We start from the raw sequence: 57671 nt of genomic DNA, 5'->3' as shown, positions 1-57671 counted from the left end.
AGAATTTGTTTGCTTGGGCCTATTGCTCACACGGAAATTCCAAAGTATTTGCACGCAATGGACTACTACACAACCGCATCACTTTCCGAAATGCACTCACTTTCGATGCTAGAGGCAATGGCTTCCGGTCTGTTTGCGCTTGTAAAGCATGATGTGCCGAATGAGAAGCAGATTATTAGCGGTCAAAACGGGTATCAGTGGGATACTAAGGAAGATTTTAAGGCTGTTTTTAGTAAAGTTTTGAATATGAGCGAGGCTGAGCAGGCTCAGCTTAAGGCGAACGTGCTCGAGTATTCGAAGAATAACGATTTTAAGAGCCAAGCGCTCGAGCTGCTTAAGATTTACAAGCGCGCAATTGAGATGAACAAGGAAAAGCTCGCTGAAAAGAAAGCTAAGCGAGATGCCAGGCGCGCGCGTTTTATGCTGAAAAAGCGCGAGAATACTGAAGCGGAGTCGCAAGAATCGCAAGATTAGACGGCTCTCACGCTCCAAACGCTCCAAACGCTCCAAACGCGGTCGCGATGACATGCTTGAGCGCAGCACAACGCGTAGGCGGCAGAAACTGCACACCGCTGTAAAGTTTTGGTCGGAATCCGGCTGGCAAACGGCAGAAACTTTACACAGCTGCACAGTTTTGGTCGGAATCCGGCTGGGAAGCGGCAGAAACTGCACACGGCTGTAAAGTTTTGGTCGGAATCCGGCTGGCAAACGGCAGAAACTTTACACAGCTGCACAGTTTTGGTCGTTTTTAGCGCGTAGGCGGCAGAAAACTTTACACAGCCGCACAGTTTTCTGCCGTTTTTCGTTACTGGTGCAGATGAGCGACTGCGCACGTAACGACATGCTTTCGCGCTATCGCAGCGGATCGATTGTTTGCTCAATCTCCTTAGCAGCTTCTTTACCAGCCTTCGGCACATCAACCTCATGTACTCCGGAAATATCGTCAATAGACGCTTCAGAATGCTGCTTTTGCGCTGCTGCAACCTGAGCTGCACTAAATTCCACATACTTGCGCGGCACAACGTACACAGGCCTCGAAGAATGCTGCAACAATCCCTGGCTAATCGAACCAAGCAGCAAACCGGTAAAGCCACCGCGACCGCGAGAACCAACAACCACAAGATCATGATTCAAACTAGCCTGAGTCAAAGCTTCAACGGCAGAACCAGGCACAACAGTTCGATGAATTTGCAAATCCGGCAAACGCTGCAAAATTGGCTTCACGCGCTCCTCAAGATCCTCCATGTACGATCCCATAACAGCAGTATCACCCTCAGCACCTTGCACTCTTGGCACTGCGGAAATAACATCAAGCTCAGCATGCCAGCTATCCGCCAAATCAGCCGCAATTTCAAGAGCTTTAAGCCCCCACTTTGACTCGTCAGAGCCAACAGCCACACGCGTAATCGTATTATTCAAGTGAATACGCTGACCGTCATCGTCAGTGTAAGGCACAACCACAATTGGGCAATACGCATAAGCTGGAAGCGAAGAACTAGTTGTGCCGAGCAAACGCTCTGCCAAGCCACCTTTTCCACGATTACCAATCACAATAAGCTGATAGTTACGAGAAAGTTCCACGAAAACCGAAGAAGGATCGCCCGTAACAATTAGCGTAGTCGCGTCAACTCCCTGCTCAAGAGCAACAGCTTTTGCTTTAGATAGAATTTCTTGCGCATCGTGATGAGCTGCATTATCGTCACCAATCGCAGTGTAGGTGGCATCAAAAGAAACAGCAGCATAACTTGGCAACGAATAAGCGCAAACAATTTGCAATTGCAACCCAGCATGCTTTGCGTAATTTGCAGCCCACCAAACCGCTTTATAACTCGCGTGTGAGCCGTCAACTCCAACCAATACAGCTTTTTCTGGGATCATTGCCAACCTCCTCATACTTGCACTCGCGACAGCAGCGTCACTCGCGCACAACTTGTAAATACTATTGTAGCGTAATTTTAGATTGAGTGTTGGCAGTTTTGCGATATATAACTACAGAAGCTACAGAAACTACAGAAGATACAGAAACTATAGAAGCTACAGAATGCGACGAATAGAGTACCCGCCTGGGAACACGTAGCGGATAGGATCGTACTTAGTGCCAGCAAGCTGCGAATTAATTACCATGCCGTTGCCAACATAAATAGAAGCATGCTGCGCATTCGCGATAATATCTCCAGGCTGCGCTTGAGCCAAACTTGGGATTGGAGTTCCAACAGTTGCCTGCGCTCCAGAAGTACGAGGCAAAGAAATACCAACACTAGCAAAAACATACTGCACAAAACCGGAGCAATCCCATCCAGCAGGAGTATTGCCACCGCTGCGATACGGCACTTTGCCTAAGAATTGAGTAGCAAAATTCAAAAGAGAGGCAACAGACTTACCATCAGGAGGAACTACAGAAGCAAGAGGAACCTGTTCAACACCACTGCGGAAACCAGAACGGCTTGCAGTAGCATTTCCAGCAAAAGCACGGCGTGCCGTTTCAGCAGCTTGTTCGCTAGGAGTCTTAGTTTGAGGTACATTCAAGCTTTCTATGCCACCCCAATGAGAATTTGCGTCGACATCAGTAGAAGTGGATTCAGTTAAAATATCGCGACGCACATTCGTCACCTTTGGAAATGCGCGCGTAGAAGTGACAGCTGACTCGGAAAGCTCATGCGAAGACTCTGCCATGGCGAATGGCGCCATAACAGTAAGCATTGAAGCTGCTGCGGCAGCTGATACAAAAACTGAGAAAATTCTACTTTGTTTTAGCATACTTTTTGCAGTATATCATCGGGGCATTACATACGAGAGAAATTAGCAACGCCAGTAACAAGCAAACTCATTTTAGTAATAAACAAACTAATTTTAATAAAGCAGCTTTAGTAACAAAGCTTCAGTAGTACAACTTTAGTAATGAATAAACTGATATTGAGAAACTTCCTTAGCGTCAAACTTGCGCGAGAAAGTTCGTCCTTGGTAAGAAGCACCACATTCAGAAGTTTCAATAGAACCGTCTGAATTAATTTTTTCAACAACTGCAACGTGTCCGTAGAACGGATCAGAACCAGCCTGACCTGAGCGGAACACCATAATATCGCCAACGTGACGAGCGGAATTATCTACCCAATAGCCAAGATTGCGCGCAGAATCAGCCCACATATTTCCGTTGCCAAAATGCGAGCCAACAGGCAAACCTAACTGATGGCGACGAACATACACCCACCACGTGCACTGGCTGAACTCATACGCGTTACCGGTATCACCAGTTGCGTGATTTGGATTAAAGCCCTTCGGCAAAACGTCAAAGTCTTTATCCATCAACAAAGCAACCCTAGGATTATTCGCAGCAGAACGTGACATCTCTGCAATATTAAAGCCTGAACCAGAACCTAAATTCCACGAATCAGACTTCGAAGATATAGTAGAAAAAGTGCCAGGTTGTACTGAATTAGCAACCTTATCGGCTAAGTTTTTATGCTTCGAATTCGAGCGAGCAGAACTACTTTCATTCGCACTATTTGCAGCATCAGTAGAGTCCGCATTATGCGATTTTTTAGCAGCATTCTCAATAGAGTCAACAGCGTTATTAATAGTTGCCATAGGATCAAGAGACTCGCGTTGGCTAGAACGCGAAACTGTTGAAGATGCGTCGCCAACTGCAGTCATAGATGGCTCAAATTCGGAAGCACGAGAATCAAAACTATTAACCTTAGTTAAAGCCATAGTAGCTGCAACAGTACCAACCATTGCAACAAGAGAAGTTGAAAGTATTACATTGCGACGACGCTCATTAGCAAGTTTAGACAACCTAAGCGCGCGCCTGCTTTGAGGAACAAGCTCCTGCAAACGCTCAGAAACAGCTTCTGGAAGCTCTACAACAGCACCATTGCTAGTAGCAACCGCAGCCAAACGCTCACTAACACGATTAGCTTGAACAGAACGCATGCCACGCACACTATGCGCACCATGCGCGCCACGCTGAGCTACAAACAGCGAAAGCGGCGAATCTCCATGCCTCTTTGCTTTTGTGGCACCATGTGCAGCATGTCTCATACTAATCACTTTCTTATGTTAAACGTGGAACGCAGCGCACAAACGCCACACCCCCAACTGACTTTCTTTCAATCTTCTATGTGAAAGGTTACAACGTGGTTAGGATGTAAGAAACGCACATAGCCTAAATCCGCCAATTTTCGCCCTTAAGCTGCCCTCGTCACACTTAGACTTCGGTAAGTTGTATGGTTGGAAGTATGAAATTCGCACCTATAGTTAATCCTGATGCACGAAAAGCAGCACCAAAACCGCTGCGAGTTGATTTGCGAAAGGTTTTTGCTATAGGAACGATCGCGTGGCTAGTCGCAACAATAATTGCGCTTATCGTTGCGTTATTGCATATTACAACTTGGTTTCCTGTGTTGTTTTGCGCATCGGGAACAATTATTGGCGTTCTGCTATTAATTTGGGAACATTTTGACCGCTGGGACTACAGGCGCTTAGGAAAATAGTTTATTGCTGATTTGCTGAATTATTTACTGCTGATTTGCTGGCTTGCTAACTTACTGATTTTCTAACTTACTAATTTGCTGCTTATTTATTTGCAATTGGTAGCGCAAAACTTACGGTAGTACCCTGCCCCGGCATACTCCAAAGAGTAATATTTCCGTGGTGCGTAAGTGCCACATGCTTGGCAATTGCAAGCCCTAAACCAACGCCATCCTGGCTTTGACTATTTTGATTATTCGCACGATAGAATCGTTCAAAAATTCGCGACTGATCTTGCAAATCAATGCCAATTCCGCGATCTACAACACGGATCACAGCGTATTGACCATCTGTCGATAGTGACGCAGATAGCGAAACTGTAGAATTTTTTGGAGAATACGTAATTGCATTCTCAACTAATTTCCGCACTGCAGCTTGAATTTGCGAAATTTCACCGCGCACGCACAAACGCGAATCGACTTTTGACACAACGCGTACGCAACAATCCTTAGCAAATGAAGCAACTTGATTTTGCACATACGACAAAACATCATTCAAAGAAAATACTTGCGCAGAATCTAAGTCAATAGGATTTTGAGCGCGAACCAGCCACAACAAATCTTCAAGCATGTGCTCAAGTTTCTTGGAAGATTTACCGGCAATTTGCGCAATATCTTTAATTTTTTGAGCAGATACCTGTTCGTTTTGCAAAACTTTCGTAAGCTGAGTTAAGTTGCGAGTAGATCGCATTAACTGCTCAGAAACGTTGGAAATAAAGTCGTCGCGAGTTTGCGCAAAACGGTGAGCTGCACTCGTATCCTCAATAATTACAACCACGATACCGCCTCCAATGCTTCCAGCCGTAACAGTAAGCCAATTAGGGCGCGAAACAGTGGTTGACTCTTGAGGATTTGCAGTTATTGACACATAACGCTCAGGTGTCGAAGTAATCAAAGAGAAGCGCTCGAATCCGCCAGAAGCTCGCACGGAATTAACAGCTTGAAGAACGCGAGGCTGGCATAACGAATCATCGCTAACAACACCCAGCAAATAAGCTTCAGAACTTGCGCGAATTACGTCATTGTTGGCGTCAATTACAACAGTTGGCATGTCGAGCATTGCCAAAACTTGGGACGCGTCGTAGCTGATATCGTCACTTGCGTTGTCGCTTGAATCGTCGCTTATGTCGTCGCTTTCGTCATACTTTGTGTCATACCTTGCGCCATACTTTGCGCCACGAATATAATTAAACGCTCGTTTAAAAAGACGGCAAACTGTAGAAAACCAATCCGACATCAACACACACAACGAAAGCACAACGCACAACGCAAGCACGCCGAAAGCAACAAATACAACGATCACAACCGCAGAAGAACCTTGAGGCATACTCCTATAATCTCATACTTTGCGCGCTTTTGTAACTATGCAACTAAAAAGCGGCATAAACTTTACACGGCTGTAAAGTTTCGGTCGAAAATCACCACAAAAACGGCAGAAACTTTACACCGCCGTAAAGTTTCGGTCGCTTCGTTACCAGCGTCGTCTATAATTACATAGGATGCCTGACTTATAGCGACGTGCAAACTAGGCGTTCAAATAAACTCACAGCACTGAGAAAGGACGCACCATGCGAGTAATTTTCAACGAAGAAATGAAGGCAATTGCTTCAAACATCGAACGCATGGCAGAACTTGTAGCAAAAGCTATGAACGATGCTGGAAGCGCGCTTTTAAACGCGGATTTGGAAGCTGCTCAAACTGTTATCGATAAAGACGCAGACTTAGACGCTTTAGAAGCAAACACTATTGACCAATGCTTGACTTTGCTTGCTCGCCAAAACCCTGTGGCAACGGACTTGCGCGAAGTTGTAGCTACAATGCGATTAGCTGCAACGTTTGAACGCATGGGAGATTTAACAAGTCATATCGCTCAAATTACTAGACGAACCTGGCCTGAATCTGCTATTGCACAAGAAGGACGCGAAACTATTGTTGCAATGGTTGATTTCTTGCGCGAACTGTCAAGTCACTTAACGACCATGGTTGCAAATCGCGACGTGCAAATTGCGGAAACTATTATTGCTGGCGACGATGCGCTCGACAAATTGCACGAGAAGATTTTTGAGCTGGTAGAAGGCGAAAATTGGAAGGGTACGCGCAGGCAGTTAATTGATGTCGTTCTGCTTAGCCGCTTTATTGAGCGAATTGGAGACCATTGCGTTGCCGTCGCAAGGCAAATTGTGTTTATTGTTTCCGGATTCGATCCGTCCAAGAAGCCAGAGCCAGATAAAGACACTGTTGTAGCGTAACGCGGTTACAGCAAAACACGCTACGCAATTTCAAGTTGCACAAAGCGCGCATGAAAATAAAAGTAAACAAAAAGTAGGTTTGCAAATTAATTGCAAACCTACTTTTATTTTAAAAGCTAACTTAAGCTCTTAAAACTAACTTAAGCGCGGCAAAGCCAGCGAATCAGAATCTCACTTCTGACCCTGAGCAGCCACAGCGGCAGCACCGGCAGCAGCAGCTTCTGGATCCAAATACTCACCGCGAGGCTTGATTGGCTTGAAGTTCTCATCCAACTCGTAAAGCAGAGGAATAGCGGTTGGAATGTTCACCTTGGAAATCTCTTCCTCGCTCAAGTTATCGAGCATCTTAACGATTGCGCGCAAGCTGTTGCCGTGAGCAGCAATCATTACAGTCTTGCCGGACTTAAGCTCTGGAATAATATCCGACTCCCAGTAAGGAGTTACGCGAGTCACGACGTTTGCCAAAGCCTCAGTTTCTGGAACTGGTTCGCCAGCATAACGCGGATCGTTAGCCTGGGAATACTGATCATTTGGATCAATCTCAGGAGGTGGAGTTGCGTAAGAGCGACGCCAAATCATGAACTTCTCATCGCCATATTCCTGACGAATTGCAGACTTATTCTTGCCTTGCAAAGCACCGTAGTGACGCTCGTTCAAACGCCAGCTGCGACGAACTGGAATCCAAAGGCGGTCGGCTGCATCAAGCGCGTAATTCGCGGTATTGATAGCACGACGAAGCAAAGAAGTGAACACGATGTCTGGAAGAACGTTCTTCTCTTTAAGAAGCTCGCCACCATGCTTAGCTTCCTCGACACCCTGCTCAGTCAGCGGTACATCAACCCAACCAGTGAACTGATTGGTCTTATTCCATGCGCTCTGACCATGTCGGAGCAATACTAATTTGTATGTCATAATTACCTAGTCTATTCGTTTCATACGACTACTTGCATTAACACTTACATTAACTTTGACTTTGCGTCAACTAGCGAAGAGGCTTTACGAGTGGGAATGTAATTGTTTCGCGAATAGTTGCGCCCGTAAGAGCGATCAGCAAGCGATCAATTCCCATGCCCATGCCGCCAGCAGGAGGCATGCCGACGCCGAGAGCCTCAATGAAGTCCTCATCAATATCCATTGCCTCAACATCGCCAGCCAAAGCATCCTTAGCTTGAGCAACAAAGCGCTCGCGCTGCACAACAGGATCGTTAAGCTCAGAATAGCCGGTTGCAAGCTCAAAGCCGCGCACGTACAAATCCCACTTTTCAACCATTCCAGGCTTCGTGCGGTGACCCTTAACAAGCGGGCTAGTCTCAACTGGGAAGTCACGCACAAACGTTGGCGCGTAAAGCTTATCCTCGTAGAAGTGCTCCCACAAGTGCTCAACCAACTTGCCGTGATTCTCAACTTCGTCGCGCTCAACGCCAAGCTTGTCCGCAATCGCGCCCAAATGCTCAACAGAAGTTTCCGGAGTAATCTCCTCGCCCAAAGCCTCAGAAAGCGAGCCGTACATGGTAATCTGCTTCCATTCGCCACCAAAATCGTACTCTTCGCCGTTAAGCAAAGTCACCTTAGTTGAACCGAAAGCGTCTAGTGCAGCCTTTTGAATCAGCTCCTTGGTAAGAGCAGCAATCGTATCGTAAGTGCCGTAAGCCTGGTAAGCCTCAAGCATTGTAAACTCTGGAGCGTGAGTTGCATCCACGCCTTCGTTTCTAAAGTCGCGGTTGATTTCGAACACGCGCTCAATGCCACCAACCAAGCAGCGCTTCAAGAAAAGCTCCGGAGCAATGCGCAAATAAAGATCAATGTCGAAAGCGTTCATGTGAGTTGTGAATGGACGAGCAGCAGCACCGCCGTGAACCGTTTGCAACATTGGAGTTTCGACTTCCAAGAAGTCATGACTGTCGAAAGTACGGCGAAGAGAAGCCACAGCGCGCGAACGCCTGCGAACCATATCGCGAATCTTCTCGTCCGCAATCATGCCAATATATGGCTTACGCGTACGAGTGTCGTCGCTTAATTCCTTGTGCAAAGCCGGAAGCGGCTGCAAAGCCTTAGCTGCAATCGCCCACTCGGTTGCGAATACGGAAAGCTCACCGGTCTTAGAAGAAATCACGCGACCGCGCACGTAAAGGTGGTCGCCCAAATCCACCATCTGCTTGAAGCTTTTAATGGATTCTTCGCCAATTTCCTTCTTGGAAACCATCGCCTGAATCGTAGTACCGTCACCGGCAGAAAGCTTAACAAAGCACAAGCCGCCAGCGTTACGCAAGAAAAGCACGCGGCCTGCAATACCAACCTCAGTATCGGTTTCTTCGCCAGCTTCAAGCTTGCCATCGAAATCAGCACGCACCTTTTCGATAGTATCCGTAACGTTAAGGTGCACAGGATAAGGCTGCACGCCTTCCTTAAGCATCATTGCGCGCTTAGCAACGCGCATCTGTACCTGCTCAGGATGAGCTTGTGGCCCAAATTCTTTATTGCTTGGGTCGATTGCTTCATCCAGAGTTGCGCCTTCGTTTACGCGCTTGGCAATTGCTTCGTCTTGAGCGAGTAACATTTCGGCATGTTCAACAGTGTCAATTTCATTGACGGTATCTGTTGCTTCGTTTTCTGCTGCATTTTTATCGGCAGATTCTGCGGCACTTTGCGCGGCAGACATTGCAGTATTGGTGTCAGTCATAAACGCTAATTGTAGCCAGTAGGTAATACAGGTTTTATACGCGACTTGCAGTGCTAATTTGCGATATGTTTACACAGAAGCTGTAGCGATAATTTGTAATATGTTTACAAAGGAATTTCGCAGCTTGTACGCAATATGCTTGCGCGGGACTTACTTTGCGCAACTTGCACACGCTTTACAATAATTTGTATTAGCCAACCTGTAACATTACGGACGTTGTTGGAACTTTTATGCGCATATGCTTTCGCGAGTTTCAGCATCGGGCTGTAGCGCAGTTTGGTAGCGCGCTTCGTTCGGGACGAAGAGGCCGCGGGTTCAAATCCCGCCAGCCCGACTTTTGGAAGAAAGTTGAAATATCAACGTTTTTGGCTTGTTTTTACGGCTCAAAAATAGGCTAAATGTGCAAATGATGTGCAAAATTCTGTGATTTTGTTTTTTCTTTATGCCGATGTAACGATTAGATGCCGCATGTTGTAGTAATTACTAGGGCTTGCAGGGTGACGGGTGTAACGATTGTAACGTAACGAATAGCGTCTAATACGTAGTTTCTTTATAGGTCATATCCGCAGAGTCCTGTATACAAACTCACAGTCGCGATGTGTCTTAACTCGGTATGTAACTACATGCAACGATTAGATACGGCACAATTCAGCAATTACTACGACTTGTATAGCCACGGTTTCGATTCATGTTATCCACTTATAAAATCACGCTAGGTAAGGCATATAATAAAAGGAATAGTCTTAAAACATAGAAGGGGAGAATATGCACGATAGTAGCGAGCGCAAACTATGCCGCGAATGCCGCCACACTTACGCAAAAATCATCCGCAACATGCCTCAATATATCGTTATCATAAAGCAGATAGCATATAAACAAGTAAGGCTTACTCAGCGTTTGGGACGTGCTCCAAAGTATTCTGTATCCTCTTTGCCGATTAATGCCCGAGCTTTAGACCTTATTGACAGAATTCATGAGCAGACTGGGTGCGTATTAGGTCAGATTGATTCTTCTTATACTCGTTTACCACTTAATGCCGCACTTATGAAACTTGAGCAAAACATTCGCCAAATCCCCTCGTTGCCGTCGGCTGATTTGGACTTGAAAGAGTGGCGCGCAATTATGCAAGAATATGATGCAATTACTACGCCTAGATAGAAAAGTTATTTTTTCAAACTTTTAAATTCGTAAAAATGTTACGAATTAGAGTACTCATGTGAAGATGTTACGAATTGGCTGTTACGAATAGAAAATCTCGGGGAGATTCCAGACCTTTCGCCGGGGTGGCTTTAACAAAGGGGTGGGGGTATACCCCCCACCCCCTCTTCATAACTAAAGAGAACATAAAATGAATATCATTATCATATCATCCTGCAATAACTTTTGCTACTCTTCCTGGATGCAAGATTCCAAATCCGAATCTGAATGTTGTTCTGATGCCTACCGAGTCGTGCTCAAAATATCTGTCAGATGTCGTTGCGGTTTCAACCCTAGATACAGATGATATGACTTCGTTCTTATCTAGGATAAGTACTGTTTTCTCTGGCATGCATGCGGTCAGAATAACTGGTAAGCCAAATAGTTGAGGCTTTGTGCTGTTTGCCACGTCTGGACTGATTAAAGCACGCTTATCGCCTCCCTTAAGCTTCAGCATGTATGCCCATGCGTCATAGCCTGCAATAATCGTGGTAGGCGTTCCTCCATTCGCGCTGATAGAACTAATTGCGTCTATGATTGCGTCTAATGTGCCATCAAGTTTGCCGCCGTCTACGATGCCTTTATAGTTTGCAAGTCCTACGACTTTATTATTTGCATTTTGTCCTGTCTCTGGTGCTGGTGCTCCTAAGAATAGCCTATCGGCTTTTGCTATAACGGCACGAGCCAAGCTGTCGCCTATCATGTCGGGCATATTCATATGTCGATATGCTTCATTGCTTAATACTGTAAGATTTGCAACCTTTTGGGTACCTACTACGAGTTCGCTAATTGTAGGGTCTTTGGCTGTAATCTCCGAGCCTTCGGCTGTGATTTCAGCTTCTGGGTCTACGGATACGTACGCAATGCGAGCTGTAGGCTGGTCGCCCTGAAGTTCATCCATTACGTTCGTTTGGGTTAAAATGAGAGCGTCTGGGATAGATTCTGATGCGCTTGTGGATGTTGTATTTGGGAAAGCTGCATCATTGTTGATTAATGTACTAATTGCCATTGTTATTTCCTTAATAAATTCGATGCATACTTTGGCAATATACAAAATATGCCCAAGGTATGCAAAATGTTAATAATTTCAGCATGCCTCGGGCATATTGACAGCTGTCCAATCTAAGACCTCTACATGCTATTATATAACAGAATCAGCTATATCTCAACTGACTAAGAGAGTTAGAAAGGCTAGATTTCCTTTGTATTGCTGGAATACCGTGAGTATATGATTTGCGCCTAATTGGACGTATTCTCCCAATATGGTCTTCCCTTGTGTTCTCAAGTCTCATTAAATATGGATAGTTACACTTTACATATGCAACTATTGCACTATGAACTTCGATTGGGTCCATTTCGGATAGTTCTTCTATTGTGTAGCCTGTTTTGCCGTTAATTTTAATTTGCTTCAGATTGTCATCATCGGATAGCCATGCTTTTATTGCGTTATAGTCTAACGCTTTAGAGCTGTAGGTTGGTGAATCACTGCCGCCTGCCGTAGGTAGGTCGTGTTCAAGAACTAAGACGTCCGTTGCTCTGAGGATGTTTATATTCTCTATCGATTCTTTAAATTTTTCGCGTGTTATTCGTTCTGTGTTTTCCTTTGCTTCTTTCAACTCTGTTTTTAGCTGGTCTATCTCTTTCGAACTTTCGCATTCTAGTTGTTCCAATCTTGCTGTCAGTTCTTTGTTTTTCAGTCTGAAACGTTTATTTTCTGCACTGAGTTTAAATTTCGCGTTGTCTTTGGAATCTTGCTCATCGTTTACATCATGCTGAGCAAGATTATTTTCTGTCTGTAGTTTGTCTTTTTCATTCGAGCTGTCAAGCGATTCAGAGGCTTGCTGTGTATTAATATCGCTATCCATTTGCATATCGATGTTGTTATTCATTTGTTTTCCTTAATCCTATGATGTTGGTTAATTATTGTTTTTTAGAGTCTGAATATTTTTTAATATAACTTTCTCTAAAAAAGTCGTATTCTTTTAATACTGACAATGGGTTTTCTTTATTAAGAATTTCTGCTAGCTCAAAAAAGCTAGATAAAGGCTGTTCTCCGTTGCGAATTTGATTCCATGCCTGATTATCACCAATACATTTATTTTCTTTGTAAGCCATACGGCTGAAGAAAATAACTAACGAAGTTTCTTCTATACTCAAGTTATGAAAACGTCCACTGCTTTTTAAGGTGTCGAGTTCCATTTGGCACATAGGACAAATAATGTCATCTGATTTCATTTTGCTTACGTCATCTATAGAGTCGATTCGCTTCATTTTTGTTTCGCATATTGGTTTGTTGTCAGCCAATAAAGTATAGTGACAAATAGATTGGTTTTCGCTTGTATCTTTCATGTTATTATCTCCTTACTTATTTTGTGCTATTTTGTGCTTCGCGAAGAGCTTTCTCTTCGCTGGCGTATTTAACCCACAATCCACTTCTATGGCTTATAAGATAATCAAGCTGACTTGTGGTAAGGTCTTTAAAATCATCTTTAGCTGGGTATTGTGGTAGTCCTTTTAAAGAGCTCCGCGCATCATCATTGTTCACGTTTATCGCTTGTGATAAGTGTGAAGTATTGGAATCATTGACGCTTCTCACGCTTCTCACGCTTCTCACCTGTGTACGAGTATGATGTTTCTCTTCGTCAGTAGGAGATGTGATAAGCGTGGGAAACGTGTTGGAATTATTGGGGTCATGCTTATCATTGGTGATAAGCGTGCTAAACGTGTTTTGTTCGGTCGTCGTGTCTTTTACAAGTTCCCACACGTACACATATTGCTTTACTTGGGTTGATTTTATTTTTTCCTTATGCCTACTGCGCACGTTTGTACACTGCGCCCATGTGTAACCTGCGGCGGTAGCTTCTTTTTTAATTTCTCTAGTTTCTAGCTTTCCGCCGTTATCTTCTAATAGGTCGATGATGAACGCTAAAACGTCGCTTGTGGAATCCTCTAGGCGTGCGCTAGTCGCCGCGTCAATATCTCGCATTTGATTAGCGTTAATAATTTCGCCTGCACTGGTTTCTGAGGTTTCAAGGTTGCTAATTTTTGCAACGCTCATAGTAGTGTCATCGTCTGTAGGTATTTCCACGCTTTCAAGCTGAAAAGTCCACGATGCGCCTTGTTCTGGTGAATATTGGCACTTATCAAGCGTTATAAAGCATTTGCCTGTTTCATCGTCTTTTGCAACGAGTAGAACAGAACGCGCAACGTCACGGAACGCGTGCGAGCCGCTGATTTTATCCGACGCATAGCCGCCGCCTTTATTAAGGTGCAAAATGCCTATAATGCTAGTGTTAAGTCGTTGTGCCATGCGTGCGAGTGGGTCTAACGCTTTACGCACATCATCTTTACGGTTGGTATCACCGTCCATGTAGGAATTAAGTGGGTCTATAAGAGCAAGTTTTATATCATGGCTTGCTAATACTGTTTCCAATGCTTCCAAATCTTCGGGTATTGAAGTAACAGTGTCTATATGCTCTTCTACGCCTTCACGGTTTTTAGTTAAAAAGTAAGGCTCATCGAAAAATACGCGATTCATGTCAGCGCCCGCCGCCTTCAATCGCGCGCATTGCATACCTAGCGTATCTTCTCTAGCGAAAATAGCCACGTTAATAGGTTTGCCTTTATAATCGCCGTTAAGTGTGCCTGTAGTGGCTTGTGCGAGCTTATGTAAAGCAAACGTGCTCTTGCCTGTGCCTGCACGTCCACTAATAAGCGTTAGCATGTCAAGTGGCAATATTGGGGTATCTAAATACTTGGGTGCAACAATCTTGACGTCACAAGCTGGCGTTAATTGTAAATATTTGCCGCTCTTGCTTTGTACTGGTTGCGCCGCATGCAATTTTGTAAAGGGGTCTTGATTGTATGACATAATTAATACTGCTTGTTATAAGTGAATACAGAGGACTGGTTGAATACTCGGCTATATAGTGCGTCTGCTGGGTTCTCTACTTGTTCCATAGTTTTTACGATGCTATGGTTTGCCGCTACGCTATCTTCCAATAGCTTGTAATAGCTTGCATAATCACGCATTGGCTCAAAAAATGGTGGAGTTGCCGCTTTGTACTGAAGTCGTCGCAAATCGTTTTGAGGTAACGAGGCGGCAACGCTTTTTAATTGCGTTTTATCCTTATAACCAACTATTAGCTTGGAATTTGTAAGCATTTGCATTGTACAAGCCATAAAAAAGGCTGGTAGGTCGTTAGTGCCTGCAAACTCAATAGCTTCATGTTTAATATGTGCGTGGTCTAGCCATGCGATAACTGCTAATTTTTGCGACATTCTGCGAGCGCGTTCGGAAAAGCTCAAGCCTGAATGGTCGTAACGCGAATCAATGCTAAAAGCTGAAGATAATATAAAATCCGCTACGCATGGAATCGTATAGCTGATATCTTCCGCTATTTCCGCGTTATTGCTAAGTTTTTTACATACTGCATTATTCATTGTTCTACTTTTTCCATTTCTGTTTTTACTTCCATTTCGTCGATTTTTTGCAATACCCAAGCATCTAAATCTTCGGGTCTATACATAAGTTTTCTATTTAACGGCTTGAAACCCTTTGGTGAATTGGGCAATTTGCGTAACCTGTTAAATGTTGGATAGCTAATATTTAGATATTCCGCCGCTTGGTGGCTATTCAAATAATTAGACATTTTAGCCTACTTTCTAAAATTTATAAACAATGATTTTCTTTTTTAGAAAATCATTTAACTTTTTGTTTCATCATTTAGTATATATGATTTTTTACATTACGCAAATCTAAAATTCAAAAAAATATAAAATAATCATTTATGCCAATATTTTTTATATACAAATTTTCTTTTTTAGAGTATTGTTTATGGTATGACTGATAAAAAGAAAACTAATCAAATCGATATAACTGGTCGTACTGTGGCTGAAAATATTAAGCGTTTGCGCGGCGGTCAGTTGTTAAAAGACATTTCAGAACAATTATCTGAAATAGGACGGCATATAACGCCGTTGGCTTTAGCGCGCATTGAGTCGGGAGAACGAAAAGTAGACGTAGATGATTTAATGGCGTTTGCAATCGTCTTTGGCGTTTCCCCACTTACGCTTTTATTGCCTAACTCTGGTTCAGCTCTTGTTTCGTCAAAAATTACTGGTGCATCCCATGAATACGGTTCAAATGTTCTATGGCTTTGGGGTCGAGGTGATGAGCCGCTGGAAATTGCCGCACTTATAAGCGATTTGTATATATTGGGCAACAATATGGGCATAGATACACTAGTAGATATATACGATAATCCGTCCGAAGATGGAAAGTTTGCAGATGCTGAAGAGTATCGAAACAAACATATTGCATATACTCCTGAACAACAACATGCAATAGACACATTTACTAAAAATGCGAAACCGACAATTGATGATAGAAAAACTGGACTTTTGCGGGCATATCAACCAGAATACTGGGAAAAAACAGACTCCATAATTAAACAAGGGTTAAATTGTTCTTATTTTTATCCGGGTGCTCTTAAAAAGCTTGCGGATAAGGCTCTGGAAATGGCAATAAAAGAGAAAAATAACAGATTGGCACAATCTGATGAGAACGATTAAGAGGTCATAGAATGGCTTATATTCATCGTTACAATCTAAAAAACGGTTCTTATCGTTACCGTGTGTGGTACACAACACCTGACAATAAACGTAAATCAAAGTGTGGGTTTAAATTAAAGGCTGATGCTGAGCGCTGGAAAGCAACGACACTAGTAGATATTGCTAGTGGTTCATATATTGACGCTGATTTGGGCAAAAAAACCATTAGCGCGCTTTCCAATCATTGGTTAGAAAATAAAAAGGGAATTGTTAAGCCTAAATATTATTACGACTTAGAAAGTGCGTTAAGAGTCCACGTAATACCTAAATGGGGTTCTTGCCAATTGGGTGCTATAAAAGCAAGTGCCATACAGTCATGGGTTAGTAGGTTAAGCCAAGAACGTAGCGCAACGGTTGTTTTGCGCGCTTATGGTTGCCTTAAAGGTATTTGCGAGATGGCAATTATGGATAATCTAATAAAAGCCAATCCGTGTTCAAATATTCAATTGCCTAAAAAAAGACGCAAGAAACGCACTTATTTAACACCTGAGCAAGTAATGGCGTTGGCGAATGCGAGCGGTAGATATAGAACACTTATTCTTGTGTTTGGTTTTTGCGGACTTCGTTGGGGTGAAGCGAGCGCATTAAGAGTTGAGGATATAGATACGATAAATAATCGTATTAATGTACGCCGTAATTATGTTAGGTTTGGAAAAATTCATTCTGAGGGTGCTCCTAAAACGTGGGAAAATAGGTCTGTGCCTGTTCCGTCTTACGTTATGGGTGAGATTAAAAAAGAAATTCAAGGCAAGCTGTCCGATAGGCTTGTCTTTGAAGAATGGGAAGGTGAGTACTTACACGAGCAAAGAAGAGGGAAAAATGGGTGGTATTCTCAAGCTATTGCCAAATCCGGCATTCCGTCGCTAACTATCCATGATTTACGTCATACTGCCGCGAGTATTGCTATCAGTGCGGGTGCTAATGTGAAGTGCGTTCAAAAAATGCTAGGACACAAGAATGCCTCCATGACATTAGACACTTACGCTGACTTATTCGATACTGATTTGGATAATGTAGCGATGCGCATCAACGACGTAATAGGAGGCTTAAATGTGCAATAAATGTGCATTTTATTTTACTTCCTTTGATTCTGTTTGATATCTTTTGATTCTGTTAATCCTTGCAATCATTGGGTTTATGTCACTATTGATATCCAAAGATTCACATTACAACGGTTTCAAATCCCGCCAGCCCGACTTTTGATTTTTGGCATTACCCCCCCCCACGCAATTTCGACATTTCCTATACACTGCTGTAAAGTTTCTGCCGTTTTTTGGCTTGCAACCGACTTTTTCTTTACACGTGTGTAAAGTTTCTGCCGTTTTTTGGCGCGAAGGCGGCATAAACTGCGCGCGGCTGTAAAGTTTCTGCCGGTTTTTGACGTAAAAACGGCAGTTTCTTTACATGACTGTAAAGTTGAAGTCGATTGATTGTGAACAAGCGCAATAGCAAGGGGGCTTTGATGGAGAACGCTGCGCAATTTTATAACGAGCTTGACGAAATGTTTGCGAATCACGCGGGCGCTGACGCGATCGAGACGTATCTTTTGCGAAAACTTGCCGAAGCCAATCCCCTGCAGCTTTCAGTTCTCAACGAACTCATGGGATTTTACCGTTCGCGCGGAGAGTACGCAAAAAACAAGCCAATCATTGATAAGGCGCTAGATTTGGCAAAAAAGATGGATTTAGCAGGCACCGAAGCCGGCACAACTACGCTAATTAACGCCGCCACAAGCCTTCGCGCGGCAGGCAGCTACGATCGCGCCGAAAAAATTTACACTCAAGCTCTTAACGAATCCACCGAAACGCTCGGCGCTAAAAACCGCAAGCTTGCCGCGCTTCACAACAATCTTTCGATGCTTTACAGCGAAACCGGTCGCACTCATGATGCAATTGAGGAGCTCAATCATGCGCTTGAAATTTTGCAAAATACGAGCACGGATCCTGAGCGCGACATCGATATTGCCGCCACGCACACGAATCTTGCGCTTGCAATGTTGCAGGAGTGCTCACAGGAGTGCTCGCACCTTAACACCAGCACAAACAGCAAATCCGCAACTCTTGACTCCGCTTTTGAACACGCTTCGACCAGCGTTCGCATGTACGTCGCGGGGAATAACGAAAATCAGCCGCACTACGCTTCTGCATTGGCAGGTTTTGCGCAAGTACAGTGCGCGCGCGGCGAGTACGCTCAGGCTGAGGAAAGTTACAGTAAGGCACTTGATTTGATTGCGAGATGCTACGGAAAAGATAGCGAATCTTACGCGATTACGGCAGAAAATTTGCGGCAGGCGCGCGAGTTGGCAGAAAAAGTTACGAAAGAATCTACAGAAATTCAAGAATCAGCAAACCAAGATATAACAGAACAACACTCAACGAACTCACACGCAGCAAACCAGAACGCAGCAAACCATAATATAAAAACTGGCATGCAATTAGCGCAATCATATTGGCAAACTTACGGAAAGCCGTTACTTGATCAGCCAAAATTTGCGAAATACAAGAACCGCATAGCTGCAGGATTAGTTGGACACGGATCGGAATGCTACGGTTTTGACGACGAGATTTCGCGCGACCACGATTTTGGACCCGGTTTCTGCTTATGGCTTACCGACGAAGATTACGCGGAAATCGGCGCGGATTTGCAGACTGCTTACGACGCACTTCCGCGAAAATACGCCGGTTTTGGCTCTCGCAACGAAACACCGCGCGCAAAATCATGCGAAAGCAGCAAGCGCGTCGGAGTGTTCAGCATAAGCGAATTTTTTGAAAATCTAACCGGCTTTCCCACCGCTCCAAGCCAAAACGAGCCGCACTTATGGCTATCGCTAAGCGAGTCAACGCTTGCAGCAGCGACGAATGGCAAAATTTTCGCGGACCCTCTTGGAGAGTTCTCAAAGGCGCGCCAAAGCTTCAAGCTCATGCCGGACGACGTGCGAATCTCACTAATCTCGCGCAGACTTGGCATGATGGCTCAAGCAGGTCAATACAATGTTCCACGAATGCTAGCACGCAAAGACGCTTCCGCAGCGTGGCTTTCTATCAACGAATTCGTGCGCGCAACCGCTTCACTCGTGTTTTTGCTCAACAATCCCGTAACCGCAGGCTACTTGCCTTACTACAAGTGGCAGTTTGCAGCGTTACGAAAGCTCAGCAACCGCATGGCTTCTAGGCTTCCGGAAGTGTGCAGCAAACTTGAGTCAATAATGCGACTTTCTTCCGCTTCTTGCTTTGGCGGAGACGGTTTTGGCGGAGACAGTTTTGGCGAAGGTGGGAAGGGAGCCGGAATTGCGCAAAAGCAAGTTTCGCAAATAATTGACAGCATTTGCGAGGATATTGTGCGCGAACTGCAATACGAGGGCTTAAGCGATTGCGACGAAACTTTTTTGGAATGGCAACGGCCGTATGTTGAAGCGCATATTAATTCGCGTGCGGCGTGTTTGAGGAGCTTATGATGTGCGATTTATCAGTAAATACGAAAGCGCAGAATCCGAAAACAGAAAATCTTGCGGAAGAAATCACTAAACTCGAGTGGGATCAGTTCCAGCTCACGCAAAACGAAGGCGGACGCGCGAATTGCCAAGGAAACTGGCCAACTTTTCGCATTATGCGCATGAGTCAATTTTTGGCGTGGCCGCTTGATTTGCAGGAGTCTTATAAACAGGATCTTGAGCGCGCGAATAGCGATGGACGCAATTTGATTACGGAAAAGTATGCGCGAATGATGGAGTCGACTGCGCCGGAAATTTTTGAGCGCACGATTAAGCCTTATATTAAGCCGATTTTGGAGCCTAGAAAAAGCGCGCAGGAGCAGATTATTTTAACGCAAGTCGAGTGGGCTGCGGATTTTCGCAATCGCTACCCGCATTTAGGTCTTGCGATGCGCGTGCTTAAAACTAGCGAGGATACGGCAGAAAATACGTCTTTTGAAACGTATTTGCGAGGCGAATTAAGCACATATTCTGACGCAACTTTCGCAAAATACCAGCGTTTTGTAAATAATTTGCGCACGGAAAATCTAAATCTTACGCAAATGATAATTGCGAATACTGTGCGCATGTATGGCTACGATTCGCTCGAAGCGGCCGAGCGCGCGCAATAAAGTGCTTGAGCGCCGGATTCATTCGTTACGCACGCCAATCACAACCTAGTTTCTAAAGCACCGCCACGCGAACCTGCCCTGCCTTCGTCAATCGAGACGAAGGCAGACCTCGCTTGCGTTGAAAGCACACTGTGCTTTCAACCCTGAGCAAGCTCAGCGCTCCGAATTGCTTTCGCGCGCTAAATCGCAGCGCTCAAGCAGGTCGTCGCGCACGCGCGCAGCTTAAGAATAAAGCAACGACGCTGCAGAAGCGGCGCGAGAATCACTTTCGAGAAAAAGCGTGGAAGCAGCGGAAAGACCGGCGTGTTGCAAAAACGCGCAGTAAAGCATTACGTCAGGTTTGCGCAAATGCGATTCGTAAGATGCACAAACACCGTTTAACTCACCGAGTATTGGGCAAGTTTTGCGCGCGCAGTTTAACCAATCGCAAGAAGCGTTACCAAGTGCCCACACGCGCACGCCGCTCGCAATCAACTCGCGTGCCACAGCCGAAGCATCCGCGCGTTCGCCAGCAAAACCGCGCTCGAAACGCTCAAAATACAAGCGATATAGCCACGTAACTGCCGGTCCGTGATGCTCATCAAACGAATCCATCGCTTGCTTTCTGCTCCACCCAGCCTCGCGCAATGACTCGTGAAACTCAAAACCCCATTCCGGCTCGAAACTAAAGAGCACTTCCCCAATAAAATCCGGATAATCTGCATCCAGAGTGCGGCGCACATCCCAATCTACAAGCAATTGCAAGTCGAAAACAACGTCAGTCATTCCGCGCGAAGCATACTCGCTGATACTATTTTTGCGCACATCACTTATTTCGCGAATATCACAGATACCGCTTGCACTAACTGCTTTTATTTCAGCGCCCATAATTCCCACTTGTGCAATACGTTGCTTTCAAAACAGAAACAACAAAACAAAACAGCACACCAACCAAATACTCACACAGTTGGCGGAATACCGGCACTCATCGACGCATCGCCAACTACGCCAGAACCGTACATTCCTGCAGCAAAACTCGCTTGCAAACTGTTGAGATTGTAGCCAAGCGCCTCAAGCTGCGCGCGACCGTCCTCATTAATGTTTTCAACGCTCCAACGCGGCTTCCACGTCCAGTCAATGCGGAACTCTTCGACCAAGCCTGCGAGCGCATTCGCACACTCATCCTCAATCAATTCAGTTAACGGACATGCAGGAGTAGTAAGCGTCATAGTAATAATTGCGCGCCCAAGCTCGTCAATTTCAATGCCATAAACCAAGCCTAAATCAACCACATCAATGCCAAGCTCAGGATCCACAACATCGTGTAAAGCGTCTAAAATATCATCTTCTGTAACTCGGCCAATGTCATTTGCGCTTAAATTCGCAGGATGCGTTTCATGCGTCACCTCAGATGCCAATTGATTTTCTGCCATAATATTCCTTGCTTTGCTTGTACCAAAGTTCGATTTTACAAGTTGCCAAGAATTTGCGGATTTAAGTTTTGCGAGGCTTTTGCAATGCTGTCTTTTAAGCCTTCCCACGCCAAAAGCGCGCACTTAATTCGCATTGGGTAGCGCGATACGCCTTGCAAAACCATTGCATCTTCCAGCGCATCTTCGTCCTCTTCATTTTCAAAACCTGCGCCGCGAGATTCCATAAGTTTGTGGAAAAGCGCGTCTAATCGCAAGGCTTCGTCAACCGATTTTCCTTCGACTAGATCAACCATCATTGAAAGACTTGCCTGCGAAATCGAGCAGCCATGACCATCCCACTTAATACTTGATACTATTGGGGTTTCATCATTATTTGCGCTGCGCGAAAGCTCCACGCGCATTGTAACTTCGTCGCCGCAAGTTGGATTGAATTGGTGCGATTGACCTAAAGCAGAGTTTTTGCCAGCTGCAACGCAACTTTCGTGAGCATTATTTAAGGTAATTTCGGCAGATTTTGTATTTTCTGCAGATTCTTGAGATTCTTCCTGCAATTCCGCTTGTGCGAGCGCGTCCGTAGTTTCGAAATGAGTTTTGCCATGCGGATTTCGCGCAGCATCCAAAATTACTTCTTGGTACATGCTTTCTAAGCCGTCACCAGCCGCATCTGCAAAACCAGCATCTGCACCAAAACCAGCACCAAAACCCATATCAAACATACGCTCTCCTTACCTACTCACTAACTCGTTGACTCGCCGATTCGATTGACTAACTCGCTAACTTCTCCAACTCGCTCGCTAACAATATTATGCGCCAAAGTAGGCGCGAACGTGTGAGACTGCTTCAACAAGCGCACGAGCCTCGTCAACTGTATTGTAAACACCAACAGACGCGCGATTCGAAGCGTACACACCAAAATGACGGTGAATCGGCTGAGCACAATGGTGCCCGACGCGAATCGCAATGCCCTGCGCGTCCAAAAACTGTCCAACATCGTGCGGATGCACGCCCTCAACTTCAAAAGCAACTGTGCCAATTCGATTCTCTAAATCAGTCGGACCCAAAACGCGCACGCCTGGAACATCTTGCAATTTTAGCAATTCTACAGCAATTTCCTGCTCATGCTCTGCAACTCGGTTCATATCCAACGCGCGCAGCCAATCCGCTGCAACTCCTGCCGCAACCATTTGCGCAACAGGCTGAGTTCCAGCCTCAAAGCGGTAAGGCGCATCCATGTATTGCGCCGGCTTGTTAAGCCAAGCAAGCTCCACCATTGAGCCGCCAAAATTCGCAGGCGGAAGCGCATTCAAAAGCTCGCGACGACCATACAAGAATCCAACTCCTGTAGGACCATACATTTTATGCGCGCTAAATGCCGCAAAATCAACGTCTAATGCGTGAAAATCAACTGGAATATGCGGAACTGACTGGCATGCGTCAAGCACAAAAATCGCGCCGACTTCGTGAGCGCGCTTGCAAATCGACGAAACGTCCGTAATAGCGCCAGTAACGTTGCTAATATGCGTAACTGCAACGATTTTCGTGCGCTCGTCAATAATTGTTCGCAAATAATCTGCATCCGTGCGCACGCGACCGTCTTCTGTTACATCAATCCAGCGAAGCTCAGCCCCCGTGCGAAGAGCCAGCTCTTGGAATGGAAGCAAAACAGAATGGTGATCCGCGCGAGATACGACTATTACGTCGCCTTCTTGAAGCGCAAAATTTTTGCGGAAATCACTTTTAGAATCAGCCAGATCACTACTGTCTTTTTTGCAGATTTTTGCCTTCGCACTAGCGTTACCAATAGCAGTTGCGAGAAGATTAAGCGCGCCTGTAGCTCCCGAAGTAACAACAATTTCCTCGCTGCCAGCATCCGCGCACGCTCCAACAAGCAACGCAACTTTCGCACGCGCTTGTTCAAACGCAACCGTCGAAAGTGCAGCCAACTCGTGCGCTCCCCTGTGCACACCAGCGTTAATTGTTTCGTAAAATTCTTTTTCGGCGTCGATTACAACTTGCGGCTTTTGCGAAGTAGCTGCAGAATCCAAGTAAATCAAAGGTTTTCCGTGCACAGTATCGTGAAGCGAAGTGCCGTGAACTGTGCGACTTAAAATCGGAAACTGCGAGCGCAAATCGCTAAATTCTCGCATAATATTTTCTGTAGTCACTGTAGTCATATTAAACCGCTATTTTGACGCTATTCTTACGAATATACAGATAGATTAAACTGTACTTGAACCGCGCTTAAGCCAGTGCCGACTCAGTTGTACCTTCCGGCAAATACTTGTCGTAGCCTTCTTCTTCCAGCTCGTCCGCAAGCTCCGGTCCTGCAGTCTTTACAAAGTGACCTTGCGCAAAAACGTGCACAATATCCGGCTTAATATACTTGAGGATTCGCGTGTAATGCGTGACCATCATAATGCCCAAACCGGTGTTTTCTTTGGCGCGATTCACGCCTTCAGACACAATTCGAAGCGCGTCAACGTCCAAACCAGAATCAGTTTCATCCAAAATCGCAAACTTTGGCTTCAAAAGCTCTAGTTGCAAAACTTCCGCACGCTTCTTTTCACCGCCGGAAAAGCCTTCGTTTACAGAACGCGACGCAAATTTTGGATCCATTCGAAGCTTTTTCATAGCCTCGCTAAGTTCTTTCACCCAGCTTCTTAAAGATGGAGCTTTGCCTTCGACTTCAGTTTTTGCAGTGCGAAGGAAGTTCGTCATAGATACGCCCGGTACCTCTACTGGGTATTGCATTGCAAGGAATAATCCAGCTTTTGCGCGCTCGTCAGGAGTCATTTTCAAAATATCTTCGCCGTCGAGAAGAACTTGACCGGAATCGACTTCATACTTTGGGTGCCCTGCCAAAGTGTATGCAAGAGTAGACTTTCCAGATCCGTTAGGACCCATAATTGCGTGAGTTTCGCCAGAATTAACTGTAAGATTTACGCCTTTTAAGATTTGCTTGCGACCTTCTTTTGTTTCTACAGAAGCGTACAAATCCTTAATTTCCAAAGTTGACATGTTTTTCTCCTATTCTTCCGTTCTTGCAAGACGGCGCTCAATTGCCTTCATTAAGTGATCAACAATTTCCGGAACGCCAATTTCTTCAATCAGCTCGTTAAAGAATCCACGCACAACAAGCTTTCTGGCTTCAATCTCACTAACTCCGCGCGATTGCAAGTAGAAAAGCTCTTCGTCGTCAAATCTACCGACTGAACTTGCGTGACCGGCACCAATAATATTTCCGTTTTCAATTTCCAAATTCGGCTCAGAATCAGCGATTGCTCCAGGAGTGAGCACCAAATTACGATTCAACTCATACGAATCTGTGCCAGGAGCTTCCGGCTTAATAAGCGCGTTTCCAACCCAAGTTGAATGCGCGCCCTTTCCTTCCAAAGCACCCTTGTACACTACTCGCGACTTGCATTCCGGATAATTGTGCACAACCATCGTGCGATGCTCAACATGCTCGCCCGGATCCACAAAATACATGCCGAGCATGTTCAAATCGCCCTGCTCGCCGCCAAAATCCTGATCCATGCGAATGCGCACAACATCTCCGCCAAGAGTGACCATCGTGTGGCGAAGCGAAGCTCCCTCCCCAACGTGAATACGCTGGTTTCCAACGTGCTTGCTGCCCGAATCCCACTCTTGAATAAATGTAGTAGAAACGTGCGCGTGTTTTCCGAGGATAATTTCCACACCTTCTGCAAGTTTCGCGCAGCCGGTATGTTCGATAATAATGTCAGCATTCGAGCGAGAATCCGCTTCGATTACTAAGTGCAGTGCGTCAAGCGCATTAACATTATTACCCTGAATTTTCAGCACGATTGGCTTTTTAATTTCGCCAGATACGTGAAGCACGCGCGCTTGTTTCGTTGCATTCCACGCAACTGCAGCCGCGCGATCAGAAGGCTTCATTTCGGTGTGAGGAGCCTCGTTTTGCGGCTTTACTTGCAAACTTACGGAACCGTCGCTTCCAACATAAGAATCATCCAAAGCAGCTCCACCAACGCCTTCAAGCGTTACTTGAATGCTATTAGATGGTTCAAAACGCTCGAAAAACTCGGAAATTCGCTCAACTGGAGTGTATCGCCAATCTTCCTGCTTACGCGTTGGAATCGCAAAATCTTCCACGTTGAACGAGCGCACGGATTTGTCTGCGCTAGAAGGCATTGCCGCAGGAACCGCATACGGATCATTAGGATCTGCTACAGGAATAGTAATTTCTTTTTCCGTCATTTTATTGCCTAAATTCTCTTTTAAATCTTCGCTCATCAGCCCACGGATCCTTCCATTTGCAACTCAACTAAGCGATTCAACTCAAGCGCGTACTCCATTGGAAGTTCGCGGCTAATCGGCTCTACGAAGCCGCGAACAATCATGCCCATAGCCTCTTTTTCTTCAAGCCCTCGACTCATCAAGTAGAAAAGCTGATCCTCCGAAACCTTGGAAACAGTGGCCTCGTGAGCCATTGAAACGTCGTCTTCACGCACGTCAACATGCGGATAAGTATCCGACCTCGAAAAATCGTCAACAAGCAAAGCATCGCACACAACAGACGAACTAGAGCCCTTCGCGCCCTTAATAATCTTCACAAGACCGCGGTAAGCTGAACGTCCGCCGCCGCGCGAAATCGACTTAGCAACAATCGTTGAACTCGTGTGCGGAGCCAAATGAATCATTTTCGCACCCGTATCTTGATACTGACCGCGTCCAGCAAAGCTCAAAGACATAGTTTCTGCTTTTGCGTACGGCTCAGCAAGAATGCAAGCAGGATACTTCATAGTAGCTTTGGAGCCGATGTTGCCGTCAACCCACTCCATTGTGCCGCCTTCGCGCACGTAAGCTCGCTGAGTTACCAAGTTATACACGTTATTTGACCAGTTTTGAACGGTTGTGTATCGCACGCGCGCATGCTTTTCCACAACAATTTCAACGTTTGCAGCGTGAAGAGAATCCGTGGAATAAATTGGAGCCGTGCAACCCTCAACATAATGCACGTAAGAGCCTTCGTCTGCAATAATCAACGTGCGCTCAAACTGACCCATGTTCGGCGTATTAATGCGGAAGTAAGCCTGAAGCGGAATATCCACGTGCACGCCTTTTGGAACGTACACGAACGAGCCACCACTCCAAGCCGCTGTGTTAAGAGCCGCAAACTTGTTGTCGTCAACTGGAATCACAGTTGCAAAATACTTTTTTACAAGCTCCGGATACTTTTGCACTGCTGTATCCGTATCAACAAAAATTACGCCTTGCGCAGCCAAGTCTTCGCGAATCGAATTGTAAATAACTTCCGACTCATACTGTGCTGCAACGCCTGAAACTAAGCGCTTTTTCTCAGCTTCCGGAATGCCGAGCCTGTCGTAAGTTTTGCGAATATCTTCTGGCAAATCGTCCCAAGTTTTCGCTTGATCGTGAACCGGACGCACGTAGTATTTAAAATCATCCGCGTCAAAACCGCTTAAATCCACGCCCCAATCCGGCATCGGCTTTTGCAAAAATGCGCGGTAACCTTGCAAACGAAGATTTAGCATCCATTCCGGCTCGTGCTTGTCAGCGGAAATTGCACGAACAACCGACTCGTCAATACCCTTCTTCGCAGCCTCACCTGCAGCATCCGAATCATGCCAACCGTAATTGTAATCGCCAAATTCAGCAACAATCTGTTCGTCTTGACGTATTTTCTCTTCGTTTACGCGAGCGCGATCTGCCACATACTGGCTCATCTCAACGTCTGCAGCTTTATTTTTTGCTGAATTATTGCCATCACTTGCTGCAACGCTTGGATCGCCAGTAACGCCAGTATCATTCATATTGCCAGCATCGCTCATATTGCTAGTATCGCTCATAAAGCCTGTTACACCTCCATACTTAACGCACACCTGCGCGCGGTACGTATTAATTGGCAAAAGCTGCTCCCCAAAGCGCTACTTTTGCACTCTCCCCACTCAATTATCACCTATCTAAGGTTACCGCGTAATGCGATTTCTTGGTATAGCCGTGTTACGTGCAAAACGTAATGTTTATCACAATCTAATAAAACATAAACGGCAGAAACTTTACGCAAGTGTAAAGAAAAGGTCGTTTACGCACCAAAAAACGGCAGAAACTTTACAACGCTGTAAAGAAAAGGTCGTTTACGAATTAAAAAGCGGCAAAACTTAGGAAAACCAAGTCTTACCGCTTATTTCTATTTACTTAATTCTTACTTAAGTCCCACTTAAGCTTTACTTAAGCCTTACTTAAATCTTACTTAAGTCTACTTATCTTCCTTGCTATTTTGAGAAGCCTCTTGATGCTCAAGAGCAGCCGCAACCAAGCCAGCAAACAGTGGATGAGGCTTAGTTGGGCGAGATTTAAACTCTGGATGAGCTTGAGTTGCTACGTAGAATGGGTGAACTTCCTTTGGAAGCTCCACAAACTCAGTCAAATTACCATCTGGGCTTTGACCGCTAATACGCAAGCCGGCTTCACGCAAACGATCCTTATATGCCACGTTCACTTCATAACGGTGACGGTGACGCTCAGTAACATGCGTAGTGCCATAAAGCTCAGCAACAATAGAGCCTTCTTCAAGTGTTGCAGGGTAAGAGCCAAGTCGCATTGTGTGACCCATATCTCCCTTACCGGCCACAATATCCTTCTGCTCTTCCATAGTTGCGATTACTGGATCGCCACAATCCTTCTCGAACTCAGTGGAATTAGCATCCTCAAGTCCAAGCACGTGACGAGCGTATTCAATAACCATGGACTGCAAGCCAAGGCAAAGACCAAGCGTTGGCAAACCGTGCTCGCGAGCGTAACGAAGTGCGCCAATTTTACCTTCAATACCGCGAATGCCGAAGCCGCCTGGAATAACCATGCCGTCCATTTGGTCAAGAGCCGCGGCAGCACCTTCTTGAGTTTCGCACTTGTCTGCAGCAACCCAGCGCACGTTTACCTTAGCCCAGTTTGCAAAACCGCCAGCCTTGATAGCTTCAGTAACAGAAAGGTACGCATCTGGCAAATCAATATACTTACCAACGATTGCAATGTTCAGCTCATGCTTTGGATGATGCACGCGCTCAAGCAAATCTTCCCACTCGTTCCAATCAACATCGTGGAATGGAAGCTCAAGTTCGCGCACAACGTAAGCGTCCAAGCCTTCGTTGAACAAAATCTTCGGCACATCGTAAATGCTTGGAGCGTCGACGCAGTTCACAACGCCTTCAGCATCGACATCGCACATAAGCGAAATCTTGTCTTTAATGCCTTGATTAAGCGGACGATCCGAACGCAAGACAAGCGCATCTGGAGAAATGCCAAGAGAGCGAAGCATCATAACAGAATGCTGAGTTGGCTTAGTTTTCAATTCGTGAGCTGCAGCAATATAAGGCACCAAAGAAACGTGCACAAACATGCAGTTTTCAGGACCTAAATCGCGACGAACTTCGCGAGCTGCCTCCAAAAATGGCTGGGACTCAATATCGCCAACCGTTCCGCCAATTTCCGTAATAATAACGTCTACATCGTCGGAAGCTTGAGCGCGCATACGCGACTTGATTTCACCAGTAATATGCGGAATAACCTGCACGCACTGACCCAAATATTCGCCAGCGCGCTCCTTACGAAGCACAGACTGATAAATCTGACCAGTTGTAACATTCGCTTTCTGGCTTAAGAAAACATCGAGGAATCGCTCGTAATGACCAATATCGAGATCTGTTTCTGCACCATCTTCCGTAACATAGACTTCACCATGCTGGAATGGGTTCATTGTACCCGGGTCAACATTGATATAAGGATCGAGTTTTTGTTGTAATACATGCAATCCGCGACTGCGTAAAAGTCTGCCTAAAGATGATGCTGTAAGGCCTTTTCCGAGGGACGAAACTACGCCACCAGTGACAAAAATATGCTTTGTAATATGCTCCTGAGAGTTACCATGTTGTCTTCTAACCATGGAACTCCATAGTATCTTCGAGCCTCGACGCTGGGTGTTGATTCGCAAAAAATCGAACAAAATCAAACAAGATGCGCAACAGCTTCCAAAGCGAGCTTATAGCCGTACAATCCCATGCCTGTAATAGTGCCGGTTGCAACAGGACTAATTACGCTAATTTTACGAAAAGCATCGCGCGCAGCAGGATTAGAAATATGCACTTCCATTAACGGAACTCCAGCATCCAAAACCATGTGAGCCGCGTCCGCGAGCGCGTAACTGTAGTGCGTAAAAGCGGCAGGATTCATAACAACGGGCGTATGAGTATCGGCAGCTTCGTGCATCCAGTGAACCATTTGAGCTTCGTCGTCACTTTGGCGCACTTCTACTTCAAACCCAAGTTCCGCACCCCACTTTTCGCATTTCTCGCGCAAAGTTTCAAAGTTCTCGCTACCGTACACGTCCGGCTGGCGAACGCCTAAACGACCTAAATTCGGTCCGTTTACAACAAGCACTTTTTTGTATGCTGATTTTCCATTTTTACCTCGCAAGATTAATTAATTTTGCTTATAAACGCGCTCAAAAGCTTCTTTAACTGCTTCAATAGGCGGGTTGTCAAGATGAATAGGATTCGAAATACCATCCAAAATTACGAAACGTAGCATGTTGCCGCGCGCTTTTTTGTCGCGATGCATAAGGTTAAGCACGCACTCAAAAGCAGCATCCGCATCTTTTGCACACTGCCACGAAGTTGGCAATCCAAGCGAATCCAAAAGCGAACGATGATACGCAACGTCTCCCGCATCCAAATATCCTAAAATTTGCGCAAGCTCCGCCGCAAAAACCATGCCAACAGCTACAGCGTTTCCATGACGCCAGCGGAAATGCTCAATCTGCTCAATCGCGTGGCCAAGCGTATGCCCGTAGTTCAAAAACTCGCGCAAACCCTGCTCTTTTAAATCGCTCGATACGTGATACACCTTTACTTTAACTGTGCGTTCAATAAGCTCCACGAGCAGTTCGTGAAGTTCGTTATTATTTTCTAAATCATCCCCATTAAATTCACGCAAAAGCTTCGCATTATTGGCATCGCTAAGAATCTTCAAAATTTCACCGTCGCGAATAAAACCAGATTTTGCAACCTCACCCAAGCCTTCAATAAGAATATCGTTTGGAAGAGTTGCAAGCGTAGAAGTATCTGCTAAAACGCCAGCTGGAGTGTAAAAGCTGCCGACTAGATTCTTTCCAGCATCCGTATTAATACCAGTTTTACCGCCCGTAGACGCGTCAACCATCGCAAGAAGCGAAGTAGGGCAGTTTACATAGCGAATTCCACGCATCCAAGTTGCAGCAACAAAGCCAGCGACATCCGTTGCTGCTCCCCCGCCTAAACCAACAATTGCATCCGAACGAGTAAAACCAGCTTCTGCCAAGTTAGCCCACAATCCGCTTGCAACTTTAATAGTTTTTCCAGCTTCTGCATCCGGAATTAGCATGTCGAAAACTTCGTAACCAGATTGGCGCAAAATAGTTCGAGCTTTGTCGCTATGACGCTGAACAGGTTGCGCGTGAACTAACGCCACTTTAACCGGCTCAGTTCCAAGCATTTGCGGCAGAAGTTGCATTGCACCGTCGCCAATTCGCACATCGTATGGTTCAATTCCCTCACCTGTTACGTGCACAATACGTTGCATAATCATATTCCTTAATTTTTCTGCAGCCATATACGGAGTCGAACCTTTTGTTTGCATGTGGATATTCGACACCGCCTTAAAAACAGGATCTCTCTGCTCAAATAATTCCATCCAACGCTTTTGCGCATCTTCTCCAGAAAACATAGGACGATTATTATTCCAGCTTGCGCGCTCAATAGCCTCTTTAGCATTTGCTTGCAAATACACAACGCGACCACCACTACGCATATACTCACGCAAAACTTTTTGAGTTTCTTCACGCATAGGCGCACCGCCACCAAGCGAAACTATTCCCTTTGTAGAATCTTCTGCAGATGTATCTCCTAAAATTGCCTCTCGCACTATGCGAGCTTCTATTTCACGAAAAGCATCCTGGCCATATTCCTCGAAATATTGCGGTATTGACATATCAATATTGCACTCGATCATGTCATCTGTATCATAAAAAGGCAGATTCATAAGATGCGCAACTTCGCGGCCAATACGCGTTTTCCCAGCAGCAGGCATGCCAATAATAACAGCTAGCGGAAGTTTAGTGTTGCTCATTTCATATTCTCCGGCCAGGAAGCTACGTAAGACTCCACATTTCGGCGCGTTTCTTGCAAAGAATCTCCGCCGAATTTTTCCAAAGCATACTTAGCTAAAGTAAGCCTTACCATCGCTTCTGCAACTACAGAAGCAGCTGGCACAGCAGTGAAATCTGAGCGCTGATTAATAGCTTGAGCAGCTTCGCCAGTAAGCACATCCACTGTGCACAAAGCGCGTGGAATAGACGGAATTGGTTTCATTGCAGCGCGCACGCGAATAATTTCGCCGTTCGACATTCCGCCTTCAATTCCTCCAGCTCGATTAGTAAGACGCTTAATTTTCCCGTTTTCGCCTGTTACCATTTCGTCGTGCGCGGCCGATCCAGGGCGATCTGCCTCTGCAAAACCGTCGCCAATTTCCACGCCTTTAATAGCCTGAATTCCCATAATCGCGCTCGCGAGAGCTGCATCCAAGCGACGATCCGACTCAACGTATGTGCCAACTCCTGCAGGCATACCGTAAGCAAGCACTTCCACTACTCCACCGAGCGTATCTGCATTTGCTTTTGCTTCGTCGATGCGAGCCATCATTTTAGCTTCAGCATCTTTGTCGAGAGTGCGAACTGGAGAAGCATCCAGAGCGGCAACATCATCTGGTGTTGGTAAAGCTAAACTTTTGTTAGTGTATTCGCCGCCGATGCCGATAACATGCGCAACTGTGCGCACACCCAAAGCCTGCTGTAAAAACGCATCAGCAATAGCACCCAAAGCTACACGAGAAGCTGTTTCCCTAGCACTCGAACGCTCCAAAACTTCGCGAGCATCATTAAAACCGTACTTGCGCATGCCTGTTAAATCCGCATGACCTGGACGAGGGCGGCTCAAAGGAGCATTTCTGCCAACTTGCTCAACCTCGTGATCCAAAGGATCTGCACTCATTACTTCCGTCCACTTTGGCCACTCTGTATTCGCGATTTCTACAGCAATCGGAGAACCAAGCGTTACTCCGTGGCGAACTCCAGTTAAAAGACGCACTTTGTCTTGCTCAAACTTCATACGCGCTCCACGACCATAACCAAGGCGACGGCGAGCAAGTGCCGAAATTACATCGTTGCTAGTAATGTGCACGCCAGCCGGCAAACCTTCAATCATGGCTACTAACGCTTCACCGTGCGACTCCCCTGCCGTTTGCCATCTAAGCATGCCATTTCTCCATTCTCAAGTAATTTACGCGTCTAAATACTCTACTCTACTAACTACCAAGTATTGAGCTGGTTGTTATTGACAGCAATGCTGCGAGTATTGCAGATATTGCTTCTACTGGTACGAATGGTATTGATGCGTTGGTTGGAGAGCAGATTTTGCAGTAAATTTTCCATAGCAAAAGCCAAAGTAAGCCAACTGCTCCAACTAAAGCGAACCAGTAAATTAAGCAGTCAAAGCCGAATAATACCAAAGCTTGCGCAATCATTGACGCGCTCGTAACATCTCCGAAGCCAATAGCATTTTTTGCGGAAATTTTTCGCATACTCCAGTAAATTACAAAAATAATTACGCAAGAAATCCAGCCGAAAATAAGCACGCTAATATTTCTAAATAAAATAATCGAATATATGAGATTCGCAAAAGATTGAAAAATTCCTGCAATAACAACCCAAAGTCTTGGCACTACGCGACTTTTTATGTCTGTTGCGCAAACTGAAATTAAACATGTGAGCGTTGGTAGCACCGATAGTATCGTAATAATTAATTGCTTCATTAAAGCAGATTACGAAAACTTGCGAAACTGTTACAACCTCAACACATCTATGTGGTTAAAAGCTATATTTTTATTTAACAGTTTAGTTGCCTTCGGGATTATTGCGCTTGTACTCGTCGCGGAATTTCAAAAAGTCGTCTTTGTTATCCGCAAACTTCGTTTCACCAGTCTTCAAATTCGTAGTGACGAAGTAAAGCCATGGACCATCTTGAGGCTTAATGGTTGCAAGCAACGCGCTGTCGCCAGCAATGCCAATAGGCGTAGGGGTCAAACCCTTATGAATACGTGTATTATACGGATTATTTGCATCGTCAAGCATTGCTTGCGTGAGTTTAATAGGTTTTACTCCTGCGCCGTAACCAACAGTAGAATCCATTCCTAACGGCATATCTTTTGCCAAACGGTTCAGTATTACGCGAATAACTTTGCCATAATATTCGCGATTATTCACTTCAGCTTCGGCAATAGACGCCATAATTAAGGCTTTTTCTCTATCTTTACCTTTAGGAATTCCAAGAGAATCAAGTTTTTCAATACGCTTTTTTATCATTGCGGAAAGAATAGCATCCGCACTTTTCATAGCTTTTACGTTATAAACTCCAGGCTCTAGCCAGCCTTCAACGCTACCGTTTGCTTCAGCAGGCAGAATTCCTGCGGCGCCATCAGCTAACGCAGCCTTGAATTTATCTAAACTTATTCCAGATAATGTTGAAGCCTTTTGCAAAACGTCTGCTGCGTGATCCCCTGCACGAACATCAAGGAATCCGCCTGCTTTTGTTTGATCTGAAAGAATATCAACTACATCAATAGCAGCCATATGTTTTTTCAGTGAGTAAACGCCAGGATACAAAATTTTATTATTTGCAGAAACAGCTGAAGTGAATGCAGCTTGCGATTTAACAACATTCGCTTTCACTAGTTTTTCAGCAACTGTAATAGCGCCTTCGCCAGTATCGACTGTAAACTCAACAGATCCATAACCAGGACCCGACCAATCTGCAACAGCTTCACTGTTCTGAGACAAACGCCACGCACGCACAGCACTGTATCCAACGTAACCAACAACACATAGCACGAACACAATCAATATAGCTAAAACTGCTTTTGCTCGACGTTTACGCTTCTTTGCAGCAAGACGCGCTTTTGCTCGTTTGCGAGATTTTCCTGACGAATCTGAACCGTTAGAAGTAGACGATGAAGGAGAATCATCATGCTCAGTCCATTGTGCATGATTGTCAAAGAACTCATCAAAACTATCAGACATTTGACACTCCTCTTCTACTTTCTAACTTTTGTTCATTTACTTTTACTAGTTTTGTTGCGCATATTTTGAATCGAGAGCAGACTGCAAAATCAACACTGCCGACTGCTGATCCACCATTGGGCGATGCTTTTTAGTAGAAAGATCTGCTTGCAAAAGCTGACGATGAGCACTTACTGTTGTCAAACGCTCATCTTTCCAAACTACTTCTGGCATATAATCCAATGCCCAATCTTTTTCATCATGCAATATTTGCATGCGTTTTATTAGATTCTTCCCCCAGCGCAGAGCTTTTTTAGCAGATTTTCCTTCAGTGCCATCGAGTTGCAAAGGCAAGCCTATAACAACTTTTTCTACATTGTTATCTTCAATAACTTCAAGCACTTCATCTATAGCACGGAAGGAATCTCCAAACACTTGCACATTACCAATAGGATGTGCAAAGGTGAGACCAGGGTCGGAAAGTGCAAGTCCGACCCTTGCGTCACCTAAATCAATACCTAACCACACCATATTTCGTGTTGCTTTTGGTATGATTCGTAAATTTTTAAGCTGTAAGACACGCACTAGGCGAGCTTAGCTACTTCTGATTTCGCAGCTTCGAGAGCTTCATCAATCTTAGAAGCGTCTGTACCACCGCCCTGAGCGAAGTCTGGCTTGCCGCCACCGCCGCCACCAAGCACCTTGGAAGCAGTACGCACCAAGTCGCCAGCCTTAGCACCAAGACCGCGAGCAGCTTCGTTTGTAGCGACTGCGATCATTGGACGATCGTCCTCATTAACACCAGCAAGTGCAACAACCACTGGAGCATCTTCACCTAAACGAGCGCGAATATCTAGAACTGTCTTACGCAAAGCATCGAATGAGCCAAAGTTGCCAACATTCTTAAGAGCCAACTTAACTTTTTCGTTACTATTCTTTGCTTCATCAACTAATGTTGGTACAGCTTCATTTAATTGAGCTTCGTAAACAGATGCAAGCTTACGATCAGAATCCTTCATCTTGTTAAGCAAAGATTCCAAACGTTCAGCTAACTCGTCTGGACGAGCGTTAACCATGTCTGCTAATTGCGCAACCAAAGTGTGTTCACGAGCGCCATACTCGTACGCAGCTTCACCGCAAAGAGCGTCGATTCTGCGCACACCAGAGCCAATAGAAGACTCGGAAAGAATAGTTACCATACCAATCTTTCCAGTGCTCTTAGCGTGAGTACCGCCACAAAGCTCACGGCTCCAACCGTCGCCGATTTCAACAACGCGCACAACATCGCCGTACTTTTCGCCGAACAAGTGCATTGCTCCAAGCTTAAAAGCGTCGTCGATTGGCATTTCCTTAGGAACTACCTGCAAATCGTCACGAATACGCTCATTTACGCGAGCTTCAACGCGAGAAAGCGCATCTTTATCGACAGCCTTTGGCCACTGGAAGTCGAAGCGCAAACGATCTGGATCAACTACAGAACCACGCTGAGTAGCCTGTGGACCAAGCTCTTCGCGCAAAGCCTTGTGAAGAGTGTGAGTAGCGGTGTGAGAACGCGCCAACGCAGCCCTGCGAACCTGATCAATATTCGTGTTTACAGGAGAACCAACGCTCAAAGTACCTTCAGTAAGTCGGCAGCTGTGAACAATCAAATCCTTGATTGGACGCTGAACATCGTCGACTTCCAAAATTGCGCCGTCGTCGGAAATAATCTCACCCTGATCTGCAATCTGACCGCCGCGCTCAGCATAGAATGGCGTGCGATCGAGAATAACCTCAACGTTTGCAGGAGCTGTGACGCTTTTAACAGAACCCTTGCCTGCTTCAACAATTGCCAAAACGTTTGAACGACTTGAGAAGTCAGTGTAACCGAGGAAGTCGATTGGCTTTTCGAGTGCCTTCTTAATATCGTCGTAAACGCTAACGTCCACATTGTGACGCTTCTTCAAAGCGTCAGCGCGAGCGCGACCTTTCTGCTCGCTCATAAGCTCGCGGAACTTAGCTTCGTCGACCTTAACACCCTGCTCAGCTGCCATCTCAAGAGTGAGCTCGATTGGGAAGCCGTAAGTATCGTGCAAAGTAAACGCGTCAGAGCCGCCAACCATAGGGTCATCCTTGTGCTCTTTCTTAGCTTTTTCAACAGCCAAGTCGAGAATAGTCGTGCCCTTTTCAAGAGTGCGACGGAACGCGTCCTCTTCACCGTAAGCCGCTTCGCTAACCTCGTGGAAAGTATCGTTAAGCTCCGGATAGCTTGGCTCCATAGCAGACTTAGAAACTGGGAACAAGGTTGGTAAAACTGGATCTTGAACGCCGAGCATACGCATTGCGCGAACAGTTCTGCGAAGAAGACGACGAAGCACATAGCCACGGCCAACATTACTTGGGCGCACGCCATCGCTCATAATCATCAAAGCGGAACGCACGTGATCTGCTACAACGCGAAAACGCACGTCAGCATCATTATTATCGCCGTACTTTACGCCACTAAGCCTTTCTGCAGCTTCAATAACTGGGTAAACTTCGTCAGTTTCGTAAATATTTTCCTTACCTTGCATAAGGTAAGCCAAACGCTCCAAACCAGCGCCAGTATCAATATTCTTTTGATCGAGTTCGCCAGCAATATGCAAATCAGTCTTAGATTTGACGTTATCTACCTGGTAATTTTCGAAAACCAAATCCCAAATCTCAATAAAGCGAGATTCGTCAGCAGCTGGGCCTCCGTCGCGACCATATTTAGGACCGCGATCCACGTAGATTTCGGAGCATGGGCCGCCAGGACCAGGACCGCCGGTAGTCCAGAAGTTATCTTCCATACCGAAAACTTGCATATGCTCTGGGTCGAAGCCTTCGTTCTTCCAAATTGCGCGTGCTTCATCGTCGTCAGTATAAGTAGTAACCCAAAGCTTTTCAGGGTCAAAACCGTAGCCGCCCTTATCTTGAGGACTAGTTAAAAGCTCCCAAGCGTAGTGAATAGCTTCTTCCTTAAAATAATCGCCAAACGAGAAGTTACCAACCATCTGGAAGAAAGTGCCGTGACGAGTAGTCTTACCAACTTCGTCAATATCTAGAGTGCGAACGCACTTCTGATTCGAAGCCATACGACGCGAAGGAGGCGTCTGCTCTCCGAGCAAGTAAGGAATAAACGGCACCATGCCTGCGATAGTAAATAACGTAGTTGGGTTCGGCGAAATAAGAGAAGCCGAAGGAACAACCATATGACCATTCTTAGCAAAATAGTCAAGATAACGCTTTGCAATTTCTGCTGTGCGCATACGTACGAACTCCTTGTGTAATTTTTAGCAAGACCCACGCAAACCGTCACAAATAACCGTCACAAACAAAAGCCACATGCAACGCTCACACGAAATCGTGCCGCATGACGCACGACGCAATCATGCAAACATTCAATATAGTACTTCAATACTTAACTTAACTAAACTTAGCAAAGTAACGAAATTATGAAAAACTCGTTTTTTATTTAAAATTCCCTATTTCTACGATTAGCATAACGAGAATTAAGCTCAGCTTCATGCTCTTTACGGCTAGTATTGAAATCTTTAAACAATCCCATTACTGTGCGCAATGTGATATTTTTCGGTTCCTCATCAAATATAAAACGACTAGCAGAAGACGGCATTTTTGCTTTAACATATGCACGAGCCTTCGTAACTGTAAGAACACCAATTACAATGCCAACAAACATCCAAAATAAACGCTTGAACATTACTCCCCCCTGCTTGCGTTCTTAGTTGCATTCTTGTCAGAGGATTCTTTTGAAGCGTTACGATTGGCACTATTCTTGTCTGTTGGCACAGTCGGCTTATTAAAGAAAGAAGAAACAGTATCTTTTAGAGCGTAACCGGCAGCTGCAATTTTTACGAGCGGTTTTCCAAGGAAAGCACCATACAAATCTGTTAGAGCACTAATATTTGTAACGGTTGTGCGAGTAGCTCCTGAAACAGCGTTTACGTCGTCAAGAGTCTTATTAACTTGCTTAATAGTTGTAACAGACTCATCGATTGCCGGCATTGCATGCTCACCCGACTCTTTAATTGTTTTCGCAATCTGATCAAACAATCTGCCTAATCTGATTAACGGATAAATCAAAAAGCCAGAAAGCACGGCAAACGCAATCGCAGCAATAAGAGCAGCTATGTCTCCAACGCTCATCGTAACCTCTTTCTATACCATTTTGCCTAAGATTTCGCAGTATCAAAAGCCATACAACAGCAAATCAAACTACGTATTAAAACCCTTCGCAATGACTTAAGATTAACGAACGGTAAAGACGCATATAACAAAGTTAAACAGTAGAATCTACTCGTTATAGCCTCGAATAGTAATGGCATTATCAATAGGTTTGGTAGTGTCAAAATCAAGTCTGGTTACGCTTCCGTTTTGAGGGCGTTCGCTTAAATCGTAACCTGCAGGCGCAAAACGGTGCATAAGACTTAGCAAAGTGTTGCCATGCGAAATTTGCAAAACATTATCTCCATCGTTAAGCGAAGAATTTGAAGCAATTAACGCAAAACCTTCTTCTACGCGAGTCCAATATTCGATATCTGATTCGGCATCGTGAAAAGGATCCGCTTCTTTAAGCATGTCTCGCGTTGCCGCAAGCCCAAATTTTTCAACGATTTCGTTATAAGTGTGAGCTCCGTGAGGCGCTCCTGCAGCCCACCAAGCCATTTGCATATCTTGACCTTCAAAATAGCCGTAGCATTGCTCGCGAAAATGCATATCGCTTATAAGCGTCGGACGCACGTTACCGGCAGCTTCATTTGCATCGAGAATACGTTGTGCTGTGATTTGCGCACGAGTAGTATCCGAACAGTAAGCTGCAGCAAAAGCAATATTTTCTAGCTTTTTTGCAGCCGTGTCCGCATCTTTCAAACCCTTTTCAGTAAGCGGAGAATTTGACCATCCTTGCAGTCGATTATAGCGATTAAATAGCGTCTGTCCGTGACGCACTAAATAAAGATGCAGCAACATAACTCCATTATTGCACTAAGCGGTACATAACTGTCGAAAATACCAAACCATTTGGTGAAATAAACAAAATTCGCAACGAAACTGTCGAAAACACCAAACCAACCGATGAAATCGACAAAAACGCATTGACCCCTGCCACGCAATCGCATAGCAGGGGTCAAGCGGTATGTCCTTAAGAATTAAATCGGCGAATTAACGAGCGTAGTATTCGACGACGTACTGAATGTTGACTTCAACTGGAATCTGATCGACTTCCGGCTTACGAGTCAAAGTAGCCTTCAAAGAGGCAAGATTCACATCGAGGTAACCAGGAACTGCTGGCAAAACGTCGCGATGAACGCCTTCTGCAGCCATCTGGAATGGAACCATGGTCTGGCTCTTGGCACGAACCTGAATGGTCTGGCCTGGCTTCACACGGTAAGATGGGCGATCGACAAGATTGCCATCAACCAAAATATGACGATGTACAACAAACTGACGAGCCTGGGCGGTGGTGCGAGCAAAGCCTGCGCGCAAAACCAAAGCATCAAGACGAGTTTCCAAATCGGTGAGCATTGCGTCACCGGTCTGGCCTGCAGTGTGCGTACCCTTCTCGTAAGCAGCACGAAGCTGCTTCTCGGAGATGCCGTACTGAGCGCGAAGACGCTGCTTCTCGCGAAGACGTACTGCGTAATCGGACTCGGTGCGACGACGAGTGCGACCGTGCTCACCTGGAGCATATGGACGCTTCTCGAAGATACGCTGAGCCTTTGGGGTCAAAGCGATGCCGAGGGCGCGAGAAAGACGCACCTGACGGCGAGAACGCTGAATATTAGTCATAACTAATCCTTTAATTCTGTCGTTATCTGAACGGAACGTGAACCAAGTTTTTAGTCGATTGCAAAATCGCCTAAAAATTATTCACGCTGAGCCGGCCTCTCCAGTGCTTCTTCGTGCTAGCACACGAACGCGCAAGTATTAAAACGTTGAAATAACGCCATAACTACCGCACGCCGACCCACTGATGGGCTAAGGCTCCAGATGATGCTTACACAAAATAGGCATCGTTTCTGATTCTACACACCCGTAAGAATAATTGTTGATATTTTTCGTACTGAGCGCGAAACTCACGTTGTAAGTTCCCCGGCAAATGTTCCACAAACCAGCCAAAACGCTCGCGCGAGTAACGCGCTCGCTTGCGAAACTCGCGTTGGAAGTCCACTGGACTTCCAACTTTAGCGAGTTTCCGGATTGAAGTGCCTTCGCGCGCTACGCTTCAAGCGCTCCGGCAAGTCAATCCGCAATCCATTGTGTATGTGCGATCCGCACAGCGAGCAGCCTCAACATCGTGAGTTACCATGAGCACTGCCACACCATTTTTTGCAGCCTCGCGCAACATTTTCACCACTATGCGAGTATGCTCTAAATCCAAATCGCCAGTAGGCTCGTCAAGAATAAGGAGCTTCGGATTGTTTATCAGCGCGCGCACAATCATTACGCGACGCATTTCACCACCCGAAAGCTCACTTGGGTAGCACCACAGTAAATCTTCAATATGCAATTGCTTGCAAAGTTCTAACGCGCGAGTCTCGTTTGAATCTTCGCTTACTTCAGACTTACTTTCAGCAGACTTACTTACTTCAGACTTACTTACTTCACAAGCATTAGCTGCAATTTGCACAGGTAAAAGTATGTTGTCATGCACAGTAAGATTTTGCAAAAGCGTCTGCGATTGCGTCACAAAACCTATATCGCATGCGCGCAAACGAGACATCTTGACATCACTAAAAGTGCGTTCAGAAATCTCTTCGCCGCAAACTTTTACACTTCCATGCGTTGGCTTCAATAACCCAGCAATCAAATTTAGTAAAGTAGATTTTCCGTTACCTGACTTTCCAACGATTGCCACAAAATCGCCGCTATTTAGCGCAAAACTCACGTTATTTACTGCAAAAAATTTGTGCTTTCTGCGCATAAATTCGCGAGTTACACGAGTAAGTTCAACAACAGGTAAACTATCAAACTCATTACTTGGCAGTTTTTGACTCTTATCTTCCATACTTACTCACCTGACCTAAGTGTCAAATACGTTTCGCGCATAGCAATACGCAATGTAGTAAGCGCTGAAGCTACAACAACTGCAACAAGCGCAAGTAGCACAGACGCTAACATAAGCACTGCTACTGGTAGAGCAGTCACTTCCAAATACGGAAGCTGCAATTGTTCAGAAATAAGAGAACTGTAAGGGAACAATATAAGACTTGCAGACGCAACACCCAATACTCCGCCAACTAAGCCAAGTATCGTAGATTCTCTAACTACAACACCTAAAAGCATATTTCTTGTTGTGCCAAGTATGCGAAGAGAAGCAAACTCTTTTTTACGCTCGTTTACAGATGTTGAAAACACTGCAACTAAAACTAGCAATCCAACTAGCCAGCACGCAGCAATTATAAAAGTCAACGTGCGAGTAAAAACACCAAGATTAGCTTGCGTAGTTGCTGTAATTCCGCCCGGAAAAACTATGCCAATGCTTGAAAGACCAGTTGTTTTACGGATATTTTTTGCAACTTCTTGCGCGCTGTAACCTTTTTGTACTTTTACAAGAACTGCAGAAACTGCTTTTTTAGCATATTCCTTTGGAATAGCGGTATGCCCTACTTTCGTTGAATACTCAACTACTTGCGGCACACTTTCGCGTCGCACAAACACTGAATTATCAATGCTTGTGCCGGTTTTTGCAAGCTGCGCAGCTACAGGCCATTGGTGTCCAAAAAGACGAACAGTATTCATATAAGACACGATTACATTTGCGCCAGCAATCATCTCGCCTTTTTGTAACTTCTGCTTATGTTGAGAATAAATCCAAGGACCTATAACAAAATCAGAATCGGGATCAAAACCAATAATTTGTAATTTTTCAGCGCAACATCCTGCAGAAAGCGAAGAAATATACGTTTGTGCACTCGCCTTTTGCACACCCGGAGAGCGTCTTACTAAATTCTCAATATCGTTAGTGAAATAAAAAGTGCTTGAACCACTGTTTGTAAGCAGCGCTTCTGCTTTAGTATGCGTACCTTGAGGGATAACCATAATATCGGCTCCCATGCGTTCTCGCATACTGTTCAAGCCGCGTTCAAGATTCATAGAAATCAGCGAGCCGCCGAAAAATATTGCAGACAAGCACGCAGATACAACAATAAGTGCAGCCGTGCGCAATGGCTTGCGTTTAAGATTTTCCAGCGGCAATCGCTTTAGCGTAATAGTGCGCATAATTTTGCTTTGTTAAGCTTTTCGAACTATTTGAACTATTAATTTTCTTTATTATCCAAATACACGGAAACAGCTGCGAACACTAATGCGAGCACAGACAGAACAATCAGTGTTGGACGCATAACCGATGCACAGTGCATCATTGGGCTCTTGCACACGCCAATAAGGAATGTTGTAACAGCGAGCATAAGCAAAGCGTTCACAACTACAGCAATATTTAAACCAATGCGAACATTTTCTTTAACAAATAGCGCAATAATTCCAAGTACTGCAATAACTAAGCCAATTCCAACAGCTGCACGACCTGTGTAGTAGCATGCCATAGGTTGCATCATCATATGCATTTTTTGCATGCCTCCGGTTGAGCATGGCTTTGCAAACGTCAATGGTGCAACGGCAATAAGCAAACCGAAAATAATTGCAGGAATTGATGCGAATAATTTGTTTTTCATAATTTATACCTCATGAAATGTATGTTTTTATTTTTTAGTGTCACATTTTCGTTAATGCAACACGCTTCTCAGCGCTCACACCAGCAAACGCCACGTCCTTGTTAAAAATTTATCTTACATTAAAGTGCATAAATAAAAGATTTTACAATTTTTCGATTGGTGCAACTCTAAGCATTAGTCGCTTTACTCCATCGGAGCCGAAATCGACTGTAATAATTGAGTTTCTGCCCTTATCTTGCGTTGCTAACACGGTTCCTAAGCCGTAAGTATCGTGAGTAATTTTGTCGCCAACTTGGAAGTCTTGAATATTTAGATGATTGTCTTTATTCATAACTGCAGAAGTTGAACCAACTTTTGTTGCGCTTGTTGAAGTCGCAGTTTTTGCAGTAACTTTGCGCGTTTTTACTGCACTTGACTTAGACCAATTCGATTTAGAATAAGACGAGCCGTAAGACGAGCCATAAGAAGATCCGTAAGACTTGCTATAAGACTTTCCGTAAGAAGAGCCGTAAGACTTAGAGCCATACGATTTATTTCTTCCGTAAGACTTAGAGCCATGCGACTTTTCAGAACCGTAACTGCTTCCACCATAAGTTGTTTTTTCACTAAACGCATCGCTATAATCGTCATCCCAGCCACCGAAATCGCCACCGAAATCACTATCAAAATCGCTATCGAAATCATCGCCGCGTCTAGACGAAGCGCCCCAACGCTCAACATCAGACTCTCTGCGCTTCCAATCAATCAAATTATCTGGAATCTCATCCAAAAACTGGCTTGGAAGCATATCTTGAGCCTGCCCCCATTGCGCACGAACAGCAGCACGAGTAACATACAAACGCTGCTTAGCTCGAGTAATACCAACATAAGCAAGACGACGCTCCTCGCAAAGCTCGCCATCGTCTTCCAAAGCGCGAGAATGCGGAAAAGTTCCCTGCTCCATGCCAGTTAGGAACACAACCGGATACTCCAAGCCCTTAGCTGTGTGAAGCGTCATCAACGTAACTTTACCAGTGTCCTCATTTTCATCCGGCAATTGATCCGAATCAGCCACAAGCGCCGTCGTTTCAAGGAATCCAGCAACACTAGCATCCGGCGTATTCTGCTCATACTCAGCTGCAACCGACTGCAATTGCGACAAATTATCCACGCGAGCGGCATCTTGAGGATCTTCAGAACGTTGCAAATCCTCCAGCAAACCACTGTCGTTCAGTATGCTGTCAATAACTTTAGAAGGTTTCGAGTCATCGTTTTGCATACAAGTAATTAAATTGTGCATAAGCTCGCGGAACTCTTTAAGCTTGGTTGCAGTGCGAGTTGGCATGCCTTCGATTGACTCCAAATGCTCCAAAGCTTGCCAGAAGCTAACTCCTTGTGTTTGAGCGTAAAGCGTTAGCAAAGCCTCCGCACGCGCTCCAAGCCCACGCTTAGGCACATTCAAAATTCGGCGCATATTCACATCGTCATCCGGGTTTGCCATAGATTGCAAGTATGCGAGCGCATCCTTTACTTCACGTCGCTCGTAAAACTTTGTGCCGCCAACAAGTTGATACGGAAGACCTGCTTTAACGAGCGCATCTTCTAGCGAACGAGACTGTGCATTAGCGCGATACATAATCGCCATATCCGAATAAGCAACACCCTCCTCACCTGCTAATCGCGCTATTTCTTGCGCAACCCAAGCTGCTTCCTGTTGAGCACTGTCTGCTGCATAACCGGTAATTGGAGCGCCCTTACCTAAGGCCGTCCACAATTTTTTAGGCTTTCGTCCTTGATTATGCGAAATAACTGCGTTTGCAGCATCCAAAATAGTTTGCGTAGAGCGATAATTTTGCTCAAGCATAATAGTTGTAGCGTTTGGAAAATCTTTTTCAAAGTCTTGAATATTGCGAATATCTGCTCCACGGAAAGCGTAAATCGACTGGTCGGAGTCGCCTACAACTGTGATTGATGCAGGAGTGCTATTTTGCTGAGATGTATTTGCGTTATTTTGCTTTACATCCACTCCTGCAAGCTCGCGAATAAGCTCGTATTGAGCGTGATTCGTATCCTGATACTCGTCTACGAGAATATAGCGGAACTTATGGCGGTAATATTGCGCAGCTTCTGGTACTTCGCGCATGAGTTGCACAGTTCGCATAATTAAATCGTCAAAATCAACCGCATTTGCTTGAGATAAACGATGCTGATATTCCGCATAAATAGTTGCGTAAACAGCTTCAGAATTGCCAGCGTGCGCAATTTGTTGACCTGCAACACCCGGCTTGTAATCGTTAGCATACATGTCTAGTTGCTCACGCCAAGTGATTAAACTATTTTTGCAATCCGAAATCTTGCCCAAAATGCTGCGTGGCGTAAAACGCTTAATATCAACGTTAAGCTCTGTTGCAATAATTTTTACTAATCGCTCGCAATCGGAAGTATCGTAAATAGAAAAGCCTGATTTTAAGCCAATATACTGTCCTGATCTGCGAAGTATTTTCACACATGCAGAATGGAACGTCGAAACCCACATAGTATTTGCTTCGCTGCCAATAAGATTGCTTAAACGTTCACGCATTTCGGCAGCAGCTTTGTTTGTAAACGTGATAGCAAGGATTTGGCTTGGCCAGGCACCTTTTTGGCTTAATATCCAAGCTATTCTTCGCGTAAGAACTCGCGTTTTGCCGCTTCCAGCTCCTGCTCCAATAAGCAGTGCCGGTCCGTCGTATTGGACTGCTTGAGATTGTTGCGGATTTAAGCCGTCGAGTAGTTTTTGCGCGTCAACTGCAACTCTAGAATGTGCAGAATTTTGGGAATATTCTTGAGATTCTTGAGATTCTTGAGATTCTTGAGGAGACACTTCTTCTTGAGGAGGCACTGATTCTTGATCAGACGCATATTCTTGCTGCGTAAAATCAGGCTCTTTAGCGTAAGCGTCAGCATACTCGTCGTAACTGTAGTTGGCATAATCATTCGCATCCGCAACATTCTCGTAAAAATGATCGTCAGAATCGAACGAATCAACTGGATTCCCCAACAAATCACTTACATATCCATAATCGCTATCTTTTGCACTCATATTTGCATTCATACTTGCGCCCATACTTACGCTCATACTTGTACTCCATTGATGCTGCCAATTACCTACGTTTTAGCTTCAGCAATAAAACGCCCCCACGTTTTAATTGCGCACGTATCTAATCAGGTTTACCACATGCTGCAGTCGTTTTTACTCGTATTGTGTCACGAACGTGGGTATGCTTGAGCGTACTGCAAGTAATTGTTCGTAAGAAGGGGCGCATCGTGCAAGAATTGGAAGAACGCATTCTCCAAGATGGTATCGTAAAACCAGGCAATGTATTAAAAGTAGACGCTTTTTTGAACCACCAGTGCGATGTGAATTTATTTGATCATATGGGAGCCGCTTGGGCTGAGCATTTCCGCGACGCAAATATTACTAAGATTCTTACGATTGAGGCTTCTGGTATTGGAATCGCATGTGTTGCAGCACGCCATTTTGGTGGAGTTCCTGTGGTTTTTGCAAAGAAAGCTCAGTCAATTAATCTCGATGGCGACCAATACGTATCTACGGTATTTTCTTTTACAAAGCAGCGCGAGTTTCCGGTGATTGTGTCACGTAAGTATTTAAGTGCGGAAGATCGCGTGCTTATTTTGGATGATTTTTTGGCGAACGGCAAAGCTCTACAAGGATTAATCGACATTTGCAATCATGCTGGAGCTAGCGTTGCAGGCATTGGAATCGCTATCGAAAAGGGCTTCCAAGGTGGCGGAGATGCGCTTCGTGAAGCCGGATATGACTTGGATTCGCTGGCGATTGTTGACGCGATGGATCCTGTTGATGGGTCGATTTCGTTCCGTAAGTAGATAGTGCGAGGCGCAAGTTTTTTAGTGTGACGCAAGTTTCGGGGACTGGTTTTTGGCTGGCGGGTTTCTGAAGTGGCTGTGTGAGATAGGAATTACTTATCTCGCAGCGCTCCGCTCTTGCTTGCCGTGGCGCGAGTTTGGGGGATTTCTCTCCTCGCGCGTCCCGTCCTTCAGTCGCCTTGACTGTTAAAGGCGTTTATTGTGTTCGCCTTTCTTTAAAGAATGTTGCTCCATCAGTCCTCTTTTAGCGCTCGTAGAGAAATCTCCCAAACTCTGCGTGCTAACCATTAATAACCTCGTTTTATCGCAGAGATTTTTCGATTTTTCTTCTTCCCTTGGCGAATCAGCAGCCTGCGGCTCTGACGTTCGCCGCGCTCAGTGCGAAAAATCTCAAATCTCACCGCACGAATATTTGTTCCGACCAAGCAACACCCACCCTTCACTACTAGTAAAACCGCTAGTGTTTTGTGGTGTGGTAGGAGTGCCTGGTGTAGTGTGTGCAGCAGCGCAAAGCTAGTGTTCTTTAAGCAATAAATACTCAACGTCTGCAGAGCAATACTGTTAAAGTTCACTAAGCAACAAATAATCGCTGTTAGCAAAGCATTACTGCAAAGCTACAGACGCAACGTCTGCAGAGCACAGGCGCAAAGCTACAAAACCACTTTTCGCAGAAGCACTGGCGCAAAGCTTCAGGAGGTTTGGGAAAATACGACCCTTAATTTACACGAGCGCAAAGTTTATGCCAGATTCAGGCGCGTAGCCGACCATTACTTTACACGACTGTAAAGTTTCTGCCGCTATTTGGCGAGCAAACGACCGTTACTTTACAACGCTGTAAAATTTATGCCGCTTTCAGGCGCGTAGCCGACCGAAACTTCACACCGCTGTAAAGTTTATGTCGGATTCGGGTGAGCGAACTCACTGAAGCACGTTTAATTGTGAAGGAAACGAGAAAAATTTTTCGCAAATGGTAATTTTGTCGAAAAATACGATAAAGTAGTCCGGTTGGTATACTTCAACACGTATTGCAACAAACAATTGATTAGGTGGCTAAACATATGACTGATGTGGTGATTGCAAGCGCTGTACGTACGCCTATTGGCAAATTCGGCGGCAGCTTATCTTCGCTTTCCTCAGTTGATTTAGGAACAATCGCAGCAAAAGCAGCAATAGAACGCGCTGGAATTAGCTCACACGACGTGGATCAAGCTATTTTTGGAAACGTATTACAAGCAGGCAGCGGACAAAACGTTGCTCGCCAAATTGCGTTAAAAGCAGGCTTAGATACTTCTAGCTGCGCAATGACAATTAACGAAGTATGCGGATCCGGTTTAAAAGCAGTGCGTTTAGCACAATCCGCAATCGTTATGGGAGATGCGCAAGTTGTTGTTGCAGGCGGCACTGAAAGCATGAGCAACGTACCGTTTTACGCAACTAATTCGCGATTTAGCGGACACAAATACGGGAATTTTGCGCTTATTGACGGTTTGCAACGAGACGGCTTAAACGACGCTTTTACTGGCGACGCAATGGGCGTTACTGCAGAAAATGTTGCAGCAAAATTTGGTATCACTCGCGAAGCACAAGATATTTTTGCACTTAAATCTCACCAAAAAGCTGTTGCCGCTATTAAACGAGGCGATTTTGCTTCTGAAATTGTGCCAGTAACGCTTGCAAACGGAACTGTTATAACTCAAGACGAGCATCCTCGCGAAGATACGTCTTTAGAGCAGTTGTCGAAATTGCGCACGCTTTTTAAAGCATCGGAAGAAACTTCGGGCGCGACTTGCGAAGTTGGCAAGAACGAAATTAGCGAGAACGAAGTTTGCAAGCACGAAGTTTGCAAGCACGAATCGACTGTAACTGCCGGAAACGCAAGCGGAATTAACGACGGAGCTGCAGCTCTAGTGCTTATGAGCAAAGATTACGCGCAAGCGCACGGAATTGAATATCTTGCGCAAATTGTGGGATTCGCAGAAGGCGGAATCGACCCAGATTTAATGGGATATGCTCCAAAACATGTGATGGAACGCATGCTAAATGCGACCGGTAGCAGCGTTGACAACATTGACTTATTCGAAATAAACGAAGCGTTTGCAGCGCAAAGCATTGCCGTTTCGGAGCAACTTCATATTGACGAGTCAAAACTAAACGTACGCGGTGGAGCAATTGCACTCGGTCATCCGCTGGGCGCTAGCGGAGCTAGGATTTTGACGACGCTTATATACGCTTTGCGAGATAGCAATAAGTTAAATGGAGTTGCTGCGCTGTGCGTCGGCGGCGGAATCGGCGTTTCTATGCAAATTAGAATGCGAAACAATCAAGCCAAAATGTAAAACAATAAAGTCAGACTGCAAAACAACTAAGTCAGAATGCGAAGCGATCAGAAGCATTCGTAGTCTACAAATCATGAGGTGATTTCGATGACTGCTTTTCGCGAATTAAGCGTGGAAAATCGCATAAAAACCTTGCAAAATGAGGGCGCAATTAACGATGCTGATGCAACATTTTTGCTTAAACAGTTTGCGGAAAGTTCTGATACTACAATTCCTGCAGACGTTGCAAATCATATGATTGAGCATCAAATTGGAAAGTATACGCTGCCGGTTGGCGTTGTGCGTGGGCTGATTGTGAACGGCGAAGTGCGGGACGTGCTGGTTGCAACCGAAGAGCCGTCCGTGATTGCAGCTGCGTGCAATGGGGCGCGGATTGCGGCGGCGACTGGCGCTGGATTTGACGCGGCGACTGACGTTGGATACGGAATTATTGCGCGCTCCCCACAATACGTGACTACAGCGCAAATAGCTTTTGAGGACGCAGACGGGAGCGTGGCGGCGCGCTTGCGCAGAATCGCTGAAGATAAAGAAAAGGTTGCAGAACTGTTGCGCATTGCAAACGAGTCACACCCATCAATGAGTAAAAGGGGTGGCGGCGCGCGAAAATGCCGCGCTTCAGCTTTGCACGGCTTCGCAAAGCTCGAGATTGACGTAGACACATGCGACGCAATGGGCGCCAACACAGTAAACACTATGGGCGAAGCCGTCAAAGCCCAGCTGGAGAGCTGGCTCGGCGTGCAGGCGCTAGTGGCAATACTCACAAACACCAGCCGCGTTGCCACCACAGCAGAAGTGCATATACCGGTTGAAGCACTAGCATCCAGGCGGCTGGAAGACTCTGAGCGCGAGAGCGAAGGAAAACGCCTTGCGCGCCGAATCGCGGCATTGAGCGCGCTTGCCACCAGCGACCCTGCGCGCGCCGCCACGCACAACAAAGGAATCCTAAACGGAATCGCAGGAGCCGCGCTCGCGTCAGGAAATGATACGCGAGCGCTAGAATCGGCAGCACACGCGTGGGCGGCGCGCTCCGGTCGCTACCTACCACTGTCAAAGTGGAACACCGAAACTTTAAACGGAAAAACCATACTCCATGGCAGTATTGAAATTCCGCTACAGATCGGCATTGTTGGCGGCTCAATCTCATCGCTTCCAATGGCAAAACTCGCGATCAAAATCGGTAATTACAAAAACGCAAACGACTTTAGAAACACGCTTGCCGCGCTCGGTTTGGTGCAAAATCTTGCAGCTCTTCGCGCACTAGCAGGCCCTGGAATTCAAGCAGGTCATATGGCATTACAGTCTTCAAACCTAGCAATTGCAGCAGGTGCCAAAGGTGCGGAAATCACGGAAATCGCGCATGATATTTTGCAACTTAGCCCTGCAGAAAGAACTACAGAAAAAGTTACGCAATTACTTCAAAAGTTACGAGAATCAAGTAAAAATTAAGAAAAATTAAGAAAAATTAAGAAAAATTTAGGAATTTTAGGACAAATGAACACACAAAATACCGAAACATCAGCAACCACAACCTCCGCAACCACTCCCCTTGCCGTCGGCATCGACCGCATCTCCTTCACAACGCCGCACTATTACCTAAACCTCGAAGAACTGGCGGAACACCGCGGAATCGACCCTAACAAATTCACAATCGGAATCGGTCAAAGCGAACAATCTGTGCCACCAAATCACCAAGACATCGTCACTCTCGCCGCGCAAGCTGCCCTCCCACTGCTACCCCACATCGATAGCAATCGCCTCAAAATGCTAATCGTCGGCACAGAAAGCGGCGTCGACGCAAGTAAATCGAGTGCTCTGTACGTTCAAAATCTGCTAAAATTCACGCCGTGGGTGCGCTCTATTGAAGTAAAAGAAGCTTGCTACGGCGGCACCGCGGCTTTGATGATGGCGTGTGACTACGTGCGCGCGCACGCCGAAAAAAATCCGCAAGTGCTTGTTATTGCAGCCGATATTGCGCGCTACGGTCTTGCTACACCTGGCGAAGTAACGCAGGGAGCAGGGGCTGTAGCAATACTTGTGAGCGCGAACCCGCACGTGCTTAAAATTAACGACGATAGCGTTGTGAAATCCGCTGATATTCAGGACTTTTGGCGACCTGTTTACCAAGACACTGCGCTTGCTCGAGGAAAGTTTTCGACTGAGCAATACATACAATTTTTCTGCGACGTGTGGCAAAAATATTGTGCGCAAAACAGTTGTAATTTCAATGATTTTGCAGGGTTATGCTTCCACTTGCCATATACGAAAATGGGTTTGAAGGCGCTTAAGGCTGCGATGGATTCTTGCGATAATAGCAACCTAAGCGAGTCGTCGCGCAATCGTTTACTTTCGCGCTATGAAACCAGCACGAAGTACAGCCGTCGCGTAGGCAACATCTATACGGGTTCCCTGTATTTGGGATTGCTGTCTTTACTTGAGTTAGACGAATTTACTTGCGAAAATAGTAATCTTACTGCACTTAAAAGCGGCGATAAGATTGGGCTATTTTCTTACGGCTCCGGCGCTGTTGGTGAATTTTTCAGCGGCACGATTGCGCCAGGATTTAGAAATGCGCTGTTTGCGCGCGAGCATGCGGATATGCTTGATTCGCGCGTGCGTTTAAGCGTTGCTGATTACGAGGAGATGTTTGAAAGCGTTGCGCCTTACGCTCCGGAAGATTTCGAAAGCAGCACGTCTTGCCGCGAAGGTGTGAACTTCTTCCTTGACGCAATCACTTCTCAAGAGCGTCATTATTCCACGCGCTAAAATCGAGCGAGCGCACGTTTCAATCGGATTCTCGCGCGCAACCGACCTTTTCTTTACACCCACGTAAAGTTTCTGCCGTTTTTTGGTGCGTAGGCGGCATAAACTGTGCGCTGCTGTAAAGTTTCTGCCGTTATTCCGCGCACAACCGACCGTTTCTTTACACCGCTGTAAAGTTTCTACCGCAATTTGCTAATTTCCCGAGCTCGGCGAATTAAAAAAGCTTCAAGCGCGAAATGCAGCAACACAAACCTGACACACTACGTTAAACACACTAGCCCACACTTTCTGCGTCTTTATTGACGCAGAAAGACCTCGCTTGCGTTGGAAGCACACTGTGCTTCCAACCCTGAGCAAGCTCGGCGAATTAAAAAAGCCTAAAGCAATTTCACATGCTTTAGGCTTAGTTAATTCGCGGATGAGGCGAGATTCGAACTCGCGGTAGGTTTCCCTACAACGGTTTTCAAGACCGTCTCCTTAGACCGCTCGGACACCCATCCATTTGCGCACGAAAGCAATCAAATTGCCGCTTTCAACGCACAAGTGGTAAGCATATCATCACGTATAGAACGCAACACACAACACCCAGATTCAAAAAACTTATCAACTAAAAACAAAGCCCAGGCAATTTCCCGGGCTTTGTAGTTAATTAAACGATTTTTTGAAACAAACGCCATGTTTGTTCACGAGCAAACTCACGCTTCCCACTTAGTTGGCTCAATGACTTCCTTGCCACCCATATAAGCCTGCATAGCCTTTGGAATATCAATCGAACCATCCTCATGCTGATGATTTTCCAAAATAGCCACAAGCCAGCGAGTAGTAGCCAAAGTGCCGTTAAGCGTACTAACTGGACGAGTTCCACCATCTTCCATACGTTCACGCACATTCAAGCGGCGAGCCTGATACTCAGTGCAGTTAGAAGTAGAAGTAAGCTCACGGTAACGTCCTTGCGTTGGAACCCAAGCTTCGCAATCGAACTTACGAGCGGCAGAAGAACCAAGGTCACCTGCAGCAGTATCAATAATGCGGTAAGGCACTTCTACCTTAGCAAGCATTTCTTGCTCCATGCCTAGCAACTTCTGATGCTCAGCGCGAGAATCTTCCTGCTTGCAATAAACGAACATCTCAACTTTATCAAACTGATGCACGCGAATAATACCAGAAGTATCCTTTCCGGCAGCACCAGCCTCACGACGGTAGCAGCTCGACCAACCGCAATAACGCAAAGCACCATTGCTTAAGTCAAGAATCTCATCCTCATGCATACCAGCCAAAGCAACTTCGGAAGTACCGACCAAATACTGATCATCTGGCTCGCGCAAACGGTAAATCTCGTCCGCATGAGAATTCAAGAAGCCAGTTCCGCGCATTACTTCCGGGCGCACAAGCGTTGGCGTAATCGCAAGCGTAAAACCGTGCTCTTCGGCTTGATCGACAGCCATAGTAAGCATTGCGATTTGCAAGCGAGCCACAGCACCGCGCAAGAAGTAGAAGCGAGATCCTGCAACCTTCACGCCGCGACGCATATCAATTCCAGCAACTCCAGTTCCAAGAGTCAAATGATCCTTTGGCTCGAAACCTTCTGCTGCAAAATCGCGAGGTGTGCCAACCTTCTTAACTACAACATAATCGTCTTCTCCGCCTTCTGGAGCTTCATCTTCAACGATGTTAGAAAGCTTCCACATTGCTGTAGTGTAGTCTGCAGTAGCTTTTTCGGATTCAGCTTTGTATTCTGCAACCTTCGACGCTAATTCTTTAGTTTCAGCAATAAGCGCAACCTTTTCCTCCGCGCTAGCTGTTGCAACCTTCTTACCAATAGCTTTTTGCTCAGCGCGAGCCTCTTCAAAAGCCTTAAGAGCAGTACGACGCAAGTCATCGTTGTGCAATACTTCATCGACGAGCTCAACGGATTCACCGCGCTTGCGCTGCGATTCCTTAACTACGTCGGCATGTTCACGAATAAATTGGATATCAAGCATGACTCCTAGCCTAGTGCCGCAAGACGACAGATAAGCACACTATCGACAACATTTATGCAAGGCGGCACGTACAATAAAGCAAATACGCAAAATATTGAGGGAGTAATATGGCAGCAATACATGCTACTACAGAAAATTTTGAGAAGATTGCTTCGACAAATGAAATAGTTGTTGTCGATTTTTGGGCAACGTGGTGCGGTCCATGCAGGTCTTTTGGTCCTATTTTTGAGAAGGTCAGTGAAAAATATCCCGAAATTCCTTTCGTAAAAGTTGATATTGACAAAAGCAACGAGATTGCTGCAGCTGCTCAAATCCAAGCTGTTCCAACAGTAATGGTTATTAAGCGCGGCGAAGTTATTTATAGACAAGCTGGAGCATTACTAGCTTCTGATTTGGAAGATTTGGTTGAACAAGCTAAATCTTACGAATCTAATGATTCTGAATCCTGATTTATAGACTATGCCACGAGATATAATACGTGAGGTTTTGCATATACGTTTTGCACATACATTTTAGTTTTATTACTCTACGTTGCGAGCGTTTGCAAGTATCAATAGAGTAATTGCAGAAATAAGGAGGGTTATGGCCAGTCACCGTAAGCATACTGTTACGCTTGGTTCACTCAGTTTACGACAGTGGGCTAGAGTTAGCGCGGTTATTTTAGGCTTCATTGCTTTGGTGATACTTGGTTTTGCCTCGCGAGATTTTTACACTTCGTCTAAAGGTCACGCTGTTCAGGTTACTTCTTATTCGGCAACCGATTCTTCGCAAGTTTCTCGTAGTGCTAGCCGTCGCATGTTGCATGATAGCGCAACTTCATATGTTAACGTTGTTATAAATGGTCATCATCGTACTATTTTGGGCAATAATTTCACTGATGTAAAATCCGTTCTTGATGCCGGAGATATCACTCTTGAGCCACACGATGTTGTTACTCCATCTCTTACAACTAAAGTTAGCGAATCAACTGTTATTACTATTAATCGTGCAGGCGCAAAATTAGAAAATTCCGACGACCCAATCGCGTTTAACGTCGTTAAGAAGGAAACTGCTGCACTTCCAAAAGGTACTGAGAAGGTGCAAAGTGAAGGCGTTAACGGCGTAATGGAAACAGCAAAAATAGTTACTCGAACTAAGGGAAAAATAGTTTCCTCTAATATTTTTGCTTCTTATGTTAAAAAAGCTCCAAAAGATAAGGTTATTCTTGTTGGAACTGGCGGTTCTTCTGCCGGACTTGGCTTAGCTGCTTCTATCGGCACGACTGTTCCTGCTGGCGAGATGCAACAATGGGCTCACGATTGGCTTATTTCTAACGGTTATAGTGAAGCTGATTTTACTGCAACAGTATTTATTATTTCTCATGAATCTGGCTGGCGCGTAAACGCAATGAATCCTTCTGGAGCTTACGGTTTACCTCAAGCTTTGCCAGGCGGAAAAATGGCTTCTGCCGGAGCTGATTGGGCTACTAACTATCAAACTCAGCTCCGCTGGTTCTGGAATTATTGCAATGGTCGTTATGGCTCCATTCAAGGCGCTTACAATCATTGGCTTTCCTACCACAGCTACTGATTAGAATCAGTCTAGATATTATTGTTTTGCGCAAATTAAGTCTTACAATTTTTCGTTGTAATAGATAAGAGAATAGACTTAAGTCGATTGACTTTTGCCACCTATGCTTAAAAATATGCTTAAGAAAAACTACGTTTAAGAATAAAAAGGATGTTTTATTTTGATGCACTCAACATGGCTGTCTAATAAAAGCCAAAATCTCAGCCATGCGCTAACAGGCGAAGAAGCATACAATAACAATCGTCTTACACGTCCTGCTTTAATTTCTCTTGCTATTCTTACGTTTATTACATTTATTGGCAATTTCGCACAATTACAACTTACTGCAGCATTGCCAACAATAGTTCAAGAATTTGGCATAAGCGTCACAACTGGTCAGTGGCTTACTTCTATTTTCCAGCTGATTATGGCAATTATGGTTCCACTTACAGCATTTTTAACAAGACGCTTTTCTACTCGCCAAATTGTTATTACTTCCATGTCGCTTTTTACTTTTGGATCCGTACTTGCATGGCTTAGTAGCGACTTTATGATGGCACTTGTTGGCAGAACTCTTGAAGCTATTGGCACTGGCGTAATGTGGCCTGTTTTACAAATTACCGTATTCTCCGTCTACCCTGTTACTCGCAGAGGTGTGGCAATGGGAAGCGTTGGCATGGCTATGAGTATTGCTCCAGCAATCGGTCCTACTATTGGCGGTTTGCAAACTGATATTAATGGATGGCGTTCTATTTTCTGCTCTCTTACTATTATCGGAGCGCTATCCGTCGTTTTAGCAGTATTTTTCTTGCATAATTTTGGAGAACATGATCTTAACGCGCATGCTGATTTCTTCTCGGTTGGTCTTTCGGTTATCGGCTTCGGCGGACTCATGTTTGGATTCACTAATATTGAAGGATGCGGAATTTCCCACCCATTATCTTGGGCTCCTATGATTATTGGTGCTTTTGGAATTGCTTGGTTTGTTATAAGGCAGTTGCGAGCGCAAAAACGCGGTCATACTCCTCTTCTTGGTCTTAATGTGCTTAAAAACCGCTACTTTATGGTAGGTACTATTTGCGCTTGCCTTACATTTTTTGCTTTCAGCTCAATTATGGTGCTTATTCCGCTTTATATTCAGTCTGATCGTGGTTTTTCAGCAACTATGAGCGGCTTAATTCTGCTTCCTGGAGCGTTCGGCATGGCTATTTCGCAGTATTTTGGTGGTCGTATGCTAGATCGCTTTGGAGTGCGCCCAGTTGCTATGGCAGGCTCTATTATTCTGTTTTTTGGCACTGTAATGATGAGTCTTATTGACATGGATACGTGGATTTGGTGGATTTCCATTTGGCAGTTTACTCGCCAAATTGGCATGGGATTCTTGCTTATGCCAATAACTACGTGGTCACTTAATTGTTTGCGTAAGGAAGAGCTTGGCGACGGTTCGGCTGTAACTAATACTATGCGTCAGCTTTGGGGCGCTATTGGAGCACCTGTTTTAGTAGTTACAATGACAGTATTGACAACTCTTCACCATTCTGGCACAGGTCACGCTGCCGA

Annotated in this window: 51 protein-coding genes and 2 tRNA genes (2 of these 53 cut by a window edge); 16 read left to right on the top strand and 37 right to left on the bottom strand. The window is 45.3% G+C overall.

Annotated features, from left to right (window positions below; translation table 11 throughout):
* Positions 1-474, top strand: partial view of a glycosyltransferase gene (locus HXT50_RS06185; RefSeq protein WP_421777151.1) — the 3' end only. 801 nt of this gene lie to the left of the window's left edge; only the last 474 of its 1275 coding nucleotides appear in the window; its start codon lies beyond the left edge, outside the window; its stop codon occupies positions 472-474.
* Positions 475-852: 378 nt separating this feature from the next.
* On the opposite strand, the gene HXT50_RS06180 is transcribed toward HXT50_RS06185, so the two are convergent.
* The 3 genes from HXT50_RS06180 to HXT50_RS06170 all read right to left on the bottom strand — a co-directional run bounded on the left by HXT50_RS06180 (position 853) and on the right by HXT50_RS06170 (position 4038).
* Positions 853-1878, bottom strand: a complete 1026-nt coding sequence (locus HXT50_RS06180; protein ID WP_004105206.1) for a universal stress protein — start codon at positions 1876-1878, stop codon at positions 853-855.
* Between the two features lie 156 nt (positions 1879-2034).
* Complete coding sequence (locus tag HXT50_RS06175; RefSeq protein ID WP_032842321.1) at positions 2035-2757, bottom strand: C40 family peptidase; 723 nt, start codon at positions 2755-2757, stop codon at positions 2035-2037.
* A gap of 135 nt (positions 2758-2892) precedes the next feature.
* Entirely contained in the window at positions 2893-4038 is a 1146-nt protein-coding gene (locus tag HXT50_RS06170) for a CHAP domain-containing protein (RefSeq protein WP_101885929.1), read from the bottom strand.
* Between the two features lie 185 nt (positions 4039-4223).
* Here HXT50_RS06170 and HXT50_RS06165 point away from each other — a divergent pair, with 185 nt between their 5' ends.
* Complete coding sequence (locus HXT50_RS06165; RefSeq protein ID WP_004105210.1) at positions 4224-4490, top strand: DUF2530 domain-containing protein; 267 nt, start codon at positions 4224-4226, stop codon at positions 4488-4490.
* Positions 4491-4572: 82 nt separating this feature from the next.
* Here the strand turns inward: HXT50_RS06165 and HXT50_RS06160 are convergent, their stop codons facing one another.
* Complete coding sequence (locus HXT50_RS06160) at positions 4573-5853, bottom strand: sensor histidine kinase (protein WP_421777128.1); 1281 nt, start codon at positions 5851-5853, stop codon at positions 4573-4575.
* Positions 5854-6094: 241 nt separating this feature from the next.
* On the opposite strand from HXT50_RS06160, the gene phoU reads away from it, so the two are divergent.
* Positions 6095-6775 (top strand): phosphate signaling complex protein PhoU, encoded by a 681-nt coding sequence (phoU, locus tag HXT50_RS06155; protein WP_421777127.1) that lies wholly within the window; start codon positions 6095-6097, stop codon positions 6773-6775.
* A 171-nt stretch (positions 6776-6946) separates the two neighbouring features.
* On the opposite strand, the gene HXT50_RS06150 is transcribed toward phoU, so the two are convergent.
* The gene (locus tag HXT50_RS06150; protein ID WP_004119231.1) at positions 6947-7687 is read right to left on the bottom strand and encodes a phosphoglyceromutase; all 741 of its coding nucleotides are present in this window, start codon (positions 7685-7687) and stop codon (positions 6947-6949) included.
* Positions 7688-7757: 70 nt separating this feature from the next.
* Positions 7758-9455, bottom strand: coding sequence for a lysine--tRNA ligase (gene lysS, locus HXT50_RS06145; RefSeq protein WP_004105214.1), 1698 nt, complete (start codon positions 9453-9455; stop codon positions 7758-7760).
* Positions 9456-9715: 260 nt separating this feature from the next.
* On the opposite strand from lysS, the gene HXT50_RS06140 reads away from it, so the two are divergent.
* Positions 9716-9789, top strand: a tRNA-Pro gene (locus HXT50_RS06140).
* Between the two features lie 431 nt (positions 9790-10220).
* Positions 10221-10613, top strand: a complete 393-nt coding sequence (locus tag HXT50_RS06135) for a hypothetical protein (RefSeq protein ID WP_101885926.1) — start codon at positions 10221-10223, stop codon at positions 10611-10613.
* Positions 10614-10821: 208 nt separating this feature from the next.
* Here HXT50_RS06135 and HXT50_RS06130 read toward each other — a convergent pair whose 3' ends face one another.
* The 6 genes from HXT50_RS06130 to HXT50_RS06105 all read right to left on the bottom strand — a co-directional run bounded on the left by HXT50_RS06130 (position 10822) and on the right by HXT50_RS06105 (position 15304).
* Positions 10822-11661 carry a phage major capsid protein gene (locus HXT50_RS06130; RefSeq protein ID WP_101885925.1) on the bottom strand — a complete coding sequence of 280 codons (840 nt, stop codon included), beginning with the start codon at positions 11659-11661 and terminating at the stop codon, positions 10822-10824.
* Positions 11662-11806: 145 nt separating this feature from the next.
* The gene (locus HXT50_RS06125) at positions 11807-12541 is read right to left on the bottom strand and encodes a hypothetical protein (RefSeq protein ID WP_101885924.1); all 735 of its coding nucleotides are present in this window, start codon (positions 12539-12541) and stop codon (positions 11807-11809) included.
* A gap of 31 nt (positions 12542-12572) precedes the next feature.
* Positions 12573-13001 (bottom strand): hypothetical protein, encoded by a 429-nt coding sequence (locus tag HXT50_RS06120; RefSeq protein ID WP_101885923.1) that lies wholly within the window; start codon positions 12999-13001, stop codon positions 12573-12575.
* A gap of 16 nt (positions 13002-13017) precedes the next feature.
* Positions 13018-14523: an AAA family ATPase gene (locus HXT50_RS06115; RefSeq protein WP_101885922.1), complete on the bottom strand. Its 1506-nt coding sequence runs from the start codon at positions 14521-14523 to the stop codon at positions 13018-13020.
* Between the two features lie 2 nt (positions 14524-14525).
* Complete coding sequence (locus HXT50_RS06110; RefSeq protein ID WP_101885921.1) at positions 14526-15095, bottom strand: hypothetical protein; 570 nt, start codon at positions 15093-15095, stop codon at positions 14526-14528.
* On the bottom strand, positions 15092-15304 hold the full coding sequence (locus HXT50_RS06105; RefSeq protein WP_101885920.1) for a helix-turn-helix domain-containing protein: 213 nt from the start codon (positions 15302-15304) through the stop codon (positions 15092-15094). The genes HXT50_RS06110 and HXT50_RS06105 overlap by 4 nt, the downstream gene beginning before the upstream one ends.
* 190 nt (positions 15305-15494) lie before the next feature.
* Between HXT50_RS06105 and HXT50_RS06100 the strand changes: the two genes are divergently transcribed.
* The 4 genes from HXT50_RS06100 to HXT50_RS06085 all read left to right on the top strand — a co-directional run bounded on the left by HXT50_RS06100 (position 15495) and on the right by HXT50_RS06085 (position 20366).
* Positions 15495-16226: a helix-turn-helix domain-containing protein gene (locus HXT50_RS06100; protein ID WP_101885919.1), complete on the top strand. Its 732-nt coding sequence runs from the start codon at positions 15495-15497 to the stop codon at positions 16224-16226.
* 11 nt (positions 16227-16237) lie between these two features.
* On the top strand, positions 16238-17326 hold the full coding sequence (locus tag HXT50_RS06095; protein WP_101885918.1) for a tyrosine-type recombinase/integrase: 1089 nt from the start codon (positions 16238-16240) through the stop codon (positions 17324-17326).
* Between the two features lie 401 nt (positions 17327-17727).
* Positions 17728-19719: a DUF4037 domain-containing protein gene (locus tag HXT50_RS06090; protein WP_421777126.1), complete on the top strand. Its 1992-nt coding sequence runs from the start codon at positions 17728-17730 to the stop codon at positions 19717-19719.
* Positions 19716-20366 carry a DUF4125 family protein gene (locus tag HXT50_RS06085; RefSeq protein WP_421777125.1) on the top strand — a complete coding sequence of 217 codons (651 nt, stop codon included), beginning with the start codon at positions 19716-19718 and terminating at the stop codon, positions 20364-20366. Before HXT50_RS06090 ends, HXT50_RS06085 begins: the two co-directional genes overlap by 4 nt.
* Positions 20367-20588: 222 nt before the next feature.
* Here HXT50_RS06085 and HXT50_RS06080 read toward each other — a convergent pair whose 3' ends face one another.
* The 23 genes from HXT50_RS06080 to HXT50_RS05970 form a co-directional block, all read right to left on the bottom strand.
* Positions 20589-21233: an HAD family hydrolase gene (locus HXT50_RS06080; protein ID WP_421777124.1), complete on the bottom strand. Its 645-nt coding sequence runs from the start codon at positions 21231-21233 to the stop codon at positions 20589-20591.
* A 71-nt stretch (positions 21234-21304) separates the two neighbouring features.
* Positions 21305-21778: a metal-sulfur cluster assembly factor gene (locus tag HXT50_RS06075; protein WP_116971342.1), complete on the bottom strand. Its 474-nt coding sequence runs from the start codon at positions 21776-21778 to the stop codon at positions 21305-21307.
* A 35-nt stretch (positions 21779-21813) separates the two neighbouring features.
* Positions 21814-22494: a Fe-S cluster assembly sulfur transfer protein SufU gene (gene sufU / locus HXT50_RS06070; RefSeq protein WP_421777123.1), complete on the bottom strand. Its 681-nt coding sequence runs from the start codon at positions 22492-22494 to the stop codon at positions 21814-21816.
* 87 nt (positions 22495-22581) lie between these two features.
* Positions 22582-23925, bottom strand: a complete 1344-nt coding sequence (locus tag HXT50_RS06065) for a SufS family cysteine desulfurase (RefSeq protein WP_421777150.1) — start codon at positions 23923-23925, stop codon at positions 22582-22584.
* Between the two features lie 94 nt (positions 23926-24019).
* Positions 24020-24796: a Fe-S cluster assembly ATPase SufC gene (gene sufC, locus HXT50_RS06060; RefSeq protein ID WP_004105229.1), complete on the bottom strand. Its 777-nt coding sequence runs from the start codon at positions 24794-24796 to the stop codon at positions 24020-24022.
* Positions 24797-24805: 9 nt separating this feature from the next.
* Positions 24806-26053 (bottom strand): Fe-S cluster assembly protein SufD, encoded by a 1248-nt coding sequence (gene sufD, locus HXT50_RS06055; RefSeq protein WP_101885912.1) that lies wholly within the window; start codon positions 26051-26053, stop codon positions 24806-24808.
* Complete coding sequence (gene sufB / locus HXT50_RS06050; protein WP_100066584.1) at positions 26053-27594, bottom strand: Fe-S cluster assembly protein SufB; 1542 nt, start codon at positions 27592-27594, stop codon at positions 26053-26055. The genes sufD and sufB overlap by 1 nt, the downstream gene beginning before the upstream one ends.
* A 446-nt stretch (positions 27595-28040) precedes the next feature.
* Complete coding sequence (locus HXT50_RS06045) at positions 28041-29723, bottom strand: CTP synthase (protein ID WP_004119263.1); 1683 nt, start codon at positions 29721-29723, stop codon at positions 28041-28043.
* Between the two features lie 62 nt (positions 29724-29785).
* Positions 29786-30253 carry a type II 3-dehydroquinate dehydratase gene (gene aroQ / locus HXT50_RS06040; RefSeq protein WP_421777122.1) on the bottom strand — a complete coding sequence of 156 codons (468 nt, stop codon included), beginning with the start codon at positions 30251-30253 and terminating at the stop codon, positions 29786-29788.
* A 6-nt stretch (positions 30254-30259) separates the two neighbouring features.
* Positions 30260-31942, bottom strand: coding sequence for a bifunctional shikimate kinase/3-dehydroquinate synthase (locus HXT50_RS06035; protein ID WP_421777121.1), 1683 nt, complete (start codon positions 31940-31942; stop codon positions 30260-30262).
* Positions 31939-33126, bottom strand: coding sequence for a chorismate synthase (gene aroC / locus HXT50_RS06030; protein WP_421777120.1), 1188 nt, complete (start codon positions 33124-33126; stop codon positions 31939-31941). Before aroC ends, HXT50_RS06035 begins: the two co-directional genes overlap by 4 nt.
* Positions 33127-33175: 49 nt before the next feature.
* On the bottom strand, positions 33176-33592 hold the full coding sequence (locus HXT50_RS06025; protein WP_004105258.1) for a hypothetical protein: 417 nt from the start codon (positions 33590-33592) through the stop codon (positions 33176-33178).
* Between the two features lie 172 nt (positions 33593-33764).
* Complete coding sequence (gene mltG, locus HXT50_RS06020) at positions 33765-34946, bottom strand: endolytic transglycosylase MltG (RefSeq protein WP_064340386.1); 1182 nt, start codon at positions 34944-34946, stop codon at positions 33765-33767.
* 45 nt (positions 34947-34991) lie between these two features.
* Positions 34992-35456 (bottom strand): Holliday junction resolvase RuvX, encoded by a 465-nt coding sequence (ruvX, locus tag HXT50_RS06015; RefSeq protein ID WP_004119274.1) that lies wholly within the window; start codon positions 35454-35456, stop codon positions 34992-34994.
* Between the two features lie 53 nt (positions 35457-35509).
* On the bottom strand, positions 35510-38194 hold the full coding sequence (gene alaS, locus HXT50_RS06010) for an alanine--tRNA ligase (RefSeq protein WP_421777119.1): 2685 nt from the start codon (positions 38192-38194) through the stop codon (positions 35510-35512).
* 206 nt (positions 38195-38400) lie between these two features.
* Positions 38401-38646 carry a hypothetical protein gene (locus HXT50_RS06005; RefSeq protein ID WP_004105270.1) on the bottom strand — a complete coding sequence of 82 codons (246 nt, stop codon included), beginning with the start codon at positions 38644-38646 and terminating at the stop codon, positions 38401-38403.
* A complete protein-coding gene (locus HXT50_RS06000) occupies positions 38646-39092 on the bottom strand; it encodes a DUF948 domain-containing protein (RefSeq protein WP_415689211.1) in 447 nt (148 codons plus the stop codon). The genes HXT50_RS06005 and HXT50_RS06000 overlap by 1 nt, the downstream gene beginning before the upstream one ends.
* Positions 39093-39239: 147 nt before the next feature.
* Positions 39240-39914 carry a histidine phosphatase family protein gene (locus HXT50_RS05995; protein WP_119526963.1) on the bottom strand — a complete coding sequence of 225 codons (675 nt, stop codon included), beginning with the start codon at positions 39912-39914 and terminating at the stop codon, positions 39240-39242.
* Between the two features lie 192 nt (positions 39915-40106).
* The gene (gene rpsD, locus HXT50_RS05990; protein ID WP_004105277.1) at positions 40107-40733 is read right to left on the bottom strand and encodes a 30S ribosomal protein S4; all 627 of its coding nucleotides are present in this window, start codon (positions 40731-40733) and stop codon (positions 40107-40109) included.
* 436 nt (positions 40734-41169) lie between these two features.
* A complete protein-coding gene (locus tag HXT50_RS05985; protein WP_421777118.1) occupies positions 41170-41952 on the bottom strand; it encodes an ABC transporter ATP-binding protein in 783 nt (260 codons plus the stop codon).
* Positions 41953-41954: 2 nt separating this feature from the next.
* Positions 41955-43166, bottom strand: a complete 1212-nt coding sequence (locus tag HXT50_RS05980; protein ID WP_101885909.1) for an FtsX-like permease family protein — start codon at positions 43164-43166, stop codon at positions 41955-41957.
* A 38-nt stretch (positions 43167-43204) separates the two neighbouring features.
* Positions 43205-43618 carry a DUF4418 family protein gene (locus HXT50_RS05975; RefSeq protein WP_064340381.1) on the bottom strand — a complete coding sequence of 138 codons (414 nt, stop codon included), beginning with the start codon at positions 43616-43618 and terminating at the stop codon, positions 43205-43207.
* A gap of 142 nt (positions 43619-43760) precedes the next feature.
* Positions 43761-46715, bottom strand: coding sequence for an ATP-dependent helicase (locus tag HXT50_RS05970; RefSeq protein WP_421777117.1), 2955 nt, complete (start codon positions 46713-46715; stop codon positions 43761-43763).
* Between the two features lie 188 nt (positions 46716-46903).
* On the opposite strand from HXT50_RS05970, the gene HXT50_RS05965 reads away from it, so the two are divergent.
* The 4 genes from HXT50_RS05965 to HXT50_RS05950 all read left to right on the top strand — a co-directional run bounded on the left by HXT50_RS05965 (position 46904) and on the right by HXT50_RS05950 (position 52584).
* Positions 46904-47485: a xanthine phosphoribosyltransferase gene (locus HXT50_RS05965; protein ID WP_004110321.1), complete on the top strand. Its 582-nt coding sequence runs from the start codon at positions 46904-46906 to the stop codon at positions 47483-47485.
* Between the two features lie 1058 nt (positions 47486-48543).
* Entirely contained in the window at positions 48544-49821 is a 1278-nt protein-coding gene (locus HXT50_RS05960) for an acetyl-CoA C-acyltransferase (protein ID WP_064340379.1), read from the top strand.
* 87 nt (positions 49822-49908) lie between these two features.
* Positions 49909-51267, top strand: a complete 1359-nt coding sequence (locus HXT50_RS05955) for a hydroxymethylglutaryl-CoA reductase, degradative (RefSeq protein WP_421777116.1) — start codon at positions 49909-49911, stop codon at positions 51265-51267.
* A 45-nt stretch (positions 51268-51312) separates the two neighbouring features.
* On the top strand, positions 51313-52584 hold the full coding sequence (locus tag HXT50_RS05950) for a hydroxymethylglutaryl-CoA synthase (protein WP_421777115.1): 1272 nt from the start codon (positions 51313-51315) through the stop codon (positions 52582-52584).
* Positions 52585-52996: 412 nt separating this feature from the next.
* Here HXT50_RS05950 and HXT50_RS05945 read toward each other — a convergent pair.
* A tRNA-Ser gene (locus HXT50_RS05945) sits at positions 52997-53081 on the bottom strand.
* Between the two features lie 195 nt (positions 53082-53276).
* Positions 53277-54563, bottom strand: a complete 1287-nt coding sequence (gene serS / locus HXT50_RS05940) for a serine--tRNA ligase (RefSeq protein ID WP_004574030.1) — start codon at positions 54561-54563, stop codon at positions 53277-53279.
* Positions 54564-54670: 107 nt separating this feature from the next.
* On the opposite strand from serS, the gene trxA reads away from it, so the two are divergent.
* The 3 genes from trxA to HXT50_RS05925 all read left to right on the top strand — a co-directional run.
* A complete protein-coding gene (gene trxA, locus HXT50_RS05935) occupies positions 54671-55012 on the top strand; it encodes a thioredoxin (RefSeq protein WP_004110313.1) in 342 nt (113 codons plus the stop codon).
* 133 nt (positions 55013-55145) lie between these two features.
* Positions 55146-56132: a G5 domain-containing protein gene (locus HXT50_RS05930; RefSeq protein ID WP_410295666.1), complete on the top strand. Its 987-nt coding sequence runs from the start codon at positions 55146-55148 to the stop codon at positions 56130-56132.
* A gap of 163 nt (positions 56133-56295) precedes the next feature.
* A protein-coding gene (locus HXT50_RS05925) for an MDR family MFS transporter (protein WP_064340570.1) crosses the window boundary here: on the top strand, positions 56296-57671 show its 5' portion. It continues 220 nt past the right edge of the window; 1376 of the gene's 1596 nt are visible here — the first part of the coding sequence; the start codon lies at positions 56296-56298; its stop codon lies beyond the right edge, outside the window.

The sequence above is a fragment of the Gardnerella sp. KA00243 genome (genome assembly GCF_049244105.1).
GTDB lineage: Bacteria > Actinomycetota > Actinomycetes > Actinomycetales > Bifidobacteriaceae > Bifidobacterium > Bifidobacterium leopoldii.
The sequence above is the reverse complement of the archived record's forward strand: the minus strand, read 5'-3'. Positions and strand labels throughout refer to the sequence as shown.

Coding starts and splice junctions, on each gene's coding strand:
- HXT50_RS05955 (WP_421777116.1), top strand. CDS start 49,909: ATGACTGCTTTTCGCGAATTAAGCGTGGAAAATCGCATAAAAACCTTG.
- sufC (WP_004105229.1), bottom strand. CDS start 24,796: ATGTCAACTTTGGAAATTAAGGATTTGTACGCTTCTGTAGAAACAAAA.
- HXT50_RS06090 (WP_421777126.1), top strand. CDS start 17,728: ATGGAGAACGCTGCGCAATTTTATAACGAGCTTGACGAAATGTTTGCG.
- trxA (WP_004110313.1), top strand. CDS start 54,671: ATGGCAGCAATACATGCTACTACAGAAAATTTTGAGAAGATTGCTTCG.
- HXT50_RS06160 (WP_421777128.1), bottom strand. CDS start 5,853: ATGCCTCAAGGTTCTTCTGCGGTTGTGATCGTTGTATTTGTTGCTTTC.
- HXT50_RS05985 (WP_421777118.1), bottom strand. CDS start 41,952: ATGGAAGATAAGAGTCAAAAACTGCCAAGTAATGAGTTTGATAGTTTA.
- HXT50_RS06175 (WP_032842321.1), bottom strand. CDS start 2,757: ATGCTAAAACAAAGTAGAATTTTCTCAGTTTTTGTATCAGCTGCCGCA.
- sufU (WP_421777123.1), bottom strand. CDS start 22,494: ATGTTTGATATGGGTTTTGGTGCTGGTTTTGGTGCAGATGCTGGTTTT.
- sufD (WP_101885912.1), bottom strand. CDS start 26,053: ATGAGCGAAGATTTAAAAGAGAATTTAGGCAATAAAATGACGGAAAAA.
- HXT50_RS06005 (WP_004105270.1), bottom strand. CDS start 38,646: ATGTTCAAGCGTTTATTTTGGATGTTTGTTGGCATTGTAATTGGTGTT.
- HXT50_RS05975 (WP_064340381.1), bottom strand. CDS start 43,618: ATGAAAAACAAATTATTCGCATCAATTCCTGCAATTATTTTCGGTTTG.
- HXT50_RS05980 (WP_101885909.1), bottom strand. CDS start 43,166: ATGCGCACTATTACGCTAAAGCGATTGCCGCTGGAAAATCTTAAACGC.
- HXT50_RS06100 (WP_101885919.1), top strand. CDS start 15,495: ATGACTGATAAAAAGAAAACTAATCAAATCGATATAACTGGTCGTACT.
- HXT50_RS06105 (WP_101885920.1), bottom strand. CDS start 15,304: ATGTCTAATTATTTGAATAGCCACCAAGCGGCGGAATATCTAAATATT.
- HXT50_RS06110 (WP_101885921.1), bottom strand. CDS start 15,095: ATGAATAATGCAGTATGTAAAAAACTTAGCAATAACGCGGAAATAGCG.
- HXT50_RS06170 (WP_101885929.1), bottom strand. CDS start 4,038: ATGAGACATGCTGCACATGGTGCCACAAAAGCAAAGAGGCATGGAGAT.
- HXT50_RS06095 (WP_101885918.1), top strand. CDS start 16,238: ATGGCTTATATTCATCGTTACAATCTAAAAAACGGTTCTTATCGTTAC.
- phoU (WP_421777127.1), top strand. CDS start 6,095: ATGCGAGTAATTTTCAACGAAGAAATGAAGGCAATTGCTTCAAACATC.
- HXT50_RS06075 (WP_116971342.1), bottom strand. CDS start 21,778: ATGGCAGAAAATCAATTGGCATCTGAGGTGACGCATGAAACGCATCCT.
- HXT50_RS06150 (WP_004119231.1), bottom strand. CDS start 7,687: ATGACATACAAATTAGTATTGCTCCGACATGGTCAGAGCGCATGGAAT.
- HXT50_RS05950 (WP_421777115.1), top strand. CDS start 51,313: ATGAACACACAAAATACCGAAACATCAGCAACCACAACCTCCGCAACC.
- HXT50_RS06065 (WP_421777150.1), bottom strand. CDS start 23,925: ATGCGAGAATTTAGCGATTTGCGCTCGCAGTTTCCGATTTTAAGTCGC.
- lysS (WP_004105214.1), bottom strand. CDS start 9,455: ATGACTGACACCAATACTGCAATGTCTGCCGCGCAAAGTGCCGCAGAA.
- HXT50_RS06125 (WP_101885924.1), bottom strand. CDS start 12,541: ATGAATAACAACATCGATATGCAAATGGATAGCGATATTAATACACAG.
- HXT50_RS06165 (WP_004105210.1), top strand. CDS start 4,224: ATGGTTGGAAGTATGAAATTCGCACCTATAGTTAATCCTGATGCACGA.
- HXT50_RS05930 (WP_410295666.1), top strand. CDS start 55,146: ATGGCCAGTCACCGTAAGCATACTGTTACGCTTGGTTCACTCAGTTTA.
- HXT50_RS06045 (WP_004119263.1), bottom strand. CDS start 29,723: ATGGTTAGAAGACAACATGGTAACTCTCAGGAGCATATTACAAAGCAT.
- HXT50_RS06085 (WP_421777125.1), top strand. CDS start 19,716: ATGATGTGCGATTTATCAGTAAATACGAAAGCGCAGAATCCGAAAACA.
- HXT50_RS05970 (WP_421777117.1), bottom strand. CDS start 46,715: ATGAGCGTAAGTATGGGCGCAAGTATGAATGCAAATATGAGTGCAAAA.
- HXT50_RS05960 (WP_064340379.1), top strand. CDS start 48,544: ATGACTGATGTGGTGATTGCAAGCGCTGTACGTACGCCTATTGGCAAA.
- HXT50_RS06035 (WP_421777121.1), bottom strand. CDS start 31,942: ATGAGCAACACTAAACTTCCGCTAGCTGTTATTATTGGCATGCCTGCT.
- HXT50_RS06000 (WP_415689211.1), bottom strand. CDS start 39,092: ATGAGCGTTGGAGACATAGCTGCTCTTATTGCTGCGATTGCGTTTGCC.
- rpsD (WP_004105277.1), bottom strand. CDS start 40,733: ATGACTAATATTCAGCGTTCTCGCCGTCAGGTGCGTCTTTCTCGCGCC.
- ruvX (WP_004119274.1), bottom strand. CDS start 35,456: ATGGTGTGGTTAGGTATTGATTTAGGTGACGCAAGGGTCGGACTTGCA.
- mltG (WP_064340386.1), bottom strand. CDS start 34,946: ATGTCTGATAGTTTTGATGAGTTCTTTGACAATCATGCACAATGGACT.
- HXT50_RS06130 (WP_101885925.1), bottom strand. CDS start 11,661: ATGGCAATTAGTACATTAATCAACAATGATGCAGCTTTCCCAAATACA.
- aroC (WP_421777120.1), bottom strand. CDS start 33,126: ATGCTTAGATGGCAAACGGCAGGGGAGTCGCACGGTGAAGCGTTAGTA.
- sufB (WP_100066584.1), bottom strand. CDS start 27,594: ATGAATGATACTGGCGTTACTGGCGATCCAAGCGTTGCAGCAAGTGAT.
- HXT50_RS06080 (WP_421777124.1), bottom strand. CDS start 21,233: ATGGGCGCTGAAATAAAAGCAGTTAGTGCAAGCGGTATCTGTGATATT.
- HXT50_RS05995 (WP_119526963.1), bottom strand. CDS start 39,914: ATGTTGCTGCATCTTTATTTAGTGCGTCACGGACAGACGCTATTTAAT.
- HXT50_RS06120 (WP_101885923.1), bottom strand. CDS start 13,001: ATGAAAGATACAAGCGAAAACCAATCTATTTGTCACTATACTTTATTG.
- HXT50_RS06135 (WP_101885926.1), top strand. CDS start 10,221: ATGCACGATAGTAGCGAGCGCAAACTATGCCGCGAATGCCGCCACACT.
- HXT50_RS06180 (WP_004105206.1), bottom strand. CDS start 1,878: ATGATCCCAGAAAAAGCTGTATTGGTTGGAGTTGACGGCTCACACGCG.
- HXT50_RS06115 (WP_101885922.1), bottom strand. CDS start 14,523: ATGTCATACAATCAAGACCCCTTTACAAAATTGCATGCGGCGCAACCA.
- serS (WP_004574030.1), bottom strand. CDS start 54,563: ATGCTTGATATCCAATTTATTCGTGAACATGCCGACGTAGTTAAGGAA.
- alaS (WP_421777119.1), bottom strand. CDS start 38,194: ATGCGCACAGCAGAAATTGCAAAGCGTTATCTTGACTATTTTGCTAAG.